The following is a 57,671-nucleotide window of genomic DNA, read 5'->3' as shown; positions in this document are numbered from 1 at the left end:
GATGACGCAGAGCTGCTCGATGATGGGCTCCTGCCCGAGCATCCCCTCGATGGGCACCGGGGCCACGTACTTGCCCTTGGCAGTCTTGAAGACATCCTTCATGCGGCCGGTGATGGTGAGGTAACCCTCCCTGTCCAGCTTGCCCATGTCACCGGTGTGCAGCCAGCCCTCGGCGTCGATGGCCTCTGCACTGTGCTCGGGATCCTTGTAGTAGCCCACCATCATGCCGTCGCAGCGACAGAGGATCTCCCCCTCGTCGGAGATCTTGATGGTCACCCCGGGCCCGGCCTTGCCGACGGTGCCTATCTTGTCCGCCCGGAACGGGTAGTTGAGGGTGGAGTAGGCGTGGTTCTCGGTCATGCCCCAGGCCTCGGTGATATGGATGCCGATGCTGTGATACCACTCCAGCAGCGCCGGGGCCACCGGCGCAGAGCCGCAGCCCAGCACCCGCGCCTGATCCAGCCCCAGCCCCTTTTGCAGCTTGCTCTTGATGAGGCTGGAGACGAGGGGGATCTTGAGCAGCAGCGCCAGCTTTTTCTGGGGCAGCTTCTCGTGGATCTTGATGCGGAACATGGCCCAGAGCCGCGGCACCGAGATGAAGACGGTGGGACGGCAGCGCTTGACGTCCTCGATGAAGGTGTCGAGGGATTCGGGGAAGGCGATGGTGGCACCGCTGAACAGGCTGCCGCCGTAGATGTAGACCCGCTCGGTGATGTGGGCAAGGGGCAGGTAGGAGAAGCCGCGATCCTCGGCGGTGAGGGAGACCGCCTCCACCAGCTTCTCGCAGGACCAGGCGTAGCGCTCCACGCTCAGCATGGCCCCCTTGGGCTTGCCGGTGCTGCCGGAGGTGTAGACCAGGCTCAACAGGGCATCCGGCGCCTGCACCGGGGTGTCCGGGATGGGGTCGTATTGCGCCAGCAGATCGTCCCACTGGTGGGCGGCCGGCATGGTGTCGTAAGGCAGGGCGATACGCAGCAGATCCCCGGGCACCCCCGCCTCCTGGCTCTTCCAGTCGTCCAGCTTGCCGACGAAGATCGCTCTGGTTTCGCTGTGGCGCAGCACGTATTCGATGGTGTCGACGTTGGCGGTGGGGTAGATGGGCACGCTCACGTATCCCCCCATCTGCATCGCCAGATCGGCAATGAACCACTGGGCGCAGTTCTTGGAGAGCAGGGCCACCTTGTCACCGGGCTCCAGGCCCAGGGCGCGCAGTGCCGTCACCATGCGCCGCGCCTCGTCGGCGACCTCACCCCAGGTGAAGTCAACGTATTCGCGGTGGATGGTCTGACGCAGATAGATTCGGTCGGGACACTGCCGCTCCCAGTGATAGAGCATCTCGAGCGGCAGTCTGGTGGCAATGCGTGAGGTGGAGGCCATGGTTTAATCCCTGAAACAAAAGGCGAGCCTCATTATTAACCTTTTGATAACACTCAGGGAAGCAGATTACTTAAACTTGTGTTTGAACTGCGAATGGGATCAAGCTTCCGCCTGGGCCTGCAGACGCTTCCACATCTCCTGCACCAGCACCTCGTCCTGCTCGGAGAGCTCACCCTGCAAGATGGCCTCGTTCAGGCTGCGCAGCACATAGCTCTTGACGTCCCGCACCAGGGTCTTGCCCTCCAGCTCGGCGCGCGCCACCGCAAGGGAGATGTGCCCTCGCAGATAGCCGCCCGCAAACAGCTCGTCTTCGCTGGCCGTGGCGACCATGGCGTCGATCAGTCCCAACAACTTGTGTTCAAAATCGTGAATCGTCATTTAACGCAGCCTCATTTCCGGGGTTGCCGGCAAAAAATTCGGGGAGTGGAACCGCGATCCGGTTGATCGCGGCTCTCTGGCGCCAGGCCAGCCGCATCCTTGATGTCCTATTCCGGGTTGGCCACCGGGTAGATGACCTGATCCTTGTATCCCGTGGTTATGCGCAGATAACCACTCAACGACCGGTTCAGTGCCGGATCGTCGGTGTCCACCAGCAGCGGACGGCCTTCTAGCGCCGCCAGCTTGGCTTTGGTGGCGAGCACCTGGATATGCTCGCGCCCGACGGCCCGGATCACGTCTGGACTCAATTGCTGATTTCCGCGCCCGAACAGATGTCCCTGACCGCCGATCAGGGTGATGATCAGACGGCAGCGACGGCCGCGGATCCGGGTCAGGATCTCGGCGGCGCTGAGATCCTGCCCGATAAGTTGGCCATTTTCCACCAGATCCACACCGAGCAAGGTATTTTCCAGACCCAGCTCACCCATGCAGGCGGCCACCGTGCTCCCCGACCCCATCAGGTAGAGGGTATCGGGCTCCATCTGCTCCACCACACCGGCGGCAAGATCGGCGAGCACCAGCTCCTCGGACTCCCGCCCCCCCTGCTTGACCGCCTGCACGTAGCGCAGATCCCCGGGCACCAGCAGCTGCCCGTAGTGGCGGGCGCGCACCTTGCCGGCGCGAAACGCCTCCTCGTCGATGTCCATCACCTCCGCATCCACCAGGCTCAGAAGCTCCCCTGCGATCATTCTGGCCGCCACCCGGCCGCTTGCCGCCGGCGTCACCCCGTAGACCCCGGAGTGGATTTTGCACCCCGCCGGGATGCCGAGCACATGGCAGGACTCCCCCACCGCCGCGCAGATGTCACGGGCGGTGCCATCGCCACCGGCGAAGAGCAGCAGATCCACCCCGGCATCGCGCAGGGCCAGGGCGGCGGCCCGGGTATCCTCGGCGCTCGTCTGCGCCCCGGCAGGCCGATGGACGATGCGATGGGGCAGCCCGAGCTCTGCGGCAAGCGTCTCCCCCATCTCACCGGCCACCGTCAGCAGCTCGAATGACGTGGTCAGCTCGCACAGGGGCAACAGGGCCTGGCGGGCCCGCTCCCGGGCCTTGGGGACGGCCCCGCGCGCCAGCGCCTCGGCGACCATACCGTCACTGCCCTTGAGACCGACGGCCCCGCCGATGCCGGCGACGGGGTTGATGATGAGCCCTAATCGAAACATGTTTCCCTCCTGTTGGATCGCCGCCATTTTATCTTTTCCCGCCACTGGGACAAGCCATGACCCCCTGCTAAAATGCGCGGCTTCTACCTCAATCACTGTTCAACCAAGGTTCAATCATGCTGGAATGGATTGCTGACCCCTCCGCCTGGGTCGCGCTCGCCACCCTGACCCTGCTCGAGATCGTGCTCGGCATCGACAACATCATTTTCATCTCCATCCTGGTGGGTCGCCTGCCGGAAGCCCAGCGCCAGAAAGCGCGCATCCTGGGGCTGGGGCTCGCCATGGGCACCCGCATCCTGCTGCTGCTCTCCCTGGCCTGGGTGATGCGCCTCACCGAGCCCCTCTTCACCGTGCTGGGGGAAGCCATCTCGGGACGGGATCTCATCCTGCTGGTGGGGGGTCTGTTCCTCATCGCCAAGAGCACCCACGAGATCCACCAGAGCCTGGAAGGGGCCGCCGAAGAGGCGGGTGTGGTGAGCAAGACCGCGGGCTTCCTGTCCACCCTGGTGCAGATCGCCATCCTCGACATCATCTTCAGCCTGGACTCCGTCATCACCGCCGTGGGCATGGCGGATCATGTCCCTGTCATGGTGCTGGCCATCATCATCGCCGTCGGCGTCATGATGTTTGCCGCCAAGGCCATCGGCGACTTCGTCGATACCCACCCCACCATCAAGATGCTGGCCCTCTCCTTCCTTATCCTGGTCGGGGTGGCGCTGATGGCCGAAGGGCTGGATCTGCACATTCCCAAGGGTTACATCTACTTCGCCATGGCCTTCTCGCTGGTGGTGGAGATGATCAACATCCGCCTGCGCGGCCACCAGGAGCGGGCCAAGTAAACCGCGACCTGCCGAGAGATGGCCAAACAAAAAGCGCGACCCAGGGTCGCGCTTTTTTATTGCCCCGCCAACGGGGCGCCTTGGGCTCAGAGGGCGTTGCGAGCGGCCACGGCGTCCGCCAGGTTGCGCAGCAGCACCTCGGTATCGGCCCAGCCGATGCAGGCGTCGGTGATGCTCTGGCCGAAGGTGAGCTCGCACCCGTCCACCAGATCCTGACGCCCTTCCACCAGGTGACTCTCCACCATGACGCCGAACACCGCCTTGCTGCCGGTACGCAGCTGACCGGCCACGTCCTCGGCCACCAGCATCTGGTTCTTGAACTGCTTGCTGCTGTTGGCGTGGCTGAAGTCGATCATCACTTTCTGGGGCAGACCCGCCTTGTCCAGACCACTCACCACCTCATCCACGTGACGGGCGCTGTAGTTGGGCTCGCGGCCACCGCGCAGGATGATGTGACAGTCCGGGTTGCCAGCGGTCGAGACGATGGCGGAGTGGCCGTACTTGGTCACCGACAGGAAGTGATGCGGGGCGCTGGCGGCGCCGATGGCGTCGATGGCCACCTTGATGGTGCCGTCGGTGCCGTTCTTGAAGCCCACCGGGCAGGAGAGACCGGAGGCCAGCTCGCGGTGTACCTGGGATTCGGTGGTACGGGCACCGATGGCACCCCAGCTCATCAGATCCGCCACGTATTGCGGGGTGATCATGTCGAGGAACTCGGAGGCGGTCGGCAGCCCCATGTCGTTGAGATCCAGCAAGAGCTTGCGACCCAGGCGCAGGCCGTCATTGATCTGGCAGCTGTTGTCGAGGTAGGGATCGTTGATCAGCCCCTTCCAGCCCACTGTGGTACGGGGTTTTTCGAAGTAGACCCGCATCACGATCTCCAGCTGATCTTTCAGCTCGTCGCGCAGCACCTTGAGGCGTTTGCCGTATTCCAGGGCGGCGACCGGATCGTGGATGGAGCAGGGGCCGATCACCACCAGCAGGCGATCATCGTCGCCGGCCAGGATGTTGTGGATGGCCTGACGGGATTCAAACACGGTGGCCGAGGCGGTGTCGGTCGCCGGAAACTTCTCAAGCACCGCAACCGGGGGCAATAACTCTTTGATTTCACTGATACGAACGTCGTCGGTTTGATGCTGCATGACCAAGTTTCCTGCTAGATGACTGCGATAAAGAGATCTCAATCTAGCCCTGTGCCGGGTCGGTGTAAATAGAAAATTACATTCTTCGACAAGGAATTTTATTATCGCACCTTGCAAGTTTGCATAATGCTGCTAGGAGGCATGAAAAAAGCGGGGGCAGAGATGAAAAGGCCCGCACGAAGCGGGCCGAAAGGGCTCAGGCCTGACTGACGCTGGCCAGCTTGTCGAAGTAGTCCGGGAAGGTCTTGGAGGTGCAACCCGGATCATTGATGGTGACCGGCGTATCGGAGAGTGCCACCAGGGAGAAGCACATGGCGATGCGGTGATCGTTGTAGGTGTCGATGGCCGCGTGTTTGAGCTGTGCGGGCGGGATCACGGTGATGAAGTCGTGCCCCTCCTCCACTTCCACGCCCAGCTTGCGCAGCTCGGTCGCCATGGCGTGCAGGCGGTCGGTCTCCTTCACCCGCCAGTTGTAGATGTTGCGGATAGTGGTGGTGCCCTCAGCAAACAGCGCCGTGGTGGCGATGGTCATGGCCGCATCCGGGATGTGGTTCATGTCCATGTCGATGCCGTGCAACGGCCCCTGCTCGGCCTCGATGAAGTCATCGCCCCAGGTGATGCGGGCCCCCATCTTCTCCAGTACGTCGGCGAAGTGGATGTCCCCCTGGATGCTGTTCTTGCCGATGCCGGTAACCCGCACCTTGCCCTTGATGGCGCCCGCCGCGAGGAAGTAGGAGGCGCTGGAGGCATCCCCTTCCACCAGGAAGTCCCTCGGGCTGACATAGGTCTGGTTGCCCTTGATGTAGAACACCTTGTAGTCGTCGTGCTCGATGACCACCCCGAACTGCTTCATGATGTGCAGGGTGATGTCGATGTAGGGCTTGGAGACCAGCTCCCCCTTGATGTGGATGCGGGTGTCGCCGGCCGCCATGGGGGCCGCCATCAAAAACGCCGTCAGGAACTGGCTGGAGACGGAGCCGTCGATGTGGACATCGCCACCCCAGAGCCCCTTGGCATCCACCACCAGAGGCGGATAGCCATCTTTCTTCAGGTACTGGATGTGGGCACCCGCTTCGCGCAGGGCATCCACCAGGTGGCCGATGGGGCGCTCTTCCATGCGCGGCTCGCCGCCCAGGGTGTACTCGCCGGAGCCCAGGCACAGGGCGGCGCACAGGGGGCGCATGGCAGTACCGGCATTGCCGAGGAACAGGTTGACCGGTGCCGAGACCGCGAAGCTGCGACCCAGACCGTGCACGGTGCACTCGGTCTTGTCGGCGGAGAGCTTGTACTTGACGCCGAGCTGGGTCAGCGCCGCCAGCATGTGGCGGATGTCATCGCTGTCGAGCAGGTTGGTCAGCCGGGTGGTGCCCCGGGCCAGGGCCGCCAGCAGCAGGGCCCGGTTAGAGACACTCTTGGAGCCGGGCAGATTGACCACCCCGGCCACACTAGAAATGGGTTCCAAACGCAACGAATTCATAGACTTCCTGTTCGATCTCAATTAAATCACCTGACCGGACGTTAACAGCCCGCGTCCCCCGCGGCAAGTTCGACAGTGGCACGACCGCGGGAGACGGCAGCCTGGGTCAGGATGGGTCTGAAAAACAGACGCCGGGGAGTCCCCGGCGTCTGGCAATGGGGAGACACGCCTCAACCGTGGCGTTTGGCAAAATCATCCATAAAGCTGACTAGGGCCTTGACCCCTTCCAGGGGCATGGCGTTGTAGAGGCTGGCGCGCATGCCACCGACGATGCGATGTCCCTTGAGAGCCAGCAGACCGGCCGCTTCCGACTCCGCCAGGAACAGCTTGTCCAGGGCCTCGTTTTTCAGCTGGAAGGGCACGTTCATGCGGGAGCGGCAGGCCACATCCACCTTGTTGCCATAGAAGCTCGACTGATCGAGGTAGCCGTAGAGGAAGTCGGCCTTCTCCTTGTTGCGTGCTTCCATCGCCGCCAGGCCACCCTGCTCCTTGAGCCACTCGAACACCAGACCGGCCAGGTACCAGGCGTAGGTGGGGGGCGTGTTGAACATGGAGTCATTCTTGGCGGTGAGCTGGTAGTCGAAGATGGACGGCACATCGGCGCGGGCCTGATTTAGCAGGTCATCGCGCACGATGGCGATGGCCAGACCAGAGGGGCCGATGTTCTTCTGGGCACCGGCGTAGAGGATGCCGAAGCGGCTCACGTCGAGGGGACGGGAGAGAATGGTGGAGGAGAGATCCGCCACCAGGGGCACATCGCCGGTGGCCGGGATGTCGAACATCTCGATGCCATCGATGGTTTCATTCGGGCAGTAGTGCACATAGGCGGCATCGGCGCGAAACGCCGGCGTCGGCAGCAGGTGGGAGACTCCCTGCTCGTTCTTGGCCACCCCCTGGAAGGTCTGGATGTCACCGTATTTCTGGGCTTCATCCACGGCGCTCTGGGCCCAGACGCCGGTCACCAGGTAATCCGCCTTCTTGTTGGCGCCACCCAGCAGGTTCATGGGCACGGCGGAGAACTGGCCGCGGCCACCGCCGTGCATGAAGAGCACCTTGTAGTTGTCCGGCACCGCCAGCAGGTCGCGCAGGTCCGCTTCGGCCTTCTCGGCGACCGCCATATAGGGCTTGCCGCGATGGGAAAGCTCCATGACCGAGGCTCCCAGCCCCTGGAAATTACAAAATTCGCGCTGGGCGCGCTCCATGACTTCAACCGGCAACATGGCGGGGCCGGCGCAGAAGTTGTAAATCTGTTTGCTCATGACGCTTTCCGTGAATGGATGTGTGTGATCAGTGACTCGAACGTTTTTACACGACAGCCCCCGTGGGGGCAAAGGCTTTTTGGGATCCAGCGCAACCTTTTGCCCCGGCGCCACCGGGCCCCCATCAGACAAAAGCCCTGAACGGGCCAGGGCTTGCAGAGAATATGCATGGAAACGGGGGCGAGACAGCACGGACGGCTTTCTTCGCCCCTTTGTGGCAAATTTACAGCTTGGCGGTGAGCTCCGGCAGCAGGGTGAAGAGATCCCCCACCAGACCGTAGTCCGCCACCTGGAAGATGGGGGCCTCGGCGTCCTTGTTGATGGCGACGATCACCTTGGACTCCTTCATCCCCGCCAGATGCTGGATGGCGCCCGAGATGCCCACCGCGATGTAGAGCTCGGGGGCCACCACCTTGCCGGTCTGCCCCACCTGCAGGTCGTTGGAGACATAACCGGCATCCACGGCGGCCCGCGATGCCCCGACGGCAGCCCCCAGCTTGTCCGCCAGAGCGTCGATGAGGGCAAAGTGCTCTTTCGAGCCGAGTGCCCGCCCGCCGGAGACCACCACCCGGGCCGCCCCGAGCTCGGGTCTGGCGGAGCGCACCGCACGCCGCTCGATGAGCCGGGTACGGCAGCGCACCTCGGCCACCGGCAGCGATTCCATCAGGGCACGCTCCTCCCCGGACCCGGCCTTGGCGAACGCTGTGGGCCGCACGGTGAGCACCTTGACGGGGGCGCTGCTCGCCACCCGGGCGATGGCGTTCCCCGCATAGATGGGACGCAGGAAAGTGTCGGGCCCCTCGATGCCGGTCACCTCGGCGATCATCTCCACCCCGAGCCTGGCCGCCACTCGCGGCAGCAGATCCTTGCCCTGGCTGCTGGCAGCCATCAGGCAGTGCTGGTAGTCCCTGGCCACCTCGGCGAGCAGTCTGTCGACCCCGTCGTTGAGCCCCTCCGCCAGCATGGGATGTTCCGCCAGCAGCACCCGGTTTACCCCCGTGAGGGCGGCGGCCTGCTCCCCCGCCTCCGTCAGCCCCTGCCCCAGCAGCAAGAGATGCACCTCGCCCCCCAGGCGCCCCGCCGCCGTGACCAGCTGGGCCAGGTTGTCGGCGATCCGCCCCTGATGATGTTCCGCAATCACAAGTACGCTCATGGCAGCACCTTCATGTCATCCATTGATCCCTTGCTCCCCGGGGCCGTTGCCCCATGCATGGCGCTCACGCCTGCGGGAGGCATCCCTCTCATGCCCCTGCCCATCAGAGCACCCGGGCTTCGTGCTTGAGCTTGTCCAGCAGCTCGTCCACCGAGCCCACCCTGATGCCGGCGCTGCGCACCGGCGGCGGCATTACCCCGAGCTGCCGTGTCTGGTCGGCCGGCACTACCCCGAGGGCGGCGAACGGCTGGCTCTCCAGCGGCTTGCGCTTGGCCTTCATGATGTTGGGGAGGGAGGCGAAGCGAGGCTCGTTGAGGCGCAAGTCCACGGTCACCACGGCGGGCAGCGCCATGCCGAGGGTCTCGAGGCCACCGTCTATCTCGCGGGTCACCTGCAATTCCCCCTCCACCAGCCTGATGGCGGAGGCGAAGGTGGCAAGCGGCCAGTCATTGAGGGCGGCGAGCATCTGCCCCACCTGGTTGTTGTCGGAATCGATGGACTGTTTGCCGAGCAGCACCAGATCGGGCTGCTCCTGCCCGCACACCGTTTGCAGGGCCCGGGCCACGGTGAGCGGAGTCAGGGTCTCGTCGGTAACATAGTGCAGCGCCCGATCCGCCCCCAGCGCCAGGGCATGGCGCAACTGCTCGGCCGCCGCCTCGGGGCCGAAGGTCACCACCACCAGCTCGGATGCCACGCCGGCTTCCCGCAGCCTGACCCCCTCCTCCACCGCGATTTCACAAAACGGGTTGATGCCCATCTTCACATTGGCGAGCTCCACATCGGAGCCATCCCCCTTGACCCGGATCCTGACGTTGTAATCAACGACCCGTTTGACTGCGACCAGCAGCTTCATGGCGGTCATCCCTCATACCTGTTGTGTGGATCCACCTTGTCGTCACTCACTTTTCTGCTGACAAAGTGGTTTACGTTTACGTAAACTACCAACACTACCCTAGGCCAAGTCGAGCACAGAGGCAAGATGGAACGCGAAGCAATGGAATTTGATGTCGTCATCGTCGGTGGCGGCCCGGCAGGCCTGAGCGCCGCCATCGCATTGAAGCAGCAGGCCCCGGCCCTCTCGGTCTGCCTGCTGGAGAAGGGGGCCGAGATCGGCGCCCACCTGATCTCCGGCGCCCTGCTCGATCCCGTCGCCCTCAGGGAGCTGCTGCCAGAGAGCTGGCAGGAGGCCCCCTCGGCGTGCCGGTGACGGATGATCAGGTCCATCTGCTGCAAAGCGACAGCCGCTCCCTGCAGCTGCCCCACTGGGCGGTGCCACCCCGCATGCACAACGACGGCAGCCACATCATCAGCCTCGGCACCCTCTGCCGCTGGCTCGGCAAGCAGGCCGAGGCCCTCGGTGTCGAGATCTACCCGGGCTTTGCTGCCAGCACCCTCATCGTGGAGGAGGGCCGGGTGCGCGGGGTGGTGACCGGTGATCTTGGTCTCGACAAGGAGGGCAACCCCAAGCCGGATCACGTGCCCGGCATGGCCCTGTATGGGCGCTATACCCTGTTTGCCGAAGGGGCGCGCGGCCACCTCGGCAAACAGCTGATCGCCCGATTCCATCTGGAAAATACCGCCCAGCCGCAGCATTACGCCATCGGCTTCAAGGAGGTGTGGCAGGTGCCAGCGGGACAATCCCATCCTGGGCGGGTGCTCCATGGCAGCGGCTGGCCCCTTGGGGAGGGAAAGGGCAACAAGAGTCAGGGGGGCTTCTATCTCTATCATCTGGCCCAGGATCAGGTGGCGGTCGGCCTTATCGTCGATCTCAACTACCAGAATCCCTGGCTCAGCCCCTTTGACGAATTCCAGCGTCTCAAGCACCACCCCCTCATCGCGGCAACGTTGCAGGGGGGCGAGCGCATCAGCTACGGCGCGCGGGCCATCACCAAGGGGGGCTGGCACTCATTGCCGCGCATGCACTTTCCCGGCGGTCTGCTCATCGGTTGTGACGCGGGCACCCTCGACTTCTCCCGCATCAAGGGGATCCACACTGCCATGAAGTCCGGCATGGTGGCGGCCGCGACGGTCGCCATGGCACTGCGAGGAGGGGATGAAGGGGGACGGGATCTGGCCGAGTTTCAGGACGCGCTGCTGCAAAGCTGGCTGACCCGGGAACTGAAGAGGGCCCGCAACGTCGGGGCCGCCCTGCACCGCTTCGGCCCCTGGCTCGGCGGCGCCTTCAACTGGCTGGAGCAGCGACTCTTTGCCTTGACCTCTCCTTTTACTCTGCTGGACAAGGAGCCGGATTACCGCCAGCTGCGCCTGGCCAGCCGTTGCCAGCCCATCGACTACCCCAAACCCGACGGCAAGCTCAGCTTCGACAAGCTCTCTTCCGTCTATCTGGCCAGCACCAGCCACGACGAGGATCAACCCTGTCACCTGACCCTTCAGGACGCGCGCATTCCGGTCGAGGTCAACCTGCCCACCTGGGCCGAACCCGCCCAGCGCTACTGCCCGGCGGGGGTGTTCGAGATCCTTGATGGGGATACCCGGCCAAGGCTGCAGATCAACGCCGCCAACTGCATTCACTGCAAAACCTGCGACATCAAGGATCCCAGCCAGAATATCGTCTGGACGCCGCCCCAGGGCGGCTCGGGCCCCAACTATCCCAATCTGTAACAGGCTTGCCCACGCACACCAGAGCAGATAACAAGGAGACGCAGCCCCGGAACACCGCCCGGAGACCGTTTCCTGCGCTTGGCCGGGGGCTGTCGCAGGGCGACCAGCAACCCGCCATTCCCGCCGGTGAGCCCGGGCCCTCCCCCACACCAGGGCGAACAAAGAAGGCGACGCCGGGATCGCCCGCATCGGGGTCGCCACGGCTGATCCGACCTCGCCGATTTTTTGAGCGAACAGGCTGAACCCCTGATGAATAGGCCCTGACAAGCGGGTCCCGCCCCTGTATAGTTCGCCGCATTCAGGTTGTCCATCGGCCTCGTTATGCTATTTCATGGGATCGCTTTCCGTGCGATCTAAGGCCGCATGAACCTGTGCAACCATCCCTGATTACCCATGACTTCTTAAGGGGGGACAGATGATCACCGCCTACATTCTCAACAACAAGGTGCTGGACATAGTCACGCTCGGGCCGGATGACATCGTTCCCGACAACACCGTCTGGCTGGATGCCTACAAGCCGGACACAGCGGAGCGAGAATGGTTGACGGGCCTGTTCCTGGAGGAGGTGCCGGACAAGGAGGAGCTCGATGACATCGAGGCATCCGCCCGCTTCTACTGGGACACCGACGGTCTGCACATCCACTCCCTGTTTCCCCAACGCATCGGTCGCGACACCAAGGGTGTGCACGTCTCTTTTACCTTGCGCAACAACCTGCTGATCAGCATCCGCGAGGATGACATCGGCCTGGTGCGTTTGCTGCGCCACTACATGCGTCAGGACAGACTGGAGGTCGAAGATGCCCTCGACATCCTGCTGGAGGTGCAGAACCTCAAGGTGGAGTACCTCTCAGACCTGATCGAGGATGGGTACAAGACCCTGGAGAACACCGCCGATCAGATCTTCGAGCCGGACCAGATCAACCCCATGCTCAAGGAGCTGATGGCCCAGGAAGAGGCCAACGGCCAGATCCGTCTCTCCCTGCACGATACCCGCCGCGCCCTGCGCTTTCTCAAACGCAGCCTGCGCCAGCGCATGACGGGGGAGCAGAACAAGTGGATCGACGAGATGCTGCACGACGTGGAATCCCTGCTGCCCCATACCCAGTTCCTGTTCGACAAGATCAACTTCCAGCTGGAGGCCTCCATGGGGGTGACCAATCTGGAGCAGAACAAGGTGATCAAGATCTTCTCGGTAGCCGCGGTCATCTTCCTGCCGCCGACCCTTATCGCCAGCATCTACGGCATGAACTTTGGCCGCATGCCGGAGCTCGCCTGGGAATACGGCTATCCCCTCTCCCTGGTGCTGATGGTGATGTCATCGCTGGGCACCGGTCTCTTCTTCAAGCGAAAAGGCTGGCTGTGACGCCGGAACCCGGCAACTAAAGACTGCGGATTGGGGGGCATGGCCCCCGATTAATTCCCGGCCGTTGCCGGCCTTGTAATGGCCTGCCCTGTGCCCCATATCCCCTTCATCACTCGCACTGCATGAATGGATACCGGGCCACCATGACCCTCTACCCCGAACACCGTTACGACGATCACGGCCAGTTGCGCCCCCCGCTCTGGTTCTGGCCCATCGCCCTCTTGCTGACCCGCTCGGTCTGGCTGTTTCTGATGGCGGGGGTCACCCGGGAGAGTGGCAGCGCCATCCTGACCCTCTTCTACCCGGACAAGCTCACCCTCTATATCAGCCTGCTGACGGACGTGCCCGCCATGCTGGCGCTGCTCGCCTGCGGCGGCACCCATCGCCAGACCCACAGTGCCAGAGCCTGGCTCAGACGCCACAGTCCCTTGCTGCTGCTCTGCTCTGCCGTCAGTGGCCTGCTGATGCAACTGCACAGCCTCAATCTGCAGCAGTGGTCGTTCAACTGGCCCACCGCCCTGGTGCTCATCGCCAGCCTCTGGGCGCTCTGGTATCTGCTGAGAAGCCGCCAGTTGCGGGATTATGCTCTGGATCAGCCCCACTGACAGGCTGGTTCACTGGCGCGTGACCCGGATCTGCAGAGTCTGGCGTTCGCTGCCGCTGGCCCCGCCCATGCCTGATGGATTGGCGATCGCGGCCTCCCGGCTGCCTTGGGTTGTGGAAAGCTCCCCCACCGTCAGCCACTGGCCCGGGGCGCCGCTCACCTCGGTGGCACTCTGGCCGGTGTGTATGTTGCCTCGCTCCACTCTTGCCTGTTCACTGCTGAGGGCCACCTGCACCCTGTCCCCTATCAGGGTCGCGGTGGCGTAGAGACCGTTCATCAGCGGCATCATGCCCACCACCCTTCCCCCCTGCCACTGGTAAAAGGTGACCGGCTGATAGGACCCCATCTGCAACAACACGGGCCGTCCGGAGAGGCCACGCACCTGCCAGTTGTCACTCTGGCTGCGTTCATAGTGCCGGGCATCCCCCTCCAGCAGCCACTGCCGTTTGGCATCCAGGCCCAGCCCCACTCCGGCCTGCTGACGGCTGGAGGCGCCATCCACCCGCCACTCGATGAGCAGGCTTTGGGGCGGCTGGTTCACTTGCGCCAGGGTACGCTCGGCCTCCTGCAACTGGGCGGGGGTTCCGCTCAGTACCAGCTGGTTGCCCATGGCGCTCACCCCGAGATCCGGGTAGATCTCCTTGAGCGTCTGCACCGCGGCATCCGCCTCGAATACCGGTATGACCTTCACTTCGGCCCTCAGGGGCAATGCCAGCAACAGGCAGCACCCCAGCCCCCAATACCCTGATCCTGCGCGCATCTTCTCCTCCCGGCGTTCACCGCCACCCTCTCGCTTCCTGCCATCATGGTCCATGGCGCCCCGATTGCTACGGGCCTGGTATGCATCCCCACACAGAGGCACCAGATAAAGACTCGTTAAGATACTAATCAATACAAATAAAAATGGTTATCATTTGTTGTCACAACAAAAACCCTCGGATACAATTCGGACTCATTTTTTCGAGTCAGCCTCTGATGAAGCCAGAATCCGTCGCATCCACCCCTGCCGCCATCCACCTGGCGCTGCTCATCAACATGCTCTCCATGGGCTGCATGATGATGGTGATGCCCCTTGGCCCGGAACTGGTAACCCGCCTGGGGATGCTGCCGGAGCAGACAGGTTACTTCAGCGGCGGCGCCACCCTGGGCGCCGCCCTGCTGGGCCTCCTGGCCGCCCCCTGGCTCGATCGGGTCAACCGCAAACCCGCTCTGCTGGTACTGCTGGTCCTGCGCTTCCTGCTCTTGATGGCTTGCGCCCTGGCCGAGGATAGCCAGACACTGCTGCTGCTTTTCATCCTGTCCGGCTGCGTGGCTGGCCCCCTGGGGGCCATCCTGATGGCGGCGGTGCTGGATCTGGTACCGCCCGCCGAGCGGGGCCGCCGCCTCGCCTACGTGGGTATGGCGTTTTCCCTGGCCGCCATTCTGATCGTGCCCGCGGCCCTCGTGCTGGCCCAGTGGTCTGGCTGGCAGAGCCCCTTCCTCTTGTTTGGTGCAGGCGGCCTGCTGCTGGCCCTGCTGTGTGCCATCTGGCTGCCGTCCCTGCCGGTCAACCGGGCCCCGGCAGGCCAGGGGATGCGCCAGTTGCTGGGGTCACCGCTCTGCCAGGGAGCCCTCTTCATCCTCTGCCTGCAGATGTTCGGCCACTTCCTGCTCATTCCGCACTTTGCCAACTACTTCCAGTTCAACCTGGGTTTCCCGCGCGAGCAGATCGCCAGCCTCTATCTGTGCGGCGGCCTTGCCAGCATGGCCACCATGCGCCTGTGCGGCGGCTGGATCGATCAGGGCCGCGCCCAGGGCGCCATCCTGCTCACCAGCCTGGCCCTGGCCCTGATCACCCTGGTGGGCTTTGCCTTGCCGGCAGGCCTGCCTCTCTATCTGCTGTTCACCCTCTTCATGGCCCTGAGCTCCGCCCGTGCCAGCACCACCCTCGCGGTCACGGCGGCCATTCCGGCCCCCCATCAGCGCGCCGCCTTCATGTCTTTCCAGGGCTCGGTCACCAATGTGGCGGCGGGCCTCGGCAGCCTGTTCTCCGCCAGATATCTGGTCTCCGACGAGGGGGGCGCCCTGCACGGTTTCCCCACCCTGGCCTGGATCAACATTGCATGCACCCTGGTGGCCTGCGCCGGTGTCTGGTTCCTCATCCGGGGCCTGAAGCGCACAAGAGATAACAATAATCCTGCCTCTGGCACCGCCAGACAAGGAAGTCAGTGAGCACCGGATCAGAAGAATCCGGACCCCATAACCTCAGTTATATCCATGGAGTTTTTGACAATGCAGTTGCAGCACGGCCTCTTTAAACTGAACCCCATTCTGCTCTCCCTTGGTCTGCTGGCCGTACCGGGCCTGGCCCAGGCCGAGTCCGTCAAGGCCAACGAGACGGTGGTGGTCACCGCCACCCAGACCAAGCACACCGAGCTGACTGCCCCGGCCAGCGTCTCCGTGGTCACCCGCGCCGATCTGGACAAGATGAACGTCAACAACATCGGCGATGCCCTCAAGCACGTGCCCGGTGTCAACATCATCGGCACCAACCCCACGGGTCGCAACGAGATCAAGATCCGCGGCATGGGCGGTGACTACACCCTGCTGCTGGTCAACGGCAAGCGGGTCAACGCCCGCGAGACCCTGGGCAGCTCCTTTGGCAACGACTTCGACTTAAGCTCCATCCCCATGGCCGCCATCGAGCGCATCGAAGTGATCCGCGGTCCCGTCTCCTCCCTGTACGGGGCCGATGCCCTCGGCGGCGTGGTCAACGTGATCCTGCGCCAGGCCAAGGAGAACACCGAAGCGGCCGTCGGCTACACCCACACCATGCCCACCAAGGGGGATGGCGGGGATGCCAACCAGGGTAGCGCCTTCGTCTCCGGCGCCCTCATCGACAACAAGCTGCTGGGCAGCGTGGTGGTGGAAGGCTATCAGCGGGATCGCTGGAAGAGCGAGCAGTCCAACAACCCCGATGCCGACGCCCTGGAGAAACGGGAAGTGGTCAACGTGCTCTCCAGCCTGAAGTGGCTGGTGGCCGACAACCAGGACATCGACTTCGATCTGGGTTACAACCAGAACGACATGGACAGCTACTTCAACAACGTGCCCCGTGCCCCGACCGCACCGGCCACTCCCCACAACGTGCAGAAACTCGATCGCCTGAGCCTGGGACTGACCCACAACGGCCGTTGGGAACACTTCGACAGCCGCGCTCGTTACTACTTCGAGCAGACCGATCTGATGGATGACTCCCAGCTCAACGGTGGCGCCGCCGACATCACCCAGACCAACAACACGGTGGATGGCCAGTTGAGCGGCTACCTCGGGGATCACCTGCTGACCTCGGGTGCAGAGTTCCGCAAGACCGAGCTGGAGCACAGCCGCAGCATCCAGAACGGCAGCGTGGATGCGAGCCAGAGCGCTCTCTACCTGCAAGACGAGTTCGGCTTTGGGGATCTGGCCCTGACGCTCTCCGGCCGTCTGGATCACCACGAGACCTATGGCAACGAGTTCAGCCCCCGTGCCTACGCCCTCTACTCCCTGAGTGACGAGTGGGTGATCAAGGGCGGCGCCGGCAAGGCGTTCAAGGCCCCGACCCTGGCCCAGTCCAGCGAAGGGTTCGCCACCACCGCCTGCCGCGGCGCCTGCAAGGTGATAGGCAACCCGGATCTGAAGCCGGAAACCTCCGTCAGCTACGAGCTTGGCACCGCCTACAACGCCGATCGCTTCGGCGCAGGGGTGACCGGCTTCCACAACGAGATCGAGGATCTGATCCAGAGCGATCAGTGGGGCCCGGGCTACCGTCCGACCGTCATGACCTACCTCAACGTCAAGAAGGCCCGCATCAAGGGGCTGGAGCTGACCGGCTGGTTCGACGTGCTGGACAACGTGCAGCTGACCGGCAACCTGACCCTTCTGGACTCCGAAGACAAGAGCACGGGTGACGATCTGGCCAAGACCCCGGATCACACCGGCAACATCGGCCTGGACTGGAAGGCGAGCGACGTGGTCAGCGCCAACTTGGCCTGGCAGTATGTCGGCAGCCAGCTGATCAAGGTGCCGGCCCGCAACGCCCAGGCATTCACCTCCAAGCACTACCAGACCCTGGACGTGAACACCAAGTGGACCGTCACGCCGGCCCTGGACTTCAAGCTCGGCATCACCAACCTCACCAACACCCAGCGTGACGAGGTGGCGACCGACGCCGACTTCATCCTGGAAGGTCGCACCGTCTACGCAGGGGTCGATTACAAGCTGTAATCCATCCTGTCTGCGGGAGCCCCGGTCGCGGGGCTCCCTTTTTGCGTTTCTGCCTCCCCGAATTCAAGGAGTCATTGAGTGCTCAGATACCAAGCTCGGCTGTTCTGGCTCGGCGTGCTGCTCCTCTTCCTGCTGATTTGTCTGTCACTGGCCACCGGGGCCGGTGTCTATGGTGGCCGCGAGGTCGCCGGCTTCCTGTTGGGCGATCCCGCCTTTGTGGCCGATGAAAAGCTCGCCATGATAGTCCATACCCTGCGCCTGCCCCGCACCCTGGCAGCCCTGGTGGTGGGGGCGTCACTCTCCCTGGCGGCTTCCATGCTGCAAAGTGCCACCCGCAACCCTCTGGCCGAACCCGGCCTGCTCGGGGTCAATGCCGGCGCCGTCTTTGCTCTGGTGATCGGCCTCACCTGGTTTGGCGTCGAATCCGCCTACGGGTATCTGCTCTGGTCCGGCATGGGGGCCCTGCTCGGCAACCTCATCGTGCTGGGCCTCGGCCTCATGGTGGGGCGCTCCAACCCCCTCAAGCTCATCCTGGTAGGGGTCGCCCTCTCCGCCACCTTCGGCGGTCTTTCCAACTTCCTGTTGCTCTCCAACCGGGTGGTGCTGGAGCAGTTCCGCTTCTGGAACTTAGGGTCCCTTGCCGCCTCCAGTCTGGAAGCGGTACTCACCGTGGTCCCATTCGCCCTGGCCGCCCTGCTGCTGACCCTGGCGCTCTGTCGCCCTCTCACCCTGATGCAGATGGGGGATCACCAGTCCAGGGCCCTCGGCATCCGCCCCACCCGGGTGCGGATCGGCGTGCTCTTGGCCGCAACGCTCTTCACCGCCTGCGCCATCGCCATCGCCGGTCCCATCGGCTTTGTCGGCTTCCTCGCCGCCTACTGCGCCCGCCTGGTGGAGCCGGTTCGCCTCGCCATCCAGGTGCGCTTCTCCGCCCTGTTCGGGGTGCTCTTTCTGCTCGGTGCCGATGTGCTGGCCCGCTGGCTTATCCAGCCCTACGAGCTGCCCAACGGCGTCATTCTGGCGCTCATCGGGGCGCCCGTGCTCATCCTGGTGGTGCGCAGCGGCGGCTTCCGCTCCCTGCTGGCCGTCAAATAAGGTGCCACGCCCATGAAGAACTCTCTCTCACTCCCGAGCGGCACCCTCTGCCTTCATCTTGGCAGCCACACCCTGTTGCTGCACCGCCGCGCCTGGCTCATTACCCTGGGGCTCCTGGTCGCCCTCACCCTGCTCTCCCTGATGGCCCTCACCCTGGGTTCCGGCAAGATCACCATGATGGGGGTGATCCAGACCCTGCTCGGGGAGGGAAGCCGACTCGATCAGGTAACCGTCTTCAAGATCCGCCTGCCGCGCCTGTTGGCGGTGCTGGTGGCCGGCGCCGCCATGGGACTCTCGGGCTGCCTGGTGCAGACCCTGGTGCGAAACCGCCTCGCCACCCCGGACATGATCGGGGTCAACGAGGGGGCATCCCTGGCCATCATCATCTTCTCCCTCTATCTGACCCTGGGCAGCTGGCCCTGGTGGGCCGCCCCCTTCGGCGCCCTGTTTGCCGCCGCCGTGCTCTATGCCCTGTGCAACAAGCCGGGGGAGCAGGGCTACCTGTTCGTGGTGATCGGCATCGGGGTCTCGGAGCTGATGAACGCCCTCGGCCAGTTCGTCATGTCCACCCAGTCCCTAGTGCACCTCACCAGCCTCTATCTGTGGAACATGGGCAACTTCGTCGGTCAGGGCTATGGCACCCTGCTACCGGTGAGCCTGCTGCTCCTGCTCATCTGCCCCTGGACCGTCTGTCTCTCCCGATCCCTCGGCGTACTGCGCCTGGGACCGGTGACGGCCAGCACCCTGGGGGTCAACGTGAACCGGGTCCAGCTCGGGGTGCTGGCCCAGGCCATCATAGTCGCGGCCCTTGGCACCGCCATCGGCGGCCCCGTGGTCTTCATCGCCATGGCGGCCCCCATCCTTGCCTCCTGGCTCAGCCGGGATCGCATCGTGCCGCTCTGGATTGCCGCCCTGTGCGGCGCCCTGATGCTGCTCGCCAGCGACACCCTGGTGCGGGTGCTGGCCAGCCCCCACGAGGTGGCCACCGGCATCATGACCCGCATTCTCGGCGGCCTGCTGCTGCTCTTCATCCTGCTCAAAGATCGCCAGAAGGCCGACTGACCATGGCATTCATCCATTTCCAACACAGACCGAGGGCCGCCCGATGACGCTCACCGTGAACCGACTCCAGTTCGGCTACCCGCAAAAGACCATCTTCAAGGAGATCTCCTTCTCCCTCCCCCGGGGCAAGCTGGTGGGGATCGTCGGCCCCAACGGCGGCGGCAAATCCACCCTGCTCAAGCTCCTTGCGGGACAGGAGCAGCCCCGGTCCGGGGAGATCCTGCTCAAGGAGAAGCCACTCGGGGCCTATGGCGCCAAGGCCCTGGCCCGGGAGCTCGCCTATCTGCCCCAGCGCCCCCTGGTCCCCCCGGTATCCTGGTGGAGCAACTGGTGCAATACGGCCGCCATCCCCATCAGGGCTGGTTCAATCAGTGGAGCGAGGAAGATGCCCGCATGGTGGGCTGGGCCCGGGAGCGGATGCAGCTGGACGGCATCTGGCACCAGAGCGCCAGCTCTCTCTCCGGCGGTCAGGCCCAGCGGGTCTGGCTCGCCATGGTGCTGGCCCAGGATGCGGACATCATCTTGCTGGACGAGCCCACCAGCGCGCTGGACATCGGCCACCAGACCGAGGTGATGGAGGCCATCCACCGGGTCGCCGCCGAGGGCAAGACGGTGCTCATCGTCATCCACGATCTCGCCACCGCCGCCCGCTACTGCGACGAGCTGATTGCCCTGGGGGATGGCGCCATCCAGGCCATGGGCCCGGCCCGGGAGGTGGTGACCAAGCCCCTCATCGATCGCCTCTACCAGACCGATGTGGACATACTGCACGCCCCCGGCGACGGAGCCCCCATCATAGTGCCGCGCCGCAGGCCGCACGCCTTTGCCATGAAGCAGCAGGCCTGAGCCCCATCCAAAAACCGCCGAGAGGCGGTTTTTGGATGTTTGCAGCTCGGCGCACCGCCACTCACAGCAGCAGGCTGGTGAGCACCCCGCCCGGCCGTGTTTGCCAGTGCCCTGTTTGCCAATGCAGTGCCTGCCAGTACATTGGCTGCCAGTAGAGCGTACAGCGCCAACCGGCAGGCAGTGTCGGGGTCAGCGAGTCCACGAGTTCGAGGGTGAGGGTCTGCTCCGTCATGGTCAGCCAGCGGGCATCGAGAAAATCAAAATAGCGCCCCACCTTGGGGTAGAGCGCCTTGAACAGGCTCTCCTTGGCCGAAAAGATCAAGGTGAGCGCCTCAGCCCTGCTCAGGCCGATGGCAGGGGCAGCGGCCGCCAGCCGGGCCCACTCCTCCCCGCTGGCAATGCCGGGCCAGAGCTCGCTCGCCTGCCCCTCTGCCAGCCAGCCCTCCAGATCCAGCCCCATCCCCGCCCGGCCGGGGCGCGCCGCACACAGGGCCATGCCGCGCCCTTGCAACAGGCTGTGGCTGATGCTGCCCTCAAACCCCGCAGGCCAGCAGGGTTCGCGGGCGTTGCCGATGGCCACGGGGTGCTCCGCGAGGTTGAAGGGGCGCAGGGCTTCGCGGGCCGCAAGACGCCCCGCCAGAAACTCCCCCAGCCGCTTGGGGGCCGCGCGCTGCAAGCTGGCGGGCAGTACCATGCCGGCCGCATCGTAACAGGCCGGGGTGAAGGCGGCGGGGTCAAAGCAGACCCGTTGCAGCGCCAGATGCGCCGCGCCGGGCAGCGGCAGGCTGTCGGCCTGCACGATAAAGCGGTCCAGTGAACAGGCTGGCGCGGTGGCAATGAACATCACAAAGGGCCCTTGGTGGATGAGCCCGCATGGTAGCAAATTGCTCCCTCCACACACCACAAACACAAATGACAATTCTTATCATTTGAATTTGTGGTAGCATGATTTCGCCCGTTTGGGACCCAGTGTTCCACTGATTTCACCAAGAAGGATGTAACGATGAAGATCTCCTCTCCCCTGGCTGCCGTGCTGATGCTGGCCAGCCTGGTCGGCTTCCAGGCACAGGCCGGCAGCGAGACCCGTCAGGTGACCGATGCCGACGGCAAGACCCAGGTTGTACCGGCCCAGCCCAAGCGGGTGGTGGTACTGAGCGAAATCGATCTGGACAGCGCCCTGACCCTGGGGCTGCAACCGGTCGGCACCGTCAATGGGCGCGGCCAGTCCACCCTGCCCCGCTATCTGCTGGACAAGGCGGGCAAGGAGATCGCTGTGGTCGGGGATCTGGACAACCCCAATCTGGAGACCCTCATCGATCTGGAGCCGGACCTCATCCTCACCGGCCAGACCAAGCCCGAGCTGCTGGCCCTGCTCAAGGAGATCGCCCCCACCGTCGTCACCGGCAACTGGGGCGAGCCCTGGAAAACCGTGTTCGGTCGCAGCGCCGACGCGATGAACCGGGGGGCCGAGGCCAAGGCGTTCCTCACCCGGTATGAGGCCCGCCTGGCAGAGGCCCGCAGCAAGCTCGCCCAGCATCAGGGGGAACAGATGAGCATAGTGCGCTGGAACCCCAAGGGGCCGAGCTACATGCACGGCGGCACCTTTGCCAGCAGCGTGGTCACCGAGATGGGGCTCACCCGACCCTCCCACCAGATTGGCGACAAGAGCCCCCACTCCCCGGCCCTGAGCCTCGAATCCCTCAACCTGCTGGACGGTGACTGGCTGGTGATCGGCACCCTCAGCACCAGCGGGGATGCGGTGGATGCCATGAAGCAGGCCGAGCAGACCCCGGCCTTCCAGCAACTCGGCGCCATCAAGGGCAAGCGCTTCGGCGCCGTCGACGGGTCGCTGTGGACCTCCACCGGCGGCCCCCAGGCGGCCCTCAAGGTGATCGACGACGTCGAGCGCCTGCTCACCAAACCGGATGCCGCCCCCATCGCTCACTAAGCCCCCTCGGTTTACAGCCAACAAGAAGCCCGCATGATGCGGGCTTCTTTTTTATCCATCGCTCTTACCGTCCGGCAAGGCCGCCTACTCGGGCAAGGGCAGCGCCTTTCTGTCGAGCTTGCCGCTCCCGGTCTTGGGCAGGGCATCCAGCAGGATGAGCCGCGCCGGCACCATGTAGTGCGGCAGCGTCGCCTGCAACCCCTTGCGCAGGGCGAGGCGATTGAGGATCACCCCGCTTTTCGCCTCCACGTAGCCCACCAGCATGGCCTCGTCCCCCTCTCCCACCAGACGCACCGCTGCCTCCTGCACCCCGGCCTGGCGGCGCAGTCCCGCCTCCACCTCGCCGAGCTCGATGCGAAAACCGCGCAGCTTGATCTGATCGTCGCGCCGCCCCAGATAGAGGAAGCGGTCCGCCCCAAGGAGGCGCACCCGATCACCGGTGCGATAGAGGCAATGGGTGGCAAGGCGCAGGAAGGCGGCGCTGGTCAAGGCCGGCTTGCGCCAGTACCCCTCGCACAGGGCCGGGCTCTCGATGCAGAGCTCGCCGCACTCTCCCTCTGCCACCGGCTGCCCCGCCTCGTCCAGCACCCAGTGCCGATAGCCGGGCAGGCTGTGGCTGATGGTGATCTGCCCGCCAACCGGCGGCCAGCGCACCTCGCTCACCAGGGACCAGACGGTAGCCTCGGTCGGCCCATAGCAGTTCCACAGCCGCCGGGTGCGGGCACAGAGCTGCTCGGCCAACCCTGAGTCCAGCGCCTCGCCACCGCACAGGGCGGTGAGGGTATTGCGCCCCTGCCAGCCAGCCTTGAGCAACATACGCCAGCAGGCCGGGGTGGCCTGCAGCCAGTTGATGGAGGGATCGGCCTCGAGCAGCGCCAGCATCCCCAGGGGATCCTTGTTGTGCTCGCCGCCGGCCACCGTGAGCCGACCACCGCCCCAGAGCGGCCCCAGCATCTCCAGCAGGGAGATGTCGAAGGCCGGGGTGGTGATGAAGAGCCAGTGGCAGCCAGGTGAAAGCCCGAGCCGCTCACGGATCCCGTCGAGGAAGCAGAGCAGGGCCCGCCGGCTGATGACCACCCCCTTGGGCTCGCCGGTGGAGCCCGAGGTGAACATCATGTAGGCAGCCAGGGCATCATCCACCTGGGGCCAGGAAACACCCCCTGCCGCTGCTGGCCCGTCGAGGGTGCGCAGCGGACAGCCGAAGGCGGGAGCTGGCCTGTCGCCGTCGCAGATCACCGCCGACAGGCGCGCCTGGCGGGCGATCCCCTGCAGCCGCTCCACCGGAAAGTCCGGCTCAAGGGGCACGAAGGTGAGACCGAGGCGCAGGCAGGCCAGCAGGCTGGCCACCAGATCGGGGCTGCGGGAGAGATAGAGGCCAACCCGCTCCCCCACCGCCAGCCCCTGCAAACGGGCGGCAATCTCGCCGACCCTGGCATTGAGCGCGCCGTAGCTAAGCCACTGTTCATCTGATCCGCCCTCACTGATGCCCTCCCCGCCCATGCGAATGGCGGGGGCGAGCGGGCTGGCGGCCAGACAGGCCGCCAGCCGCGCACCCAGGTTGGCCGCGCCCTCACGGGGGCCGGCCGGGTTTGCACGAGCGGAGCCTTATGCTTGATGGTCACCGTCATAGCGCGGCCTCCGTTTGGCGCACCAGCCAGTGCCGATAGAGCCGGCTGGGGGATGGGTGGGCTTTGAGCGTCTGCAGGGTAAGTGGCGCCCGATCCTGCGCGAACGCCTCGTTGAGGGCCGCCAGCAGGGCGAGTTGCTGCACCGAATCTACCCCCAGATCCATCAGGGTTTGTTGCCAAATGCCGGGCACGCCGCACTGGCGCTCCCACAGGGCCACCAGCACGCGGGCCTCGGCCGGCGGCTGAGCCAGGCTGGGCTCCGCCCTGGTGGCTACCACCTGCGGCATCACCGGGGACTGTACCGCCGCCACGCTGGCCGGCTGGCTCAGATCCGCCTGTGCTAGCCAGGCGAGTTCGGCCAGCCAGTCAGCCAGCACCGCCTCGGCCCGGGCCTCGGGGATCTGCTCGCCATCGAACTCGAGGCGCAGTTGGAGCGTCTCGCCCCGGCTGCTGACCACCAAGGAGAGCGGCAGCTCCACCTTCTCCACCACGGCGCCAAAGCGCGGCACCAGCTGGTGAGGTTCGGGGGCGGCAGGGGCCGCCGGCATGGGGTAGTTCTCGAACACGAACAGGCTCTGGAACAGACGTGCCCGGCCTTTGGTCAGTGCCGCCAGCGACTGGGTGCCGTGCTCATTGAGTGCCATCAGGTCGGTCTGCAACCGGGCGATATGCTCGGCCAGGGTCAACTCGGTGTGCCACACCAGGGCCAACGGCAGGCTGTTGATATAGAGCCCGACGCTCGCGGTGATCCCCTCGATGGGGTAATCCCGGCCCGGGGTCACGTTGCCCACCAGGGTGACGGCATCGCCAGAGCAGCGTGCCAGCAGACGGTGCCAGGCATATTGGGCCAACAGGCCCGCGGTCACGCCAAGCTCGCGGGCACGATGGGCGAGCAAGGTCGCCACCTCGGCCGGCAACGACGTGGCGCACACCGCCGGTCGCTGCTGGGTATGGCGCCCGCTTGCGCCAGCGTCCAGCGTCACCCCGAACAGGCAGGCGAGATCGTTAGGCGTTGCCAAGAGCTCGCCCCGCCCCTGCCAGTAGGTCTCGGCGCTGCGGGTTTGGCTGGCGATATGGCGGCCAAATTCGAGCCAGGCGGTATCCGGCTCGCGCTGCGGCAACAGGCCATTCATCAGCGCCTGATAGCCGCGATGCAAGGAACCCAGCAACACGGGGCCGCTCCAGCCATCCAGCACGCCGTGATGGGCGCTGAAGATCACCTTGTGGTGATCGGGAGCCAATTTGAAGCAGACAAGGCGCAGCAGGGGCGCCTGCTCCAGCGGGATCGGGCGGGCCAGATCCTGCTCGCGGTAGGCCTGGACCCGTGTCTCTGCATTTTCCACTTCAGACAAGTCCTCATAGTGGAATGGCAACTCGGCATGCTTGAGGATGCGCTGGAGCGCAACCCCGTCCGCCAGCACCAGTTCGCTGCGAAGGGCCGGCCTGCGGGCAATCTGCCCCTGCCAGGCCTGACGGTAGACCGCCACGTCCAGCGGCTGGTGATAGGCGATCTCGGTCTGCAGGTGATAGGCGTGATCCCGGGGCGCCAGCGCCCTGTGATGGAACATGCTCTGCTGAAGCGAGGTCATGGGCAGCAGGGTCTCCACCTCGCGCCCGTTCAGCACCCGATCGAGCGCGCTTTGCGAGAGGCCAAGCCCCGGGAAGTCGCTCGGGGTATGGCGCGGGGCCTTCACCGCGCAGCAGTGCTCCACCAGTGCCGTCAGGTTGTCCGCCAGCCGCGCCATCAGGGCGTCGCTCGCCTGCTGGTTGAGGGCGCCCACCTGACGCAGGGTGAGGCGGCCATCAAACACGCCACCGTGCAGACTGACCAGCTCGCGCGGCAGGTTGTCAGGGGAGCTGGGTGCCCCCGGCGCCATCGACAGAGGCTGCCAGGGCTGAGCAGCCTCGCCCTGATGGCTGACCCCCAGATAGTTGAAGACGATCAGGGCTTCGGGCAGTGCCCAGCCACGTGGGTGGTGCAGTCGCAGGGCGTTGAAGCCCACCCCTTTGTCCGGCACGGCGCGCAGCTGCTCCTTGGTGGCGCAGACCAGCGCGTCCCACTCCTTGGCATCCGCCAGTGCCAGCGGGTAGGTGCTGGTGAACCAGCCCAGGGTACGGCTCACGTCGAGTTCCGCATCGATGGCCTCACGGCCGTGCCCTTCCAGCATCACGCAATGACGTGCGCCATAACCCAGCTCGCTCAGGGTGCGGGTCAGTGCCGCCAGCAGCAGGTCGGGCACCCGGGTGAAGTAGGCCTGGTTGGCGGTGTCGATAAGACGAGCCGTGGTCTCCTGACTCAGTTGCAGCAGGCTGGCGGCGGCGCGGCCATCGGCGGCGCGCGCCGTTTCCAGCAGGTGACCCTGGCTGCCTTCCCCCTGAGCCAGCCAGAAGCCAAGCTGTTCCTCTTCCCGTTTGGCGTAGGCCGCGAGCCCCTCGCCCCACTGGCGATAGCTGCTGCCCTTGGCGGGCAGCGGCTCGCCCCTGCTCACCCGGGCCAGATCCTCGGCCAGAATGCGCCAGGAGACGGCATCGATCACCAGGTGATGGAAGGCGAGGAAGAGCCCCTCCACCGTCTCGCCCTCCCGCGCACCTTCCAGAGAGAGATTGCGCAGGCGGGCCCAGGCCAGGGTGTGGCCGGTGGCAGGGTCGAGCTCTCCCTGCAGCTCGGTCAGGCGGGCTTGCAGCTCAGCCTCATCGAGATTGGCGGCATCCAGGGTCGGCAGCGGCGGCAATGGCAGTTCGGCCAGATAGCGCTGGCCGGTCGGGGTCACCGCCAGACGCAGGGCATCGTGGTGCTGGCGCAGGGCATTCAGCCAGCCGCGCAGAGCCTCATCGTCCACCCCGGCCGGCAGGCGCAGGATCACCCCCTGGTTCCAGTGACCGGACTTGGCAAAGCCCTGCTCGAAGAACCAGTGCTGAATGGGGTGGAGCGGAAACTCGCCGGTCAGGCTGCCCTGCTCGCTCCTGTGGCTGACGGCCTGCTGCTGGCCGAGCTGGCGGCAGAGGCGGCGCACCGTCTTGGCTTCGAACACGTCCTTCACGCTGCAGTGCAGCCCCGCATCCCGCAGCCGGGTGGTGAGCTGGATGCTGAGGATGGAGTCACCGCCCAGACGGAAGAAGTCATCCTCTACCCCGAGCGGTTGCTTGAGCACCCCTTGCCAGATGGCGAGCACGGTCTGCTCCAGTTCGTTTTGCGGCTCGCCCTTGCTCTGCTGCCAGACGATGGCAGGCAGGCGGCGCAAGTCCAGCTTGCCGTTGGGGGTGAGCGGCATCTCGGGCAGCCAGCAGAGGCGCGCCGGCACCATGTATTCGGGCAGGCACTCGCCGGCTCGCTGCAGCAGGGCGTCGCCGTCGGGCTCCCTTGCCCCGGCCTGCAAACAGGCGTAAGCGAGCAGGCGACCCTCCTGCACCACCACCTTGATCTGGCGGATGACCGGGCACAATTCGGCAAGCCGGGTCTCTATCTCACCCGGCTCGATACGATAGCCGCGCAGCTTGATCTGCTCGTCTATCCGGCCCAGATACTGGATGTTGCCGTCGCGGCGCAGCAGGGCCCGATCGCCGGTGCGATAGAGGCGATGGGTACGATCCTCCGCCAGCGCCAGCTCGATAAAGGCCTCCTGGGTACGCTCTGGCAGATTGAGATAGCCGCAGGCCAGCCCCAGCCCCGCCAGGCAGAGCTCGCCTGGGACCCCCACCGGGCAGAGGTTACCCGCCTCGTCCAGGATCAGCGCCTTCAGGTTGTTGACGGGGCTACCTATGGTGATGGGCGCCCCCGGAGTGAGCTGCGCGCAGAGCGCGGTGACGGTGCACTCGGTCGGGCCGTACATGTTGAATAGCGCCACCCGCTCTCCCCAACGCTCCACCAGGCTGCTCGGGCACGCCTCGCCGCCAAAGCCGATGGCCTTGAGGGAACCGAGATCCGCCGGTGGCAGCAGGTTCGCGAGCAGGGCGGTCGGCAAAATCATATGGCTGGCGCCCTTGCTGATGGCGGCAGCGATCACCCCTTCCCCCGGCTCGCCGAAGTGCAGGGCCGCGCCGCAGTACAGGGGCAGCAAGCTGGTCATGTTGCCGGCATCAAACGAGAGGGACATGCAGTTGAACATGGCCCCGTTATGATCAATGGCGATGCGATCACCGTGATCCGCCATCAGGTTGACCAGGCTGCCCTGCTCCACCATGACCCCCTTGGGCAGGCCGGTGCTGCCGGAGGTGTAGATGATCTGGGCCAGCATGGCGGCGTCCCGAGGCAGTGCGGGCGTGCTGGTTGGCATCTTGTCCAGCGCCAGCTGGTGCAGGTTGTGATACTGGGCACCCGTGCCCACCAGCGCCTCGGCAAGCCGCGGGTCCGGCACGCCACCCAGCACCAGGCTGATGGCTGCATCGCCAAGGATATGGGCCAGCCGCTCGGCGGGATAGGCAGGATCGAGGGGCACATAGGCCGCCCCCGCCTTCCAGCAGGCGAGCAGTGCGATGGCAAAGGCGACATCCCGTCTGGCCTGGATGCCGATGGCGGCGCCCGGGGTAACGCCACAGGATTGCAGCCAGTGGGCCAACTGGTTGGCACGCACCTCCAGCTCGCCATAGGTCAACGATTGCGCGCCCTCGCTCACCGCCAGCGCGTCCGGCAACTGAATAGCGCGCCGCTCGATATGACAGAGCAGGGTGTCGCGGCTCGGGTAGTCTTGCGGCAAGTCGGCAAGCTGTGCGGCCAGCGCGGCCTGGTCGGTGCCCGCTTCCAGCGGTAGTTGCCAGATGTCGGTCTCGGGGGCCGCCACCACGGCGCGCATCAGGTGCAGCAGGCGATCGGCATAAGCCTGGATGGTCTCTCGCTCGAACAGGGCGGTGGCAAACAGCCAGTCCACCCGGACGGAGTCCATCAGCTCGGTCACCTTGACCGATATGTCGGTCTTGGCCGGCAGCACAGGCGAGGTCTCCTCCACCAGCTGGCAGCCGGGGATGAGATCGTTGAAGTCCACCTTGGCCTGATAGACCAGCATGATCTGGAAGATGGGGTTGATGGCGGTGGTGCGATCGGCGCCGATGGCCTCGGCCAGCGCCTCGAAGCGGTAGAGCTGGTGATCAAAGGCCGCCAGATCCTCCTCCCGGCACTGCTGCAGATAGTCGACAAAGCTGGGCTTGCCGCTGAGTTGAGTGCGCAGCACCAGGGTATTGACGAAAAAGCCCACCAGCGACTCGATCTCGTGGCGCTCACGATAGGCGAGCGGGGTGCCGATCACCACCTCCTTCTCGCCGCTCTGGCGCACCATCAGCAGGGCAAACAGGGCGTGCAGACCGATAAAGTTGGAGGTGCTGTGGCGTTGGCAGAGGCGCTTGAAGCTCTCCCACTGGTCGCTCTCGATGGTGGAGAAGACCAGCTCGCCGCCGCTGTCCTGATGGGCCGGGCGCGGCTTGTCGAGCGGCAGACCGTGAACCTCGGGGCTGCCACCGAGTCGATCGACCCAGAACGGCTTGAACTCGGCGTGATAATCGAGAAAACGGTCCGAGTTGAACCAGCGGGCATAGTCGATGTAGGTGAGCGGCAGCTCGCTCACCTGCAGGGGCTCGCGGTTCTGATGGGCAAGAAAGGCGCGCTTGAGATCCGCGAACATGTTCTTGACCGACCAGCCGTCGGAGATGATGTGGTGCTGGGTGATCAGCAGCACGTGCTCGCGGCTGCCCAGCCGAATAAGGTGCACCCGGCTGAGATCCCCCCGGGTCAAGGAGAAGGGGCGTCCAATCTCTTCCCGCACCCGGTGGGCCACATAGGCCTCGCGCTCGGCAATGGGCTCTGCGCTCACATCCTCAATCTGCAACGTGAAGGGCGTATGGGGCAGGATCTCCTGCGCCCCCCTGCCCGCCTCGTCCTTGATGAAGCGGGTGCGCATGCTGGGGTGGCGGGCAAACAGGTGGTCGAAGGCAAACTCCAGCGCCGCCGTGTCCAGCTCTCCCTTGACGCGAAAATAGACCGGCATATTGTAGAGGTGGGAGGCCTCCTCGTACTGCTCGATAAACCAGAGCCCGCTCTGGGACGAGGAGAGCGGCCCCTGCCGGGCGCCCTCGGCGGCGATAGGTTCTTCGAAGGCGGCACGGGCCGCCAGGCAGCGCACCAGCTCATCCTTGTGGGCCTTGATGGTGGCACCGATGGCCGGCGTCACCGCCTCCTTGCTCGACTGGGAGATAAGCTGACCTTTGTCGTTCAGAGCCAGCTTGACCCCCTGCCGTTCCAGCTGTTTCAACAGCAAAATCATATTGTTCATCTGTTTCTCAAGCCTCAGGCACTCAGGGTGGCGCCGCCGTCGACGACCAGATCCTGCAGCGTGATGTGGCTGGCCAGATCCGAGGCCAGGAAGAGGACGGTATGGGCGATCTCCGCCGGGGTGGCGACCTTGCGCAGGGGGATGCCGAGCTTGAACTGCTCCGGCAACCCGGCAATGGTGCGGGCCATGGCCTCCTCGCTTGGCAGCATGCCGCGCAGCATGGGGGTATCCGTCGAGCCCGGCGACACCAGGTTGGCGCGCACGCCGAAGGGGGCCAGCTCCAGCCCCACCGTCTGGGTCAGGCTGGTGACCGCCGCCTTGGAGGCGCAATAGGCCGCCATCTGCATGCGCGGCACATGGGCGGCGTTGGAGCCGATGGTGACGATGGCACCGCGCTGCTGCCCCTTGAAGTGGGGCACCAGGGCCCGCAGCAGATAGAAGACGCCGCTGGCGTTGACCGTCATGCAGTCGTGCCAGTCGTCATCGCTCAAGGCGTCGGTGGGGCCGAGGCGCAGCACTCCGGCCCCGTTCACCAGCACATCGAGCCCGCCGTCTGCCAGCAGCGCTGCGCAGCAGGCGTTGACCGCCTTCGAGTCGCCAATATCGAGCAGCCGGGTGGCATAGGGGTAATCGGCTTCGGGAAACGCCAGATCCAGCCCCACCACACAGGCGCCGGCTGCCACGAACTGCGTCGCCACCTCGCGGCCGATGCCGCGCCCTGCTCCGGTCACCCAGACCCGCTTGCCAGTGAAATCAAAGGCCATTGCTTGTTGCTCCTTATCCATCACCACACCATCTCCACGCTCTCTTCGTCCTCGGAAAGCAGGCCGTCGAGGAAACGGCAGAAGTCGTCCAGGCGCGGGTGATCGAACACGTCGGAGACCTTGACCTGCACCCCGAACTCGGCGCCGAGCCGGTTGACGATCTGAATGGTCTGCAGGGACTGGCCCCCCAGTTCGAAGAAGTTGTCCGTGGGCGCCATGGTGGCCAGCCCAAGGATCTGCTGCCAGATAGTGCCGACCCGGTTCTCGGTCTCGCTGCCCAGGGTCAAGGCTTCGCCGCCCGCCTGGTAGGCGGCCAGCAGGGCCTTGCGATCCAGCTTGTTGGAGCCGGTGCGGGGCAGCTGGTCATAGTGGCGATAGTCGGTGGGGATCATGGCGGCAGGCAGCACCTTGGCCAGCTGCGCCTTGATGACCCGGCTGTCGCGCTCCGACCCCGCCACGAAGGCCACCAGCCGGCGCACGCTGCCGATGCTCACCCCCTGCACGCACGCCTCGTCCACCCCCGGCAGGGCCAGCAGCTGGGCCTCCACCTCGCCGGGCTGGATGCGATAGCCGCTTATCTTGAATTCGTTGTCGCGCCGACCAAGGTAGACCAGCCGGCCATCCACCAATCGCACCCGATCGCCGGTGCGGTAGACAGGCATCTGCTCCGCCCCAACACGGAGGGTATCGAAACTACCTTGCACGTCCCCCACGTAGCCGTTGGCCAGCTGCGGGCCGAGCAGCACCAGCTCCCCCTCCTCGGCGGGTTGCTCCCCCGCCCCCAGAATGAGCGCCTGCATGCCGGGCAGCGGCAGGCCGATGGGCAACTGGGCCTGGCTCGGGTCTTCCCGCTGCAGCTCCTGGGTGGTCACCACCACTGTGGTTTCGGTGGGGCCGTAGGTGTTGAAGAGGCGCACATCGGAGCGGCCCTGGCGCTGCCACTGGGCCAACTGCTCGGGGTAGACCGCCTCGCCGCCGATAATGACGGTGGTAAGCCCGGCAGGAATATGGGCCTGGCCCGCCGTCAGCGCCACCACCCACTCGTTCCAGAACGCGGTAGGCAGGTCGAGGTGGGTGATCCCCATCTGCTCCACCCCGGCCGCGAAGGCGGGCATGGATTCGAGCAGGGCGTCGGTGCGCAGCACCAGGGTGGCACCGGCGCTCAAGGTGGCGAACACCTCCTCGATGCTGGCGTCGAAGTTGAAGGGGGCGAATTGCAGCATCCGCGCGTCTTCATCGAGGTGATAGCGGCAGCGGGCCGCAGCGGCGAAGTGATCCAGGGCGCCGTGGCTCACCGCCACCCCCTTGGGCAGGCCGGTGGAGCCCGAGGTGAACATCAGGTAGGCGACGGCGCAACCGGCGGCCGGCTGGTTGAGCCGATCGCCACTCACCAGATCCCCCGCCAGCAGGGTGCGCCCCTCAAACAGGCTGGCCAGCTTGTGGCGGTACTCGGCCTGGGTGATCAGGGTCTTGACCTCCCCCAGCCGCAGAATATGGCCCTGGCGCTCCAGCGGCTGCTCGGGATCGAGGGGCACATAGACGGCGCCCGCCAGCAGCACCGCCAGCTGGGCGAAGATGGCCTGGGGGGTGCGGGCCAGCATGACCCCCACCTTGTCGCCGGGGGCGACGCCTTCGGCCTGCAAGGCGGCCGCCATCTGTTCGGCTCTGGCCAGCAGCGCCTCGTAGCTGAAGCGGGCCTCTCCCTGCGCCGTGCGCTGAATCAAGGCAATCTTGTCCGGGGTCTGGGCGGCGAAGTGGCAGAGCGCCTCCAGCACAGGCCGCGTCTTGATCACTTCATGGGTGGGGCCGGCGATCAGGGCCCTGGCCCGCTGCTCCGCCAGCCAGTCGGCCTTGAGCGTCCCCAGGGTCTGGGCGGGCTCGGCCAGCCAGCGTCCCAGCAGGGCAAACAGGGTATCGGCGATGGCTGCCAGATCCGCCTGACAGTAGCAGCCGGGGTTGGCGTCCAGATCCAGTCTGGGCTGACCATCGACGCCGACCTGCACCTCGATGGTGAGATCCTCCACCGGGCCGGCGCTGATGTTGAGAATATGGGCAGATAGCGGCCCGAAGCGGCGAGCGTGATCGAACGGCATGATGTTGACCAGCGGGCCGAACAGGCGTTTGTCGCCCCCCACCAGGCCAAGGTCGCGACGCAGCAGCTCGTAGCGGTAGTGCTGGTGTTTGCGCACCCCGCGCTTGGCCTTGGCCACGGCGCCGGCGGCTCCCGCCAGATCCAGCTCTTCACCAAGCGCGAGAGCCAGGGGGGTAATGTTCATCTGCATGCAGGGCACGGTCAGGGACGCCGAGCCGATGCGGTTCATCATCATCAGGCCGAGCAGGGTCTTATCCTGGCCGCTCGACAGCGACAGCTGGGCCGAGAGGCCGGCCAGCAGCAGATCGGGCCAGCCCAGCTTGTGCTCGTCGGCAAAGCCGGTCAGGGATTGCCAGAGCGCCGCCGGCAGCGGACGGCTCTCGCGGATAAATTCGGCGGCAATCGGCGCCCGTAACGAGCCAAATGATGTCACCTCGGGCCAGCCTTGCAGTTGCTCCTGCCAGAAGGCGCGGGCGGCGGCGTTCTTGCCGCTCTGCTCACGGCTCGCCTCTTCGGCCAGCACCTCAGCCAACGAGCCGAAGGGGGATGGGGAGTTCATCTCACCGGCCAGCCCCTCTGCATACAGCTCGGCGATGCGCTGGAACAGCAAGGTGGTACCAAAGCCATCCAGCGCGATGTGGTGCACGCAGCTGTAGAGGTAATCGCGGCCGGGGCCGCGCAGCAGGGCGAAACGGCAGGGCGCTTCTTGGGTCAACTCGAACGGGCGGCGCAGATCGGCCCAGGCCCAGGCGCGGGCCAGCGTCTCGTCATCGCGCTCGAGGGAGACCTCTTCATAGGCCAGGGGCAGCTCGGCCGGGACGAAGCAGACCGCCTCCTTATCGTCTTCGAAGTGGCCCTTGAGCGCCTCGCACTCCCCCACCGCCTTGGCAAGGGCCGCGGCCAGCACGGCCGCCTCGACCTTGCCGTCGAAGGCGATGCACTCGGCGGTGTTGAACATCGCCTTGTCGTCGTTCAGCAGATGTCCGGACCAGAGCCCCTGCTGAGGTATGGTCAAGGGGAAGCGGTTCATGGGGTCACCTCCAGCGCCTGGGCTGCCAGCCTGGCCTCGATCAGGCGCCACCAGCCGTTGAGGGTCGGCAACTTGGCGAGATCCACGAAGCCGAGCTCGACCCCGGCGGCGCGCCACTCGGTGAGCAGGGCCATGATCCGCACCGAATCCAGACCGTAGTCGATGAGGTTCTCATCGGGGTCAAACTCATCTTCGTCCTCGTCGATATGACTCAGCAGCCGCGCCTTGAGCCCCTCATACGTCAGCAACGGATTGCTCTGGACGGCAGAAGCGGCAACCGGCGCAAGGGCCAGCACCTCCTCGCAGCGGATCACCTTGCCGCAGCGGGTCGCCACGTAGTCGAGCGCCATCTGGTGGTCGGCCAGGGAGAAGTCCGCCACCCCGTCCGCCAGGAAGAAGGGCTGGATGTCGCGCATGAAGGCGTCGCAGGCGGTCATCATGCAACCGATATGGCCGTAGATGCCGCCGATGATCAGCTGATCCCGCCCCAGCGCTTTGAGCATCTGCTCGAGCTCGGAGCGCTGGAAGGCGCTGTAGCGCCACTTGACCAGCACGGTGTCGTCCCGCTCCGGGCGCAGGGCTGCCACCACCTGCTGCTGCTCGGGCCGTTTGTTGAGCCCCGGGCCCCACATGTCGTTGAGCAGGGCGCGATCCTCAGGGGATTGATCCTTGGGCTGGGCGGTGTAGAAGACCGGGATGCCGAGGGCCTTGCACTGCTTGCGCACGGCGGCCAGGCGCTCGGTGAGCGCCGCGATCAACGGGCTGTTTTCGCCATAGAAGGCGGTGAAGTACTCCTGCATGTCGTGGATCAGCAGGGCGGCGCGCTTGGGATCCAGAGACCAGTCGACCTTGTTGGCCTTCCACTGGCTGGGTATGGCGTAATTGTTCAGGGTTGGGATTGCCATAACGTCATGATTCCTTTTTAGTTTTATGCTGTTGTCAGGGGCTGGTTGGCGGCGATGGCGTGCGCAATGCGCGCCCGCAGCCCCTGCTTGTCAATCTTGCCCACCGCCGTCATGGGCAGGGCGTCCAGAGTTTCGAAGCGGTCGGGCAGCTTGAAGTCCGCCACCCCGCGCTCGCGCAGAAACTTGCGCAAGGCCAGCGGCTTCAAGGCGGGATCCGTGCTGACGATGAAGGCGCAGCTCTTCTCCCCCATGGCGCTGTCGGGCATGGAGACCAGGGCCGCATGGGTGATGGCAGGGTGGTGCAGCAGCTGGTTTTCCACCTCTTCCGCCGCGATCTTCTCGCCTCCCCGGTTGATCTGATCCTTCTGCCGCCCCACCACGGTGAGGTAGCCATCGGCATCCTGTACCACCAGATCGCCGGAGCAGTAGAAGCCCTCGGCATCAAACACCCGGGCGTTGTGGGCCGGGCTCTGGTAGTAGCCGCGGAAGGTATAGGGGCCGCGGGTGTGCAGGGCGCCAGGCTCGCCGGGGGCAACCGGATTGCCCGCCTCATCGAGGATGCGCACCTCGTCGTCCGGGCTCATGGGGCGGCCCTGGGTGTGAATGACCTTCTCGTCGGGATCAGAGAGCCGGGTGTAGTTGACCAGCCCTTCCGCCATGCCGAACACCTGCTGCAGCCGGCAGCCGAGCAGCGGCCCAATCTTGCTGGCCACCGCCTCCCCCAGCTTGGCGCCGCCCACTTGCAGCAAGTCGAGGCTCTCGAGCTGAATGCGCGCAGTGGGGTCCGCTTCCGCTGCCTGCAGCCAGAGCGAGACCGCCGGCGGCACCAGCGAGGTGAGGTTGACCCGGTGGCGGGCGATCAGCGGAAAACAGCTGATGGGGCTGGGGTCGGGGGCGAGCACCACGGTGCCGCCTGCCTCGAACACCCCCAGGGCGCCCGGGGAGCTCAGGGGGAAATTGTGGGGCGCCGGCAGGGCGCACAGATAGCGGGTATGGGAGCCGAGGCCGCAAATTTCGTTGCTGCGGCGCACGCTGTACAGGTAATCGTCATGGGTGCGCGGGATAAGCTTGGGGGTGCCTGTGCTGCCACCGGAGAGCTGGAAGAAGGCCACCTCGTTCGCCGGGGTCGGGGCAAAGGAGACGGATGGGGAGCTCCCCTCATCCCCCTCGCCGAGCCAGCGAGCCAGCCCCAGCTCCCCCCCATCGCCATCCAGCAGCACCAGCTCGGCACCGATGGTTGTCAGCAGCTCGCTCTCGCGTCCCTTGCTCGCAAACAGCGGGTGGGTCAGCGAGCCGACAAAGAGGCGCGGAGTGATCTGCTCGGCATAAGAGAGGAGCTCCAGCCGGTTGTGGCTAAAGAGCGCGTTGACCGGCGCAATGCCGGCCTTGAGCAGGGCGAAGAACACCAGATAGAACTCGGCCACGTTGGGGAGTTGCACCAGTGCGGTGTCCCCCACCCCCAGGCCGTGGCGGGCAAGATTTGCGGCCAGCCGGCTCGAGGCGGCGTCCAGCTCACGATAACTGAAGCGGCGCTCGCCGCAGAGGATGGCCTCGGCGTCAGGTGCCAGCTCGCACTGACGCGCCAGCATGGCGGTCAGCGGCTCGCCGCGCCAATAACCCTTGGCGCGGTACAGCTCCGCCAACTCTTCGGGCCAGCGGGTATAGGGCAGGAAGCGGTTGGACTGGGTCATTGTGCCACCTCCAAATCCAGGCCCAGGGCCTTGAGCATGGTCCCCAGCTTGGTGCCGGTCTCGGCCCACTCCATGGCGGGATCCGAGCCCGCGACGATGCCGGCGCCGGCAAACAGCTCCACTTGATGGCCATCGAGCACGCCACAACGGATCACCACGGCCCACTCGCCGTTGCCCTGGTTGTCGCACCAGCCAACGATGCCGCTGAACAGGGCGCGCCGGAAGGGCTCCTGCTCGCGGATGAACTGGCGGGCCAGATCAGTGGGATAGCCGCACAGGGCCGGGGTGGGATGCAGCTGGCAGGCCAAGGAGAGCACCGATGCCTCGCCGCCATTGAGCCGGCCAGCGATGGGGGTGCCCAGATGCCAGAGGGTATCTGTGCTCATCAACGAGGGATGAGCGGGGATCGCCAGCTCGCGGCAGTGGGGGGTCAGCACCCGGCGGATTTCGTCGATCACCAACTTGTGTTCATGCTGATCCTTGCGAGAAGCCAGCAGATCCCGGGCCACCATTTCGTCTTGCGCCGGTTCGCTCGCCCGACGGGCGGAACCCGCCAACGGGTGGGTGAACACCTCTCCCCCGCTGACCCGCAGCAGCAGCTCCGGACTGGCACCGAGCAGTCGGCGACCCTGGCCGAGCGGCAGGGAGAAGTGGAAGGCGTGGGGATTCTGGGCCATCAAACGGGCCATCACCTGCTTAGGGTCAGCGGGCTGGTGCAGGGTAAGGGTGAGTTTGCGCGACAGCACCACCTTGGCGAGCCGACCTTGTGCAAACGCATCCAGCGCCGCACTGACCGAGGCCTGGAATTCGCTGGCCGGCGGGGTGCTCTGCACCGAGATGACCCCGTTGGCCTCGGGGGCCTGCTCAACCGCTGTCACCGATGACGGCTCTGTCGGGGCCAGTTTCTCGCCCCGCTTATAGTTGCCGGGCACATAGAGGCAGGAGGCCTCCGCCGGGTCGAACGCAAAAGCACCGATCAGCAGAGGGTTGGTCTGGCCGGCAGCCCTGGCGGCATCGAGGGCCAGGGTTATCTGCTGTGCCAGCAGGGGCCACTCGCAGGCGGGGGTGGTGATGGGTTGCCCCAGGTCAGTGGCACTGATCGTGCCCTGACACGAGGTAAACAAGAAATCAGGCGACATCTTCGCCTCGGCAGGTGTGCCATTGTCCATTACTCGAGTCTTCACGTCATACCCTCAAAGAAGATTCAAAATGATAATGATTATCAATTTGACTTTGTGCGGCGGTAAAATACTCGCTTTGAAATCGCGGGGTCAATGGGATTTTGCATCGTTAAAACAGGAGCTTGTCTGTGGGTATGTCGGGGATGACGCCAGGGCGGGCCTGCTGGCGGTGAAGGGAAATAGCTACTCGAATGAAAACGGATTGCCATCCCCATATGGGGGATGCGACAGAAACCGGTCAGGGCGGCCCCACTGGCGGCCAACCCGCTTTGCCTCTAAGATGGCGCCACCTCTTGTGACAGCCCCGAAAATGGAACCCTCCCATGTTGAAACACCTGCTTCTGCTCCCCTTCGTCCTGCTGCTGGCGGCCTGCTCGCTGACCCAATACAGCGTCAGTGAAGGAGAGATCAACCAGTACCTCAAGGAGCGAGTCGCCTTCGAGAAACAGCTGGGGATCCCCGGCATCATGTCGAGCAAGATCCGACTCGATGACATGCAAAGCCGCATCGGCCGCAGCCAGGCCGACAAGGTCGAGCTGGATGCCGCCGGCGAGCTGCAGGTGGCGAGCCCGCTGGGCAGCCAGCAGATGAAGATCCGCCTCTCCCTGAGTGCCCGCCCCGACTACGTGGCCGAACAGGGCGCCATCTATCTGCGCGATCTCGAGCTCATCTCTGTCAAGACCGAGCCGGCGGACGTGGGCACCGCCCTCTCCCCGCTCTTGCCCACCTTCAACCAGTCCCTCTCCCTGTTCCTCTCCCAGACCCCCGTCTACCGGCTCGATGGCAGCCGCCAGAACGAGGCGCGGATCAAGGACAAGGTCGAAGCCCTCAAGGTGGAGCCGGGCCGACTGGTCATCCCTTTCAAACTGATGTGACGCCTGCCGCCGCGCCTCTCCTCTTCACCCCACCGGGGCGCGGTTTTTTTCTTCTCAAGCCCCGCCCTTTGCCCCATAATGCACACCATTCTCATTTAGATTCATGAGAAGCGTCATAATAAAATCAACAATATGGTGAGAAGGACATGAGAAAAACCGTACTGGTGCAGGCGATCGCCTGCGCACTCCTCAGCAGCGCCGCACAGGCTGCCGTCAAGGTGGAGGACAAGACGTTCAACACCGCCGCCAACATGCTGGCCTACACCGAATTCGAGCTCTCCGGCGAGCCGCTGGCCGAGGCCCTCGGTCTGGATCTGGATGTGCTGGACGCCAACCGCGCCGACGAGCCGACCCCGTTCGACTTCGCCGCCGGCATCGAATCCTATGAATACTCCGAAGAGGCAATGTACGCCCTCAACTACCAGTCCGGCATGGGCCCCCATCTGGTAAACGGGCCGCAAAACCAGGCCCGTGGCGGCACCCTGGCCGACCTGGGCAAACGGGTACTGGCCATGGCCGAGGCCGTCGGCTTCCCCGCCGATGAAATTCCCCAGGGCATGTATCCCCTCTCCCTGCCCTACGCCTCCGCCAACCCGGAGTTCGCCCAGGCCGTGAACGCCACCCCGGTCAACGGTGACCAGATCACCATCAAGACCGCCAAGGGCAACGAGAAGAGCGTCAAGACCCAGGTCCCCGCCTACTTCCGCGACTACGCCACCCTGCGCTGGAGCGGCAGTGACAACCTGCTGGTCCCGGCCGCCGTGGGCGGCATCCTGCTCAAGGAAGTGATGTGGTCCCAGGACTTCCTGGGGGGCATGCACGTGGCCGAGACCGATGAAGAGGTGGAAGCCGCGTCCGCCACCATGGATCAGGACGGCAAGCACAAGCTGGGAGTTTCTGCCGCCGACGGCTTCAACGGCATGATGCTGACCGAGCAGTCCATCGACAAGCTCGCCATCCTGCAAGATCAGCTCGGCTTTGACGGCAAGACCCTGGGCGCCAAAATCACCCCGCAGTACGATCCGGCCAAGGGGGTTGTCTACTTCCCTCATCAGGTGAAAGTGACCGAGACCAGCAAGAACGACGCCGGTGCCATCGGCAAGCTGGAGGTCGTGGACGGCTCCGCCCAGTTGCGCGACGCCTGGATGCTGCTGTGGCCCCTCTCCGAGTTCTACGCCTTCAGCGATCAGCGCACGGCCAACACCAATCAGAACCCGGCCTTCCACGCCGTGTTTGACGGTGCCCCGTTCGCCGCCGCTCCGGCTGCCAACCAGACCAACGATCTGGGCAAGGCGGTGGCGGGCAGCGATGCCTTCTCCCTGGCCCTGAACCTCTCCAACCTCACCTTCAAGAACCTGCTGGCCCTGCACTTCGAGCCCAAGGCTGGCACCCTGGTCGACAGCTGGCAGGCTGGCAAACAGGCCGGGCACGTCACCACCTTCGACGCCGCCTACGCCCTAGTCGCCCTACAGATCTTCCAGCGCGCCCAGGATGCGCTACCGGTGGGTTACGCCGCCGGTGACAATGGCGAGCTGAACCTCAAGACCCCACAGGGTGAGCAGGCGATCGCACTGGTCCGCAAGCAGGCCGATTTCATCCTCGCCAACCTAAAGGGCAAGAACGGCCTGGTCCATGACGGTCTGACCCTGGGCGGCAAGCTTGACGCCGGTCAGTCCATCGACGCGCAGTTCGCCGCCATCCGCGGCCTGACCGCCGCCTTCCTGGCCACCTCGGATGCCAAGTACCGCACCGCGGCTCGCGAGCTCTTCATCGCCGCCGACAAGGCCTACTTCAATGCCAAGGCCGGTACCTGGCTCGCCGGCAAGCAGGGTGAATACACCCCCTGGACCCAGGCCGCTATCTCCGGCGCCCTGCGCTCTGCCATGCTGAACCTGCGCAACGAAGGGGCCGAGAAGGCACCCGAGCTTGAACTGGCCCAGCTGACCCAGCGCTACGTGAGCTGGTTCCGCGGCACCGTCAACGGCGGCATGCAGATGGCCGAGTGGATCGGCGACTCCGGCGAGAACGTCATCGAGGGGGCCGGCAGCGACACCGACGAAGATGGCGTCCCGCAAGTGACCGCTGCCGGTGGCAAGCATGGCACCGCCATGGTGATGGCCGGCAAGGCCCTGGTCAGCGAGAAATAAATCGACCACCAATAGAAAGGGAGCCCAGGGCTCCCTTTTTTTGTCTGTGTCGACGAAGTTAGCCGAGCTTGGCTAGCATCGGCTTGGTCACCAGCACGATGCCCTGCTCGGAGCGGTAGAAGCGGCGTGCATCCTCGTCCGCGTTCTCCCCCACCACCAGGCCGTCTGGCAGCTGGCACCCCTTGTCCACCACCACCCGGCGCAAGCGGCAACCAGCCCCGATCTCGACCCCGGGGAAGATCACCGCCTGATCCAGGGTACAGAAGGAGTGCAACCGCACGTTGGTGAACAGCACCGAGTTGAGCACGAAGGAGCCGCTCACGATGGAGCCCCCCGCGAACATGGAGTTGATGGTCATGCCGTGCTGGCCGTTTCTGTCCTGTACGAACTTGGCCGGTGGCGACATGTTCTGGCTGGTCCAGATGGGCCAGTTCTCGTCATAGATGTCGAGCTCGGGCACCACGGAGGCAAGGTCCATGTTCGCCTCCCAGAACGAATCCAGGGTCCCCACGTCGCGCCAGTAGGGTTTTTGCCCCTCCTTGGCCCCGACACAGGACATGTTGAACGGGTGGGCAAAGGCCTTGCCCTCTCCCACGATGCGCGGGATCACGTCCATGCCGAAGTCGTGCTTGGACTCCTGGTTGTGGATGTCCTCTTCCAGCAACTGGTAGAGGTACTCCGCCTCGAAGATGTAGATGCCCATGGAGGCCAGCGAGCGATCCTCGCAGCCCGGCATGGCGGGCGGATTGGCCGGTTTCTCCACGAAGGCGCGGATCTTGCGTTGCTCGTCGATGTCCATCACGCCGAAGGCCGATGCCTCGCAGCGTGGTACCTCGATACAGGCCACCGTCACCTTGGCGCCGAGGCGCACGTGATCCAGCAGCATGGCGGCGTAGTCCATCTTGTAGATGTGATCCCCCGCCAGCACCACGATGTACTTGGGACCGTAGTCACGGATGATGTCGACGTTCTGGTAGATGGCGTCTGCGGTGCCGCGATACCAGTGCACCTCGTCCACCCGCTGCTGGGCGGGCAGCAAGTCGATGAACTCGTTCATCTGGTAGCGCAGGAAAGACCAGCCCGATTGCAGGTGACGCAACAGACTGTGGGACTTGTACTGGGTCACCACACCCACCCGGCGGATGCCGGAGTTGATGCAGTTGGAGAGCACGAAGTCGATGATACGGAATTTGCCGCCAAAGTGGACGGCGGGCTTGGCGCGGTTATCGGTCAACTGCTTCAGGCGGCTGCCCCGTCCCCCTGCGAGCACCAAGGCCATACTCTGATTCAATAGTTGCCGTGCTTTGGCGGTGTCTACGGGTTCTAGCAACATATCTACCTCTGCTCTGTTGGGGCTGTTTTCAACCCATCTTCGCTTTTTTTACAGACCATGAAAGTGTTTTCACTCACATTTAGTTGCATTCCGTCGGCGCTTTATCGTGGAGTTGCGTGAGTACTCATGTTTTGCGCCAGCGACTTGGTTAGAATTTCTACATCATGAACATCATCAAGGATGAAACGATGTTGAATAAACATGAGGGAAACCTGCTGCTGGTCAGCGCACTGGTCTGCATTCCCATGCTGCTGTTGCAGGGAGTGCTGCTCGCCCCCCCGCCTCACCGCTCACCCTGCTGCTGGTCCTGATGACCACCCTGACGGGATTCGCCCTGCTGCTCTTTCTCACCCACAGCGTGCGCCGTGGGGAAAAGACAAGGCAGGAGCAACGCTGGCTGCTGGCGCTGCAGCAGCGGGATCCCGCCATGCTCGACAGCGTACAGGCACAAACGGCTCTGCGCCAGCTCCTTGCGTCCTTCAATGAGGCCGAGATCGATGCCCACCGCCAGATCACCGAATTGCACAATCAGGCGACCCGGGACGAGATGACGGGCCTTGGCAACCGCCACGCCTTCCGGCGCGATCTGACCGAGCTGCTGCAACAGGAAAACACCCAGACCGCCATCCTGGTGCTCATCCGCGCCACCGAGCTCGGGACCCTCAACGCCCAGCGCGGCTTCCAGTCCGGGGATGCCTACATCCGGGACATCGCCGCCCTCATCAGCCACACCGTCAGCCGCTTCCCGGGCCACCGGGTCTATCGCATCTCGGGGGCCGATTTTGCCGTCCTGCTGCCCCCCCTGGCCCAGATCCCGCCCCATCTGCTGGGACGGGATCTGAAGCTCGCCTTCGATCGCTATCAGCACGATCACGAGCTCGAGAGTGCCGCCTACTCGGGCATGACCCGCCTGAGCAGCGAGCAGAAGATAGAGGCCATTCTGGCCCGGGCGGATCTCGCGCTGGCCCGTGCCCAGACAGAGGTGGTCAATGGCTGGGCCATCCAGCAGAACGACGAGGTGGTCGAGGTGCAGGGTCAGCGTCACTGGACCCAGGTGCTGACCGATCTGCTGGAGCAGGAGAGCATCAGCTTCACCTGCCAGCCTATCCAGCCCCTGCATCGCGGCATGCTCGCCTATCACGAGATCTATCCCCGCTTTTGCAGCAGCGACGGCACCGTGCTGCCAAGTGATACCCTGCTCGCCATGGCGCAGCGGCTGGACATGGTACTGCGCCTGACCCAGATGGTGATCCGCCACGTCATCCGCCAATACCGCGCCTTCGGAGGCCACAACAGCCGATGGGGTCTCAACCTGCCGGGCTCCCTGCTGCAAAACAGCGCCTTTCTCATCTGGCTGGATCACCAGTTGCAAAAAGACCCCGACATCGGGGCCAACCTGGTGTTCGAGCTCGACGAGGAGCACCTGGAGCGCAACCTGACCGGGTCCAGGCGGCTGTTCGAGCTGCTCAGGCGCCACGGCAGCCGCTCGGCCATCTGCAACTTCGGCAAGGGGATCGGCTCCTTCAGCCTGTTTCGCGAGCTCAAACCCGACTACATCAAGCTGGACCCCGGTCTCATCACCGAGCTGGAGCAGGATCTCACCAATCAGCAGTTCGTGCGGATGATCGTCGACGTCTCCCATCGCATGGGCTGCCTGGTGATCGCGGAAGGGGTGGAACAGATAGGCCAGAAGCAGATGCTGCAGAGCATGTATGTGGACGGCTTGCAGGGCTACCTCATCGCCCGACCCCAAGAGCTGGGGCCGGAGATCGGTCAGATGGGGATCTTCACGGAGACGGTTTCAGCTTCAACAGGGTCAGAATGATGTCGTTGAGCTGGCGATAACGCTCCAGCTCCTTCTGATCGTAACGGGTCGCCAGCATGGTCGGGTTGTGGCGATGCTTGAGGTAGCGGTTGATCTGCAGGCGGTTGAACCCGGCCACCTTGTAGATCTGGCCGAGCAGGGCATTGAGCTCGTCATCCGCCAGCCCGGCCCGGGTCAGGTAATCGGGTTGGGACGGGCTCTCCTGGCGGGCCGTGACCTTCTCCAGCTGGCCACGCTCCTGCAAATAGGTGAGCCACTGCTCCACGTAGAGCGGCTTGCAGCCCCCCAGTAGATTGAAGTACCCCACGGCATCGCAGCGGCACCCGCTCAGCAGCACCAGGGCCAGCTCGTCGCTGTCACACTGAAAGCTCACCGGGCCGCTCTGGCTCCAGTCCAGCGCCTGTACCTGGATCCTCCCCTGCGCCCCCGCCTTCGTGGTCACGTCAAAGACAAACATGGCACCTCCCGATCGGCAAAGGGTTGATGATGACCCATCCCCGGGACGGGTGCAAAGGCAAATCACCTTTTCATGGCCCATGGCGGCCATAAAAAAACCGGCCCCCCGAAGGGGGCCGGTTCATCACAATCCGGCAGGTCGGCTGACTCAGGCGTCCAGTTCCACCAGCGCCTTGGCCAGCTCGATGGGCTCGAGCTCCTGACCTTCCAGATCGGCGTTCCAGTTCGGGCCGACCAGCACGTCATCCTCGTCCAGATCGTTGATCCAGATGTCCAGGAACTCTTCGAGCTCGATCACTTCCGGCTCGTAATCCGCCCACTCGTCCACGCAGTGCAGGCGGGCATCTCCTTCGGCGGACCAGAGCGGCATCACGTCCGCATCTTCGAACTCGGCGGAGCGGCACACCACCCAGTCTTCACCGTAGCGCAGACCCCACACCTGACCCGACTCGCGGACTTCTTCGATGAACAGCTGGAAATTGGCGTCAAGATTGTCAGTTAGTTTGCTCATGGGGTCTCTCTCTTGCAAAGCAATGGCAGGCTGTCGGCCAGGGCTGGCCGAGAATGGGGCAGATGGTGTCCCAAAAGCCCCCCAGACTCAAGCCTTATCCCGAAAAAGCGGGGATAAAGGCCGTCAGATGCGATATTTCGCCACCAGGGCCCCCAGCTCGTCGCAGGCCAGCGCCAGTTGCCCGGATGCCTGCTCGGTCAGCCGGTTCTGGGCCAGGGCATCCGCCGCCAGCTGGGTGATGGCCACCAGCCGCTGGTTGATCTCCTCCGCCGCCCGGCTCTGCTCCGCCGCCGCCGTGGCAATCTGCCCATTCATGGCAGTAATGGTGTGGACGGATCCATCGATGGCATTGATGGCGACATCCGCATCGCCGGCCCTGTCCGCCGTCGCGCGGGAGAGCTGCTGCAACTGGCTGATGCCGCTGACCACCTTGCCGGCCCCCTCCTGCAGCCGCTGGATCATCTGCCGGATCTCGTCGGTGGAGCTGTGGGTGCGGGTCGCCAGGGTACGCACCTCATCGGCGACCACCGCAAAGCCGCGCCCCTGCTCCCCGGCCCGTGCCGCTTCAATGGCGGCGTTGAGGGCCAGCAGGTTGGTCTGCTCCGCTACCCCGCGAATGACGTCGAGCACGGAGCCAATCTGCTGAGTCTCCTGCTCAAGGCGGCTCACCGCCTGTACCGTCTCCACCATCTCGTCCGCCAACTGGCTGATGGACTCCCGGGTCTGGACCACCACCTCGCGGCCATGCTGGGCCAGATTGAGGGCCGAATCCGCCGCGTCGGCGGCCTGGGCCGCGTGCTGGCCCACTTCGCGGCTGCTCACCGTCATCTGCTCCATGGCGCTGGCCACCCGCAGGGTATCCTGCTCCTGGCCGGTGACGATGGCGCCGGTACGCTCCACCACCTCGGCCAGCTGGTGGGCATGCACCCGGTTCTGATCCGCTATCTGCTGGCTGCGGGCCACCAGCTGCGCCATCTGGCTGGCGAAGAGGTTGAAGTTGATGCTGAGCTGGCTCAGCTCGTCACGCCCCGACTCCGGCAGACGTACCCGCAGATCCCCCTCCCCCCTGGCGATGTTGCCAAGGGCCGAGACCGAGCGGGAGAGGGGCACGACGATGCTGCGCACAATGAGGCCGACCACGGCAAACAGCAGGAGGGCCAGCACCAGCCCGATCCCCAGCAGGGTGTGCAGCACCTCCCGGTACTGGGCCTCGACGTCGTCCACATAGACGCCGGTGCCGATGATCCAGTCCCAGGGGGCGAAGCGCTTGATGTAGGAGATCTTGCGTACCGGTTCGTCCACCCCCGGCTTGGGCCAGTAGTAGGCCACCTCCCCCGCGCCCTGGGCCCGGGCCAGATCGGCGAAGGCGACGAACAGCCTGAGCCCCTGCTTGTCCTCCACCCCGGAGAGATCCTTGCCGTCCAGCTCGGGTTTCATGGGGTGCATCACCATGGTGGGGTGGCTGTCGTTGATCCAGAAGTAGTCATCGTTGCCGTAACGCAACCCCTTGATCAGCGCCAGCGCCTCGGCCTTGGCGCTCGCCTCGTCCAGCTCCCCCTTGCGCACCCTGGCTTCCAGCCCCGCCACCAGGCTGTAGGCGGTCTCCACCTGGGCCTGGGTCTGGCGGCTCTTCTCACCCATCAGCCCCTGCTGATAGATCTGCAGGCAGAAGAACAGCAGCAGTCCCAGCAGCGCCAGCACCATCAGGGTCACCAGCGACAGACGCCGACCGATACTCCATTGTCTCAACATACCCTCGCCCCGCAGCAGCTACATATCCTTAACACAAGGTATGCCGCCGCGACGCGGGCTGTCCACGATGTCAGCAAAAGCGATGCCAAAAACATGATCCAGCCCCAAAAACAAGAAAGGGTGCCCAGTGGCACCCTTTCTCGTGGTCGACAGGAAGAGGTATCACCGCTCCCAGTACACCTCTTCCAGGCTGTCTTCCTTCTCCGGCAACCCGCGGGAGAGGCGCGGGCTGCTCTGGGCCAGCACCTCGTAGCTCACCCGGTTGGCGTACTTGCACACCTGGGCCAGAGAGGAGTAGGTCAGGAATTCCGAGAGATGCTTGGCGGAGTTCGGCACGTTCATGCGGTGGTAGGCGTTCGCCACCATGTCGTGCAGCACGGCGGACAGCGCCCCGTCCCCTGCCCCGTTGGTGTTCTTGATCTTCTCCGGGCCGCCCATGTAGGGGGAGATGTGGGAGTAGATACGCGCAGGCTTGCGGCACTTGTCCCGGGCCATGGGACGGCTGAACTCGTACATGTTGAACTCGGGGATGACGCCGGGCAGCAGGGTGTGGGTGGTCTCGCGCTTGTAGTCCTCGTCGGTGTAACTCGCCATGTAGAGCCCCACCGGACCTGCGGTGCAGAGCACCATGTCCGCCCAGTCCAGCGCCTTGTCGGCCGCGCCGAGGGGATCCTTTATCCCGGTCAGGGCCTCCGCCTCGTCCTCGTTCATGGCGAGCACAGTCACGTTCTCGCTGATGAAATCGCGCCACCACTGGGGATTCTCGTCGATGACGAAGCGGGTGCCCAGGGTCAGCACCACGGGCACCCCGGCCTCGCGGGCATAGCGCACCGCGGCCATGGCGGCCTCCTTCATGGGCGTGCCGTCGGCGCCGCGCACCAGGTAGGCGGTGATCACCAGGGCCGAGGCCTCCTTGATGATGGTCTCGGGGATGTGGTCCACATCCAGGTGATCCATCTTGCCGGCGTTGATGCCAAAGCTGCGCTCTCCCCCTTCGGTGATGAAGGTGAAGCAGCGCCCGACCGGGCCGTCCACCGGCTGCAGGTAGTCGAGGTTGACCCGGGAGGAGGTGTTGCACAGATAGCGGTAGGCATAGCTGCCGATGCGGATGTCCTGGCTCATGACGCCAAGCAGGATGGAGTGGGAGTCCGCCAGCACGGAGTAGTTGTGCATGGTGTTGCCGATGGTGCCGCCGGCAAATTCGCTCACCACCATGTTGTTGGCCTTGAGCTCGTCGTAGACCAGCTCCGCCACCTCGTCGGAGATGAGCATGGAGTGGCCCTTGCTCAGGCCGTACCGGTTCAGGAAGTCTTCGTCCACATGGGCTTCGATATCCACCAGAGTCTGATCGATGCCCACTACATAGGCCTTGCCCAGTTCGGTGAGCTGGGAGTTCTGCGGGATCAGGGGATCACGTCTGTCGACCGGGAAGTAGTGTTTGGACTTGCGCTGACCGGGAAATTTCATGGCAATCTTCTGTGCTCTGGGGAAAAGAGGGGCGGGATTTTAACACAATCCACCACGCCGAAAAGTCGCACGATTGAATTTTGAGGTCAGTATAGACAAGGGCTTGCGAGGAAAACGTTTGACTTGGCTGCCACAAAAAACCACCCCGTGGCGGGGTGGTGTTGCGGGATGACATTCAGCTTGCCGAGAGCCCCTGCACCAGGGCCAGCACCGAGAACATCCCCAGCGACAGCCAGAAGAAGAGGGTGCCGAAGAGGCGCGGCATGTTGGGAGCCCTGGGGATCTGGATGCCGATGGCATGCAGGATGCGACCCACCAGCAGCAGCACACCGCCCAGGTGCAGCCAGAGCGACCCGACCCCCGCCAGTTCGCACAGGGCCATCAGCAGCAGAGTGAGGGGCACGTACTCGGCAAAGTTGCCGTGGGCGCGGATCGCGGCCAGCATCTCGGGGGCTTCCCCCTCCCCTATCATCACCCTGAACTGGGCGCGGCGCTTGACCACCCAGAAGGAGAGCAGCAGGAACAAGAGCCCGAGCAGGCCGGCGTAAATCAGCGTGATATGCATCATCAGGACACTCCTTTATCGTTGAATCCGAACGTCCGCCACGTCGGGCACCGGATGAGAACGGCCATCATGCCAGCTCGCGACAGATGAGGGAAACCATCATGCGGATATGGGCCTGATCGCTGTTGAGGGCCGGGATGTATTCAAACTGCTCGCCACCGGCGGCCATGAAGATCTCCCGGTTCTGCACCTGGATCTCCTCCAGGGTCTCGAGGCAATCCGCCGAGAAGGCCGGGCAGATGACATCGAGCCGCTTGACGCCGCGAGAGGGCAATTCGCCCACGGTCAGGTCCGTGTAGGGCTTGAGCCACTCCTCCTTGCCAAAGCGGGACTGGAAGCTCGCGGTCCACTGCTCCGGGGCCAGCCCCAGCGCCTCCGCCAGCAGGGCGGCGGTGCGTCTGCACTGATGACCATAAGGATCCCCTTCCCGCTCGTAGCGCTCGGGAATGCCGTGGAAGGACATCAGCAGATGCTCCCCCTGGCCGTGCTGCTCCCAGTGGCGACGCACGCTCATGGCCAGCGCCTGGATGTACTCCGGGTGGGCATGGTAATCGCGGATGAGCCGCACCACCGGCAGATTGCGCTCGGTTTTCATCGCCCTGGCCCAGGCGTCGAACACCGAGGCGGTGGTACTGACCGAATACTGGGGATAGAGCGGCAGCAGGATCACCCGGTTGACCCCCTGGGCCTTGAGGGCCTGCCAGCCATCGGCCAGCGACGGGGCGCCATAGGTCATGGCGAGCGCCACCGGCACCTCGACCCCTTCCCGCTTGAGCTCGTGCTCCAGGGCCGCGCGCTGCTGCTGGCTGATGACCATCAGAGGGGAGCCCTGCTCGGTCCACACCTGCTGATAGAGCTTTGCCACCTTGGGGGAGCGGGTCGGCAGGATGATGAAGTGAAGCAGGGGGCACCAGAGGTAGCGCGGCAGGTCGACGACCCGCTGATCGTGCAGAAACTGGCTGAGAAACGCCTTGACCGCCGCCGTGGTCGGCGCGGCCGGGGTACCCAGATTGACCAGCAAGATCCCGGTTTTCGTGGTCACGTTAGCATCCTGTCGTTCTGTGTCGTGGGAATGGAATGCAAGAAAGGGCCCGGTATGGACCCTTTTCTCACTCTCGTCGCCAGCCGGCGAACGGCTGCGTCCTGCCGGCCCTGAATGGCTTAACCGAGAATGGCGGCCAGTTGCTGGCTGACCAGATCCACCGGCTGGGTGCCGTCGATCTTGACGTAACGGGTGTTGCCCGCTTCCGCTTCCTTGCCGTAGAAACCGATGAGCGGCGCGGTCTGCTGATGGTAGACATCCAGACGCTTGCGCACTGTGGTCTCTTCGTCGTCGGCACGGATCACCAGATCCTCGCCGGTCACGTCATCCTTGCCTTCCACTTTCGGCGGGTTGAACACCACGTGGTAGGTACGGCCGGAGCCGGAGTGCACGCGGCGGCCGCTCATGCGCTTGACGATCTCTTCGTCCGGCACGTCGAACTCCAGCACGAAGTCCACGGTCACACCGGCATCCTTCATGGCTTGCGCCTGGGGAATGGTGCGGGGGAAGCCGTCCAGCAGGAAGCCGTTGGCGCAATCCGGTTGCGCGATGCGTTCTTTGACCAGGCCGATGATGATGTCGTCGGAGACGAGCTGACCTGCGTCCATCACGGCTTTGGCCTTGAGGCCCAGCTCGGTACCCGCCTTGATCGCCGCACGCAGCATGTCGCCGGTGGAGATCTGCGGAATACCGTGTTTTTCCATGATGAACTGAGCTTGGGTACCCTTGCCGGCGCCCGGAGCTCCCAACAGAACAATGCGCATACACGCTCCTAGTTGATTGGTTATTCAATTCTTGAGAAGGCAAAAAACTACACGTTTTCGCCCGTATTAACAAGCTCGCCCCGTGTGAGTGGCCAGATTATCACCACACTCCCGCCCCGTCTCTGCGACCAAAGACGCAGACGACGACCACGAAAAATGATTGAAAATGCAGCAGCGCACCAGAGGGGAACGGCCAAAAAAAAGCCCACTGTCATGCAGTGGGCCAATCACAATCACATCACGCCTGGAGTAGCAGACGGTTGATACGGGAGACGAAGCTCGCCGGATCATTGAGGCCGCCCTGCTCCGCCAGCTGGGCCTGCTCGTGCAGGAGGGAGACCCACTCGCCAAACAGGCTCTCATCCTCGATGGTGCCGAGCTTCTTCACCAGGGCATGGTCCGGGTTGAGCTCCAGGATGTACTTCTGCTCCGGCACCGGTTGACCGGCGGCGCGCATCAGCTTGATCATCTGGGTGCTCATGCCGTGGGCGTCGGTGACGATGCAGGACGGCGAGTCGGTCAGACGGTGGGTGACGCGCACCTCTTTCACCGCCTCCCCGAGGCTCTTCTTGACCCGCTCCACCAGACCGGCGTTGGCTTTTTCGGCCTCTTCCTGCGCCTGCTTGGAGGCGTCGTCTTCCAGATCCCCGAGATCCAGTTCGCCACGGGTGACGGAGACCAGCTGCTTGCCGTCGAACTCGGTCAGGTGGCTCATCAGCCACTCGTCCACCCGCTCCCACATCAGCAGCACTTCGACGCCCTTCTTGCGGAAGATCTCGAGGTGCGGGCTGTTCTTGGCAGCGGCATAAGAGTCGGCGGTGATGTAGTAAATCTTCTGCTGACCTTCCTTCATGCGGCCAACGTAATCCTCGAGCGACACGGTCTGGGCTTCGCCCTCGCCGGCGGTGCTGGCAAAGCGCAAGAGCTTCGCGATCTCTTCCCGGTTGGCGTAATCCTCGGCCGGGCCCTCTTTGAGCACATTGCCGAACTCGCTCCAGAACTTGGCGTACTTCTCGCCATCCTCTTTCGCCAGCTTGTTGAGCATGGTGAGCACGCGCTTGGAGCAGGCCTTGCGCAGGGAGGCGGTCACCTTGTTGTCCTGCAGGATTTCACGGCTGACGTTGAGCGGCAGATCGTTGGAATCCAGCACCCCTTTCACGAAGCGCAGGTAGGTCGGCATGAACTGCTCGGCGTCGTCCATGATGAAGACGCGCTGCACATAGAGTTTCAGGCCGTGCTTCTGCTCGCGGTTGTAGAGATCGAACGGCGCGCGGGCCGGGATGTAGAGCAGGCTGGTGTACTCCTGGGCCCCTTCCACCCGGTTGTGACCCCACAGGAGCGGGTCTTCGAAGTCGTGGGCGACGTGCTTGTAGAACTCCTGATACTCCTCGTCCTTGATATCTTTCGGGTTACGGGTCCACAGTGCAGTGGCGCGGTTGACCTGCTCCCACTCCCCCGGGGTGCCGACGATGGTTTCACCATCCTCTTCGCGATCCGGCGTGCCCTCTTTGTACATTTCCACCGGCACGCTGATGTGGTCGGAATATTTGCTGACCACGGAACGCAGACGCCAGTCGTCCAGGAACTCCTCTTCATCGCTGCGCAGGTGCAGGATGACGTCGGTGCCGCGACCAGCTTTGGTCACGTCAGCCACGGTGAAGGAGCCTTCCCCTTGTGATTCCCACTGCACGCCCTGCTCCGGCGCGGTGCCGGCGGCGCGGGAGACCACGGTCACCTTGTCGGCCACGATGAAGGCGGAGTAGAAGCCCACCCCGAACTGGCCGATCAGCTGGGAATCCTTGCCCTGGTCACCGGAGAGGTGCTTGAAGAACTCGGCGGTGCCGGACTTGGCGATGGTGCCCAGGTGCTCGATCACCTGGTCACGGGTCATGCCGATGCCGTTGTCCGAAATGGTCAGGGTCTTGTTCTCTTTGTCCACCACCAGGCGCACGCGCAACTGGCCGTCGTTTTCGAACAAAGAGGCATCGGAAAGCGCCTTGAAGCGCAGCTTGTCCGCCGCATCGGAGGCGTTGGAAATCAGCTCGCGCAGGAATACTTCTTTGTTGGAGTAGAGGCTGTGAGCCATCAGGCTCAGCAGTTGTTTGACTTCAGTCTGAAAGCCGTGGGTTTCGGCGTGAACACTTTGGGTCATCGACCAGTCCTCAAAACGTCGGGTTGAACAGATTCCCAAGCTAGATGGGGTTGGCCTTTCAAATATCAAGGGGCTTGCGTGCAAACTTGAGAGCAAATTTGCACACAAGCCCCTCGCTTGGCCCACACAGGCAACCCCCTCCCGGCCTCCCCCTTCACAAGGGGGAGGTGCACTGCCATCCCCTGTCTGGCGAGGAGGGTCAGATTGGGATCGAGCGTGGAGCCAATGGCGGGGTCAGCCTTGCTCTCCCCTGCCAAGGGGAGGACTGAGGTGGGGTTCGTTGCTTTCTCCCCTGCCAAAGGGAGGAGTGGAGCAAGATCCATTGCTCCCTCCCCTATCAAGGGGAGGGCCGGGTTGGGTTCGTTGCTTTCTTCCCTGCCAAAGGGAGGAGTGGGGCAAGATCCATTGCTCCCTCCCCTGCCAAGGGGAGGAGTGGGGCAAGATCCATTGCTCCCTCCCCTGCCAAGGGGAGGGCCGGGGTGGGGTCCGTGGTGTCTTTAGCTCAGGCGCTGGCGCCCCATCAGGGAGTGGGAGAGCGTGGTGCCATCCACCAGCTCCAGCTCCCCGCCCACCGGCACGCCGTGGGCGATGCGGCTCACCTCCACCCCGGCGGTGCGTGCCATGTCGGCGATGTACCAGGCGGTGGCATCCCCCTCGATGGTGGGGTTGGTGGCGAGGATCAGCTCCTTGATCTGCTCCTCCTTGAGGCGGCGCTCCAGGATATCGAGCCCCAGCTCCTCGGGGCCGATGCCGTCAAGGGGCGACAGGTGGCCCATCAGCACGAAGTAACGGCCGGAGAACTGGCCGGTCTGCTCGATGGCCGCCACGTCCGCCGGGCTCTCCACCACGCAGAGCAGGCCGTTCTCCTCACGCTTGGGATTGGCGCAGATCTCGCAGCGATCGTTCTCGGTAAAGGTGCGGCAGTGGCTGCAATGACCTATTTCGGTGAGCGCCCGGTTGAGCAGGGAGGCCAGACGCAGACCACCGCTGCGCTCGCGCTCCAGCAGGGTGAACGCCATGCGCTGGGCGGACTTGGGGCCCACGCCCGGCAAGACCTGCAGCGCCTTCATCATCTCATCGAGCAGGGGACTGAATTTCATGGGGATATCCTTTAAAGCCGCGCCGAAGGAGTGATTCGACCCGCTTGCCTGAAGCGGCGCCGACTCCTCCATCCGAACCTATCTTGTTGGCGCAGGACTATACCCGAGCCGGCCCCGAGCGCCAATGGCCGATCCCGCCACAGTGCCTGACGGCCCAACATCACCCCGGTCGGGGCGCAGCATTGAGCGGCAACCTCCCTTTCCCCTCTTCCCACAACCCAGATCACACCATGATTGCCAAACCAATTCCGGGGAAACCGGGAAACCCTCCCAGATTGCCCCAACTCACTCCCCACCAGCCTCCAGACAAGCCAGCACGGCCAGAAACCAGGCCCACATTGTTTGGTTTTTCTATTCGATAACCAGTTATCGTTTAACAAAACCAAACAATGAATGCCCTCTTGAGGTCCCGATTTATGACGTTGCGCCGGTTTTCAACGGCTCCCCCTTCTGTTTTTTCACTAGCCGATTAGTATGACTCACGCGACAACCAGCTCCGTTGAGGCCGTTACTAGGGAAGGTGCGAATAAGCGGGGAAATTCTTCTCGGCTGACTCAGTCATTTCATTTCTTCATGTTTGAGCCGATTTTTTCTCCCGTAAATGCCTTGAATCAGCCTATTTAGACCGTTTCTTCGCCATTTAAGGCGTTATCCCCAGTTTTTAGTGAGATCTCTCCCACTGACGTATCATCTGGTCCACCCGAAACAGGTTGACCAGGGTGAATAACATCGCCAGTTGGTTATCGTTTTTCAGCAACCCCTTGTATCTGGCTTTCACGAAGCCGAACTGCCGCTTGATGATGCGAAACGGGTGCTCCACCTTGGCCCGGATGCTGGCTTTCATGTATTCGATGTTGATGGTCGTTTTGTTCTTGCGTGGATGCTGTTTCAAGGTTCTTACCTTGCCGGGGCGCTCGGCGATCAGCCAGTCCACATCCACCTCGGCCAGCTCCTCGCGCTGTGGCGCCCCTTGGTAGCCGGCATCGGCTGAGACAAATTGCTCCTCTCCATGCAGCAGATTACCCAGCTGATTGAGGTCATGCTCGTTGGCCGCGGTGGTGACTAGGCTGTGGGTCAGGCCACTCTTGGCATCGACACCAATGTGGGCCTTCATGCCAAAGTGCCACTGATTGCCTTTCTTGGTCTGATGCATCTCCGGATCGCGTTGCTGCTCTTTGTTCTTGGTCGAGCTGGGAGCCTCAATGATGGTGGCATCGACCAAGGTGCCTTGAGTCATCATGACGCCTGCTTCGGCCAGCCAGCGATTGATGGTCTTGAACAATTGGCGGGCCAGTTGATGCTGCTCCAGCAGGTGGCGGAAATTCATGATGGTGGTGCGGTCCGGCAAGGCGCTATCCAGGGATAACCGGGCAAACAGACGGATGGAGGCGATTTCGTACAGAGCATCTTCCATCGCGCCATCGCTCAGGTTGTACCAATGCTGCATGCAGTGAATGCGTAGCATGGTTTCCAGCGGATAAGGTCGCCGGCCACTACCAGCCTTGGGGTAAAACGGCTCGATGACTTCCACCATGTTTTGCCATGGCAGAATCTGCTCCATGCGGGACAAGAAAATCTCTTTTCTGGTCTGACGGCGCTTACTGCTGAATTCACTGTCGGCGAAGGTAAGTTGATGACTCATGATGAACCCTGTTCCATGGCTCCAGATGACAAACATGATCTCATATCAGGGACTTGTTCGCACCTTCCCTTGATTAATTAACCGGCCCACATCCATGCTTCACCATCCCTGGCCACGGATGACCTGTCTCTCCGGCCGCGTGCGCCACCAAGCCGGCCACAAGCTTTCTTAGTGGCGTACACCACTCGCCGGTTCGACGAGATGCCCTCTTTAATCCGGCAGTTCCACCTTCACCCCCCATGGAGCTGGTAGCCTGCTTTTCTCCTCTGCCATGCACCTGCCCCTCCCCACACCTTGGCCAGGGGTCGGCAACCCCACCTGCACGCAGCCGGTGCGAAAAGCCGCCAACAATGTGCGAAAACGGCTCGATCCCCCTCCCGTTTTAAGGGGAAAAACCAGTGATAAATATTGCCCGATAGGGAGCCAGAGAAAGCGTTGGCAGGGAAATTTATACCGAGGAATATTCCGTATTTTGCGCATTTACGCATTCCTATTCGCCACATAATTTACCAACAAAAAAACAACTGATAACATCTTTTTACATTTTAAAGCATATAAAAAACATGATTCAGTGACCCCCGTTTGCTCGTCCCGGCAGCCAGGATCACCGGATCGGGATTGAAACCATCAGCCAACTACTCATCGAGCAGACACCCGACCCATGATGAACACAGTTACGGCCAGCATCGATATCGATGCACTCCAGCACAATTTCACCGTGGTGCGCCGCCATGCCCCCCACAGCAAGATCATCGCGGTACTCAAGGCAAATGCCTATGGCCATGGGCTGCTGCAGGTGGCCCACGCCCTCGCCCAGGCCGATGCCTATGCGGTGGCAAGGGTCGAGGAGGCGCTGGTGCTGCGTGCCAACGCCATCACCAAGCCCATTCTGGTGCTGGGAGGCTTCTTCAGTGCCGAGGCGCTGCCGCTGCTGGCGAAACACGAACTGCAAACCACCTTGCATACCTGGGAGCAGCTGGCACTGCTCGAGCAGGCCAGTCTGCCCGCCCCCATCAAGGTGTGGCTCAAGCTCGATACCGGAATGAACCGGCTCGGGCTGCGCACCCTGGAGCTGCCCGCCTTCATCGAGCGGCTGAGCCATTGTCGCAACGTGGTGCAGCCGTTCCATCTGATGACGCACTTCAGCCAGTCCGATGAGCAGGATACCCAGGCCACCCGGCTGCAGATCGAGGAATTCAACCGCCTCTCTGCTCATCTGCCGGGCGAGCGGGCCATGGCCAACTCCGCCGGCATCCTCGCCTGGCCGGCATCGCGCAGCGACTGGATCCGACCCGGCCTCATGCTCTACGGCGCCTCCCCGTTTACCGGTCAGCTTGCCGCCGACCATGACCTGCGCCCGGTCATGAATCTCAAGAGCCAGCTCATCGCCACCCGCGCCTGCCAGCAGGGCGAGGCGGTCGGCTATGGAGGACACTGGGTGGCGGATCGAAATACTACCCTCGGCGTGGTGGCCGCGGGATATGGCGATGGTTACCCCCGCATGGCGCCCGAAGGTACCCCCATGCTGATCAATGGCCGCCGGGTGCCCATCGTGGGTCGGGTTTCCATGGACATGATCACCGTCGATCTGGGGCCGGCGGCCAGCGACAAGGTGGGAGACGAGGTGACGCTGTGGGGGGAAGGGTTGCCGGTGGAACAGGTGGCCGAAAAGATAGGCACCATCCCCTACGAGCTGCTGACCCGCCTGACCAGCCGGGTCCATCTGACGCACTGTGACAAACGCGAACAGATGCCGATGTTGAAGCTGGCCTGAGCAAGCGGTCTGAGACCGGCCACAGAGAAGTGTCAAACCAGCCCTTGATAAACAAAAGGCCCCGTCTTTCGACGGGGCCTTT

38 protein-coding genes and 4 pseudogenes (1 of these 42 cut by a window edge) are annotated in these 57,671 nt (G+C 64.2%); 14 read left to right on the top strand and 28 right to left on the bottom strand.

Going from position 1 to position 57,671, the window contains the following annotated elements; all coding sequences use genetic code 11:
* The 3 genes from C2U47_RS19640 to C2U47_RS19630 form a co-directional block, all read right to left on the bottom strand.
* Window positions 1–1,377, bottom strand: partial view of an AMP-binding protein gene (locus C2U47_RS19640; RefSeq protein WP_102948329.1) — the 5' portion only. Its footprint begins 288 nt before the window's first position; only the first 1,377 of its 1,665 coding nucleotides appear in the window; its start codon is at window positions 1,375–1,377; its stop codon lies off the left edge, out of view.
* Between the two features lie 99 nt (window positions 1,378–1,476).
* Complete coding sequence (locus C2U47_RS19635; protein WP_010674457.1) at window positions 1,477–1,755, bottom strand: YfcL family protein; 279 nt, start codon at window positions 1,753–1,755, stop codon at window positions 1,477–1,479.
* A gap of 107 nt (window positions 1,756–1,862) precedes the next feature.
* Window positions 1,863–2,978, bottom strand: a complete 1,116-nt coding sequence (locus tag C2U47_RS19630; protein WP_010674456.1) for an ATP-NAD kinase family protein — start codon at window positions 2,976–2,978, stop codon at window positions 1,863–1,865.
* A 116-nt stretch (window positions 2,979–3,094) separates the two neighbouring features.
* Here C2U47_RS19630 and C2U47_RS19625 point away from each other — a divergent pair, with 116 nt between their 5' ends.
* A complete protein-coding gene (locus tag C2U47_RS19625; RefSeq protein ID WP_010674455.1) occupies window positions 3,095–3,817 on the top strand; it encodes a TerC family protein in 723 nt (240 codons plus the stop codon).
* An 86-nt stretch (window positions 3,818–3,903) separates the two neighbouring features.
* Here the strand turns inward: C2U47_RS19625 and aroG are convergent, their stop codons facing one another.
* The 5 genes from aroG to C2U47_RS19600 form a co-directional block, all read right to left on the bottom strand.
* Window positions 3,904–4,959, bottom strand: coding sequence for a 3-deoxy-7-phosphoheptulonate synthase AroG (aroG, locus tag C2U47_RS19620; RefSeq protein WP_010674454.1), 1,056 nt, complete (start codon window positions 4,957–4,959; stop codon window positions 3,904–3,906).
* Window positions 4,960–5,155: 196 nt separating this feature from the next.
* Window positions 5,156–6,436 (bottom strand): 3-phosphoshikimate 1-carboxyvinyltransferase, encoded by a 1,281-nt coding sequence (gene aroA / locus C2U47_RS19615; RefSeq protein WP_103261875.1) that lies wholly within the window; start codon window positions 6,434–6,436, stop codon window positions 5,156–5,158.
* A 170-nt stretch (window positions 6,437–6,606) separates the two neighbouring features.
* On the bottom strand, window positions 6,607–7,695 hold the full coding sequence (serC, locus tag C2U47_RS19610) for a 3-phosphoserine/phosphohydroxythreonine transaminase (RefSeq protein WP_010674452.1): 1,089 nt from the start codon (window positions 7,693–7,695) through the stop codon (window positions 6,607–6,609).
* Between the two features lie 223 nt (window positions 7,696–7,918).
* Window positions 7,919–8,848, bottom strand: a complete 930-nt coding sequence (locus C2U47_RS19605; protein WP_010674451.1) for an electron transfer flavoprotein subunit alpha/FixB family protein — start codon at window positions 8,846–8,848, stop codon at window positions 7,919–7,921.
* Between the two features lie 103 nt (window positions 8,849–8,951).
* Window positions 8,952–9,701: an electron transfer flavoprotein subunit beta/FixA family protein gene (locus C2U47_RS19600; RefSeq protein WP_053288941.1), complete on the bottom strand. Its 750-nt coding sequence runs from the start codon at window positions 9,699–9,701 to the stop codon at window positions 8,952–8,954.
* 126 nt (window positions 9,702–9,827) lie between these two features.
* Here C2U47_RS19600 and C2U47_RS19595 point away from each other — a divergent pair.
* The 3 genes and pseudogenes from C2U47_RS19595 to C2U47_RS19585 all read left to right on the top strand — a co-directional run bounded on the left by C2U47_RS19595 (window position 9,828) and on the right by C2U47_RS19585 (window position 13,438).
* Window positions 9,828–11,470 (top strand): annotated as a pseudogene (locus tag C2U47_RS19595) (electron transfer flavoprotein-ubiquinone oxidoreductase).
* Between the two features lie 415 nt (window positions 11,471–11,885).
* Entirely contained in the window at window positions 11,886–12,833 is a 948-nt protein-coding gene (corA, locus tag C2U47_RS19590; RefSeq protein ID WP_005301617.1) for a magnesium/cobalt transporter CorA, read from the top strand.
* A 143-nt stretch (window positions 12,834–12,976) separates the two neighbouring features.
* Window positions 12,977–13,438, top strand: coding sequence for a DUF2919 domain-containing protein (locus tag C2U47_RS19585; RefSeq protein ID WP_039038891.1), 462 nt, complete (start codon window positions 12,977–12,979; stop codon window positions 13,436–13,438).
* Window positions 13,439–13,447: 9 nt separating this feature from the next.
* On the opposite strand, the gene C2U47_RS19580 is transcribed toward C2U47_RS19585, so the two are convergent.
* Window positions 13,448–14,197: a hypothetical protein gene (locus C2U47_RS19580; RefSeq protein WP_103259986.1), complete on the bottom strand. Its 750-nt coding sequence runs from the start codon at window positions 14,195–14,197 to the stop codon at window positions 13,448–13,450.
* A gap of 215 nt (window positions 14,198–14,412) precedes the next feature.
* Here C2U47_RS19580 and C2U47_RS19575 point away from each other — a divergent pair, with 215 nt between their 5' ends.
* From C2U47_RS19575 to C2U47_RS19555, 5 genes and pseudogenes are all read left to right on the top strand, one after another.
* Window positions 14,413–15,648: an MFS transporter gene (locus tag C2U47_RS19575; protein WP_103261874.1), complete on the top strand. Its 1,236-nt coding sequence runs from the start codon at window positions 14,413–14,415 to the stop codon at window positions 15,646–15,648.
* A gap of 60 nt (window positions 15,649–15,708) precedes the next feature.
* Window positions 15,709–17,682 (top strand): siderophore amonabactin TonB-dependent receptor, encoded by a 1,974-nt coding sequence (locus tag C2U47_RS19570; RefSeq protein ID WP_103261873.1) that lies wholly within the window; start codon window positions 15,709–15,711, stop codon window positions 17,680–17,682.
* Between the two features lie 78 nt (window positions 17,683–17,760).
* Window positions 17,761–18,777, top strand: a complete 1,017-nt coding sequence (locus tag C2U47_RS19565; RefSeq protein ID WP_043155876.1) for an amonabactin ABC transporter permease subunit 2 — start codon at window positions 17,761–17,763, stop codon at window positions 18,775–18,777.
* Window positions 18,778–18,789: 12 nt separating this feature from the next.
* A complete protein-coding gene (locus tag C2U47_RS19560; RefSeq protein WP_103261872.1) occupies window positions 18,790–19,839 on the top strand; it encodes an amonabactin ABC transporter permease subunit 1 in 1,050 nt (349 codons plus the stop codon).
* Window positions 19,840–19,882: 43 nt separating this feature from the next.
* Window positions 19,883–20,685 (top strand): annotated as a pseudogene (locus tag C2U47_RS19555) (amonabactin ABC transporter ATP-binding protein).
* Between the two features lie 61 nt (window positions 20,686–20,746).
* On the opposite strand, the gene amoD reads toward C2U47_RS19555, so the two are convergent.
* Entirely contained in the window at window positions 20,747–21,532 is a 786-nt protein-coding gene (gene amoD / locus C2U47_RS19550) for an amonabactin biosynthesis phosphopantetheinyl transferase AmoD (protein ID WP_158657431.1), read from the bottom strand.
* A gap of 156 nt (window positions 21,533–21,688) precedes the next feature.
* Here amoD and C2U47_RS19545 point away from each other — a divergent pair, with 156 nt between their 5' ends.
* Window positions 21,689–22,633, top strand: coding sequence for an ABC transporter substrate-binding protein (locus C2U47_RS19545; protein ID WP_103261870.1), 945 nt, complete (start codon window positions 21,689–21,691; stop codon window positions 22,631–22,633).
* A gap of 84 nt (window positions 22,634–22,717) precedes the next feature.
* Here the strand turns inward: C2U47_RS19545 and amoH are convergent.
* The 7 genes and pseudogenes from amoH to C2U47_RS19510 all read right to left on the bottom strand — a co-directional run bounded on the left by amoH (window position 22,718) and on the right by C2U47_RS19510 (window position 38,172).
* A pseudogene (gene amoH, locus C2U47_RS19540) lies at window positions 22,718–24,261 on the bottom strand (amonabactin biosynthesis glycine adenylation protein AmoH).
* Window positions 24,258–30,521 (bottom strand): amonabactin biosynthesis non-ribosomal peptide synthetase AmoG, encoded by a 6,264-nt coding sequence (gene amoG, locus C2U47_RS19535; RefSeq protein ID WP_103261869.1) that lies wholly within the window; start codon window positions 30,519–30,521, stop codon window positions 24,258–24,260. The pseudogene amoH and the gene amoG overlap by 4 nt, the downstream one beginning before the upstream one ends.
* A 14-nt stretch (window positions 30,522–30,535) precedes the next feature.
* Entirely contained in the window at window positions 30,536–31,285 is a 750-nt protein-coding gene (gene amoA, locus C2U47_RS19530) for an amonabactin biosynthesis protein AmoA (protein WP_043155884.1), read from the bottom strand.
* A gap of 20 nt (window positions 31,286–31,305) precedes the next feature.
* Complete coding sequence (gene amoF, locus C2U47_RS19525; protein WP_053288503.1) at window positions 31,306–34,407, bottom strand: amonabactin biosynthesis non-ribosomal peptide synthetase AmoF; 3,102 nt, start codon at window positions 34,405–34,407, stop codon at window positions 31,306–31,308.
* Entirely contained in the window at window positions 34,404–35,312 is a 909-nt protein-coding gene (amoB, locus tag C2U47_RS19520; protein ID WP_043156426.1) for an amonabactin biosynthesis bifunctional protein AmoB, read from the bottom strand. The genes amoF and amoB overlap by 4 nt, the downstream gene beginning before the upstream one ends.
* A gap of 23 nt (window positions 35,313–35,335) precedes the next feature.
* Complete coding sequence (amoE, locus tag C2U47_RS19515) at window positions 35,336–37,003, bottom strand: amonabactin biosynthesis (2,3-dihydroxybenzoyl)adenylate synthase AmoE (protein WP_043156424.1); 1,668 nt, start codon at window positions 37,001–37,003, stop codon at window positions 35,336–35,338.
* The gene (locus C2U47_RS19510; RefSeq protein WP_406569126.1) at window positions 37,000–38,172 is read right to left on the bottom strand and encodes an isochorismate synthase; all 1,173 of its coding nucleotides are present in this window, start codon (window positions 38,170–38,172) and stop codon (window positions 37,000–37,002) included. Before C2U47_RS19510 ends, amoE begins: the two co-directional genes overlap by 4 nt.
* A gap of 335 nt (window positions 38,173–38,507) precedes the next feature.
* Here C2U47_RS19510 and C2U47_RS19505 point away from each other — a divergent pair, with 335 nt between their 5' ends.
* Together C2U47_RS19505 and C2U47_RS19500 are read left to right on the top strand one after the other, a co-directional pair.
* On the top strand, window positions 38,508–39,059 hold the full coding sequence (locus tag C2U47_RS19505; protein ID WP_010674432.1) for a lipoprotein: 552 nt from the start codon (window positions 38,508–38,510) through the stop codon (window positions 39,057–39,059).
* 146 nt (window positions 39,060–39,205) lie between these two features.
* Window positions 39,206–41,206: a hypothetical protein gene (locus tag C2U47_RS19500; RefSeq protein ID WP_052815266.1), complete on the top strand. Its 2,001-nt coding sequence runs from the start codon at window positions 39,206–39,208 to the stop codon at window positions 41,204–41,206.
* 58 nt (window positions 41,207–41,264) lie between these two features.
* Here the strand turns inward: C2U47_RS19500 and glgC are convergent, their stop codons facing one another.
* Window positions 41,265–42,539, bottom strand: a complete 1,275-nt coding sequence (gene glgC / locus C2U47_RS19495; protein ID WP_052815267.1) for a glucose-1-phosphate adenylyltransferase — start codon at window positions 42,537–42,539, stop codon at window positions 41,265–41,267.
* Between the two features lie 188 nt (window positions 42,540–42,727).
* Here glgC and C2U47_RS19490 point away from each other — a divergent pair.
* Window positions 42,728–44,364 (top strand): annotated as a pseudogene (locus C2U47_RS19490) (EAL domain-containing protein).
* On the opposite strand, the gene C2U47_RS19485 reads toward C2U47_RS19490, so the two are convergent.
* From C2U47_RS19485 to C2U47_RS19435, 10 genes are all read right to left on the bottom strand, one after another.
* Window positions 44,327–44,821 carry a hypothetical protein gene (locus C2U47_RS19485; RefSeq protein WP_010674428.1) on the bottom strand — a complete coding sequence of 165 codons (495 nt, stop codon included), beginning with the start codon at window positions 44,819–44,821 and terminating at the stop codon, window positions 44,327–44,329. The pseudogene C2U47_RS19490 and the gene C2U47_RS19485 sit on opposite strands and share 38 nt — an antisense overlap.
* A gap of 147 nt (window positions 44,822–44,968) precedes the next feature.
* On the bottom strand, window positions 44,969–45,331 hold the full coding sequence (locus C2U47_RS19480) for a DUF2750 domain-containing protein (RefSeq protein WP_010674427.1): 363 nt from the start codon (window positions 45,329–45,331) through the stop codon (window positions 44,969–44,971).
* A 123-nt stretch (window positions 45,332–45,454) separates the two neighbouring features.
* Window positions 45,455–47,083, bottom strand: coding sequence for a methyl-accepting chemotaxis protein (locus C2U47_RS19475; protein WP_039038910.1), 1,629 nt, complete (start codon window positions 47,081–47,083; stop codon window positions 45,455–45,457).
* Between the two features lie 162 nt (window positions 47,084–47,245).
* Window positions 47,246–48,550 carry an inosine/guanosine kinase gene (locus tag C2U47_RS19470; protein WP_052815269.1) on the bottom strand — a complete coding sequence of 435 codons (1,305 nt, stop codon included), beginning with the start codon at window positions 48,548–48,550 and terminating at the stop codon, window positions 47,246–47,248.
* 175 nt (window positions 48,551–48,725) lie between these two features.
* Window positions 48,726–49,118 carry an MAPEG family protein gene (locus C2U47_RS19465; RefSeq protein WP_042017277.1) on the bottom strand — a complete coding sequence of 131 codons (393 nt, stop codon included), beginning with the start codon at window positions 49,116–49,118 and terminating at the stop codon, window positions 48,726–48,728.
* A gap of 64 nt (window positions 49,119–49,182) precedes the next feature.
* Window positions 49,183–50,157 (bottom strand): ferrochelatase, encoded by a 975-nt coding sequence (gene hemH / locus C2U47_RS19460; RefSeq protein WP_042017278.1) that lies wholly within the window; start codon window positions 50,155–50,157, stop codon window positions 49,183–49,185.
* Between the two features lie 119 nt (window positions 50,158–50,276).
* The gene (adk, locus tag C2U47_RS19455) at window positions 50,277–50,921 is read right to left on the bottom strand and encodes an adenylate kinase (protein ID WP_010674422.1); all 645 of its coding nucleotides are present in this window, start codon (window positions 50,919–50,921) and stop codon (window positions 50,277–50,279) included.
* Between the two features lie 238 nt (window positions 50,922–51,159).
* A complete protein-coding gene (gene htpG / locus C2U47_RS19450; protein WP_042017279.1) occupies window positions 51,160–53,073 on the bottom strand; it encodes a molecular chaperone HtpG in 1,914 nt (637 codons plus the stop codon).
* A gap of 497 nt (window positions 53,074–53,570) precedes the next feature.
* Entirely contained in the window at window positions 53,571–54,173 is a 603-nt protein-coding gene (recR, locus tag C2U47_RS19440) for a recombination mediator RecR (RefSeq protein WP_039038914.1), read from the bottom strand.
* A 661-nt stretch (window positions 54,174–54,834) separates the two neighbouring features.
* Window positions 54,835–55,815, bottom strand: a complete 981-nt coding sequence (locus tag C2U47_RS19435; protein WP_233735834.1) for an IS5-like element IS5 family transposase — start codon at window positions 55,813–55,815, stop codon at window positions 54,835–54,837.
* A gap of 661 nt (window positions 55,816–56,476) precedes the next feature.
* Here C2U47_RS19435 and alr point away from each other — a divergent pair.
* The gene (gene alr / locus C2U47_RS19430; protein WP_171865750.1) at window positions 56,477–57,589 is read left to right on the top strand and encodes an alanine racemase; all 1,113 of its coding nucleotides are present in this window, start codon (window positions 56,477–56,479) and stop codon (window positions 57,587–57,589) included.
* Window positions 57,590–57,671: the final 82 nt, after the last annotated feature.

Origin of the sequence: Aeromonas sp. ASNIH7, assembly GCF_002903485.1 — a bacterium.
Taxonomy (GTDB): Bacteria; Pseudomonadota; Gammaproteobacteria; order Enterobacterales; family Aeromonadaceae; genus Aeromonas; species Aeromonas caviae.
This window is presented reverse-complemented; position numbering and strand designations above follow the sequence as displayed.

What these genes read in the sequence shown, in the direction of transcription:
- C2U47_RS19475 (WP_039038910.1), bottom strand. Translation starts at nt 47,083, where the DNA reads ATGTTGAGACAATGGAGTATCGGTCGGCGTCTGTCGCTGGTGACCCTG.
- C2U47_RS19625 (WP_010674455.1), top strand. Translation starts at nt 3,095, where the DNA reads ATGCTGGAATGGATTGCTGACCCCTCCGCCTGGGTCGCGCTCGCCACC.
- serC (WP_010674452.1), bottom strand. Translation starts at nt 7,695, where the DNA reads ATGAGCAAACAGATTTACAACTTCTGCGCCGGCCCCGCCATGTTGCCG.
- C2U47_RS19600 (WP_053288941.1), bottom strand. Translation starts at nt 9,701, where the DNA reads ATGAAGCTGCTGGTCGCAGTCAAACGGGTCGTTGATTACAACGTCAGG.
- C2U47_RS19575 (WP_103261874.1), top strand. Translation starts at nt 14,413, where the DNA reads ATGAAGCCAGAATCCGTCGCATCCACCCCTGCCGCCATCCACCTGGCG.
- C2U47_RS19560 (WP_103261872.1), top strand. Translation starts at nt 18,790, where the DNA reads ATGAAGAACTCTCTCTCACTCCCGAGCGGCACCCTCTGCCTTCATCTT.
- recR (WP_039038914.1), bottom strand. Translation starts at nt 54,173, where the DNA reads ATGAAATTCAGTCCCCTGCTCGATGAGATGATGAAGGCGCTGCAGGTC.
- alr (WP_171865750.1), top strand. Translation starts at nt 56,477, where the DNA reads ATGATGAACACAGTTACGGCCAGCATCGATATCGATGCACTCCAGCAC.
- amoB (WP_043156426.1), bottom strand. Translation starts at nt 35,312, where the DNA reads ATGGCAATCCCAACCCTGAACAATTACGCCATACCCAGCCAGTGGAAG.
- C2U47_RS19545 (WP_103261870.1), top strand. Translation starts at nt 21,689, where the DNA reads ATGAAGATCTCCTCTCCCCTGGCTGCCGTGCTGATGCTGGCCAGCCTG.
- C2U47_RS19605 (WP_010674451.1), bottom strand. Translation starts at nt 8,848, where the DNA reads ATGAGCGTACTTGTGATTGCGGAACATCATCAGGGGCGGATCGCCGAC.
- amoE (WP_043156424.1), bottom strand. Translation starts at nt 37,003, where the DNA reads ATGACCCAGTCCAACCGCTTCCTGCCCTATACCCGCTGGCCCGAAGAG.
- amoF (WP_053288503.1), bottom strand. Translation starts at nt 34,407, where the DNA reads ATGAACCGCTTCCCCTTGACCATACCTCAGCAGGGGCTCTGGTCCGGA.
- C2U47_RS19635 (WP_010674457.1), bottom strand. Translation starts at nt 1,755, where the DNA reads ATGACGATTCACGATTTTGAACACAAGTTGTTGGGACTGATCGACGCC.
- C2U47_RS19485 (WP_010674428.1), bottom strand. Translation starts at nt 44,821, where the DNA reads ATGTTTGTCTTTGACGTGACCACGAAGGCGGGGGCGCAGGGGAGGATC.
- C2U47_RS19570 (WP_103261873.1), top strand. Translation starts at nt 15,709, where the DNA reads ATGCAGTTGCAGCACGGCCTCTTTAAACTGAACCCCATTCTGCTCTCC.
- C2U47_RS19500 (WP_052815266.1), top strand. Translation starts at nt 39,206, where the DNA reads ATGAGAAAAACCGTACTGGTGCAGGCGATCGCCTGCGCACTCCTCAGC.
- aroG (WP_010674454.1), bottom strand. Translation starts at nt 4,959, where the DNA reads ATGCAGCATCAAACCGACGACGTTCGTATCAGTGAAATCAAAGAGTTA.
- C2U47_RS19435 (WP_233735834.1), bottom strand. Translation starts at nt 55,815, where the DNA reads ATGAGTCATCAACTTACCTTCGCCGACAGTGAATTCAGCAGTAAGCGC.
- C2U47_RS19580 (WP_103259986.1), bottom strand. Translation starts at nt 14,197, where the DNA reads ATGCGCGCAGGATCAGGGTATTGGGGGCTGGGGTGCTGCCTGTTGCTG.
- corA (WP_005301617.1), top strand. Translation starts at nt 11,886, where the DNA reads ATGATCACCGCCTACATTCTCAACAACAAGGTGCTGGACATAGTCACG.
- C2U47_RS19510 (WP_406569126.1), bottom strand. Translation starts at nt 38,172, where the DNA reads ATGGACAATGGCACACCTGCCGAGGCGAAGATGTCGCCTGATTTCTTG.
- amoG (WP_103261869.1), bottom strand. Translation starts at nt 30,521, where the DNA reads ATGAACAATATGATTTTGCTGTTGAAACAGCTGGAACGGCAGGGGGTC.
- aroA (WP_103261875.1), bottom strand. Translation starts at nt 6,436, where the DNA reads ATGAATTCGTTGCGTTTGGAACCCATTTCTAGTGTGGCCGGGGTGGTC.
- adk (WP_010674422.1), bottom strand. Translation starts at nt 50,921, where the DNA reads ATGCGCATTGTTCTGTTGGGAGCTCCGGGCGCCGGCAAGGGTACCCAA.
- C2U47_RS19465 (WP_042017277.1), bottom strand. Translation starts at nt 49,118, where the DNA reads ATGATGCATATCACGCTGATTTACGCCGGCCTGCTCGGGCTCTTGTTC.
- glgC (WP_052815267.1), bottom strand. Translation starts at nt 42,539, where the DNA reads ATGTTGCTAGAACCCGTAGACACCGCCAAAGCACGGCAACTATTGAAT.
- C2U47_RS19505 (WP_010674432.1), top strand. Translation starts at nt 38,508, where the DNA reads ATGTTGAAACACCTGCTTCTGCTCCCCTTCGTCCTGCTGCTGGCGGCC.
- htpG (WP_042017279.1), bottom strand. Translation starts at nt 53,073, where the DNA reads ATGACCCAAAGTGTTCACGCCGAAACCCACGGCTTTCAGACTGAAGTC.
- C2U47_RS19470 (WP_052815269.1), bottom strand. Translation starts at nt 48,550, where the DNA reads ATGAAATTTCCCGGTCAGCGCAAGTCCAAACACTACTTCCCGGTCGAC.
- amoA (WP_043155884.1), bottom strand. Translation starts at nt 31,285, where the DNA reads ATGGCCTTTGATTTCACTGGCAAGCGGGTCTGGGTGACCGGAGCAGGG.
- C2U47_RS19480 (WP_010674427.1), bottom strand. Translation starts at nt 45,331, where the DNA reads ATGAGCAAACTAACTGACAATCTTGACGCCAATTTCCAGCTGTTCATC.
- C2U47_RS19630 (WP_010674456.1), bottom strand. Translation starts at nt 2,978, where the DNA reads ATGTTTCGATTAGGGCTCATCATCAACCCCGTCGCCGGCATCGGCGGG.
- C2U47_RS19585 (WP_039038891.1), top strand. Translation starts at nt 12,977, where the DNA reads ATGACCCTCTACCCCGAACACCGTTACGACGATCACGGCCAGTTGCGC.